At 56.7% G+C, this 57,671-nt stretch carries 51 protein-coding genes, 2 tRNA genes, 2 other RNA genes and 1 pseudogene (2 of these 56 only partly in view); 32 read left to right on the top strand and 24 right to left on the bottom strand.

Features of this window, described 5'->3' with window-relative positions; all coding sequences use genetic code 11:
• The 3 genes in view from sirB2 to kdsA are tightly spaced (at most 35 nt apart) and all read left to right on the top strand, a layout consistent with a single transcriptional unit that may run on beyond the window.
• Nucleotides 1-177: the 3' end of an invasion regulator SirB2 gene (gene sirB2 / locus ES815_RS22875; RefSeq protein ID WP_142489860.1), read on the top strand. It extends 216 nt beyond the left edge of the window; 177 of the gene's 393 nt are visible here — the last part of the coding sequence; its start codon lies beyond the left edge, outside the window; it ends in the stop codon at nt 175-177.
• Between the two features lie 3 nt (nt 178-180).
• Nucleotides 181-990, top strand: a complete 810-nt coding sequence (gene sirB1, locus ES815_RS22870; protein ID WP_142489859.1) for an invasion regulator SirB1 — start codon at nt 181-183, stop codon at nt 988-990.
• Between the two features lie 35 nt (nt 991-1,025).
• Nucleotides 1,026-1,880: a 3-deoxy-8-phosphooctulonate synthase gene (gene kdsA / locus ES815_RS22865; protein ID WP_142489858.1), complete on the top strand. Its 855-nt coding sequence runs from the start codon at nt 1,026-1,028 to the stop codon at nt 1,878-1,880.
• 113 nt (nt 1,881-1,993) lie between these two features.
• On the opposite strand, the gene chaA is transcribed toward kdsA, so the two are convergent.
• Nucleotides 1,994-3,094, bottom strand: coding sequence for a sodium-potassium/proton antiporter ChaA (gene chaA / locus ES815_RS22860; protein WP_142489857.1), 1,101 nt, complete (start codon nt 3,092-3,094; stop codon nt 1,994-1,996).
• 268 nt (nt 3,095-3,362) lie between these two features.
• On the opposite strand from chaA, the gene chaB reads away from it, so the two are divergent.
• Nucleotides 3,363-3,593: a putative cation transport regulator ChaB gene (chaB, locus tag ES815_RS22855; RefSeq protein ID WP_142489856.1), complete on the top strand. Its 231-nt coding sequence runs from the start codon at nt 3,363-3,365 to the stop codon at nt 3,591-3,593.
• A gap of 193 nt (nt 3,594-3,786) precedes the next feature.
• A complete protein-coding gene (locus ES815_RS22850; RefSeq protein ID WP_142489855.1) occupies nt 3,787-4,482 on the top strand; it encodes a gamma-glutamylcyclotransferase in 696 nt (231 codons plus the stop codon).
• Between the two features lie 42 nt (nt 4,483-4,524).
• Here the strand turns inward: ES815_RS22850 and ES815_RS22845 are convergent, their stop codons facing one another.
• The 3 genes from ES815_RS22845 to ychN form a co-directional block, all read right to left on the bottom strand.
• Nucleotides 4,525-4,767, bottom strand: coding sequence for a DUF1883 domain-containing protein (locus ES815_RS22845; protein WP_142489854.1), 243 nt, complete (start codon nt 4,765-4,767; stop codon nt 4,525-4,527).
• 211 nt (nt 4,768-4,978) lie between these two features.
• A complete protein-coding gene (locus ES815_RS22840; RefSeq protein WP_142489853.1) occupies nt 4,979-6,763 on the bottom strand; it encodes a methyl-accepting chemotaxis protein in 1,785 nt (594 codons plus the stop codon).
• A 107-nt stretch (nt 6,764-6,870) separates the two neighbouring features.
• Nucleotides 6,871-7,224 carry a DsrE/F sulfur relay family protein YchN gene (gene ychN / locus ES815_RS22835; RefSeq protein WP_142489852.1) on the bottom strand — a complete coding sequence of 118 codons (354 nt, stop codon included), beginning with the start codon at nt 7,222-7,224 and terminating at the stop codon, nt 6,871-6,873.
• A 72-nt stretch (nt 7,225-7,296) separates the two neighbouring features.
• Here ychN and nasR point away from each other — a divergent pair, with 72 nt between their 5' ends.
• The 7 genes from nasR (at nt 7,297) to ES815_RS22795 (ending at nt 19,884) form a co-directional block, all read left to right on the top strand.
• Nucleotides 7,297-8,451, top strand: coding sequence for a nitrate regulatory protein NasR (gene nasR / locus ES815_RS22830; RefSeq protein WP_142489851.1), 1,155 nt, complete (start codon nt 7,297-7,299; stop codon nt 8,449-8,451).
• Nucleotides 8,452-8,679: 228 nt separating this feature from the next.
• Nucleotides 8,680-9,927: a CmpA/NrtA family ABC transporter substrate-binding protein gene (locus ES815_RS22820; RefSeq protein ID WP_142489850.1), complete on the top strand. Its 1,248-nt coding sequence runs from the start codon at nt 8,680-8,682 to the stop codon at nt 9,925-9,927.
• Nucleotide 9,928: 1 nt separating this feature from the next.
• On the top strand, nt 9,929-10,807 hold the full coding sequence (gene ntrB / locus ES815_RS22815) for a nitrate ABC transporter permease (protein ID WP_142489849.1): 879 nt from the start codon (nt 9,929-9,931) through the stop codon (nt 10,805-10,807).
• Between the two features lie 9 nt (nt 10,808-10,816).
• Nucleotides 10,817-11,605: an ABC transporter ATP-binding protein gene (locus ES815_RS22810; RefSeq protein ID WP_142489848.1), complete on the top strand. Its 789-nt coding sequence runs from the start codon at nt 10,817-10,819 to the stop codon at nt 11,603-11,605.
• Nucleotides 11,606-11,616: 11 nt separating this feature from the next.
• On the top strand, nt 11,617-15,597 hold the full coding sequence (gene nirB / locus ES815_RS22805) for a nitrite reductase large subunit NirB (protein ID WP_142489847.1): 3,981 nt from the start codon (nt 11,617-11,619) through the stop codon (nt 15,595-15,597).
• A complete protein-coding gene (locus ES815_RS22800; RefSeq protein ID WP_142489846.1) occupies nt 15,594-18,104 on the top strand; it encodes a nitrate reductase in 2,511 nt (836 codons plus the stop codon). The genes nirB and ES815_RS22800 overlap by 4 nt, the downstream gene beginning before the upstream one ends.
• Before the next feature lie 376 nt (nt 18,105-18,480).
• Nucleotides 18,481-19,884 (top strand): YchO/YchP family invasin, encoded by a 1,404-nt coding sequence (locus ES815_RS22795; RefSeq protein WP_142489845.1) that lies wholly within the window; start codon nt 18,481-18,483, stop codon nt 19,882-19,884.
• 2 nt (nt 19,885-19,886) lie between these two features.
• Here the strand turns inward: ES815_RS22795 and narL are convergent, their stop codons facing one another.
• Both narL and narX read right to left on the bottom strand, forming a co-directional pair.
• Nucleotides 19,887-20,537: a two-component system response regulator NarL gene (gene narL, locus ES815_RS22790; protein ID WP_142489844.1), complete on the bottom strand. Its 651-nt coding sequence runs from the start codon at nt 20,535-20,537 to the stop codon at nt 19,887-19,889.
• On the bottom strand, nt 20,530-22,326 hold the full coding sequence (gene narX / locus ES815_RS22785; protein ID WP_142489843.1) for a nitrate/nitrite two-component system sensor histidine kinase NarX: 1,797 nt from the start codon (nt 22,324-22,326) through the stop codon (nt 20,530-20,532). Before narX ends, narL begins: the two co-directional genes overlap by 8 nt.
• A gap of 309 nt (nt 22,327-22,635) precedes the next feature.
• On the opposite strand from narX, the gene ES815_RS22780 reads away from it, so the two are divergent.
• From ES815_RS22780 to narI, 5 genes are all read left to right on the top strand, one after another.
• Nucleotides 22,636-24,030, top strand: coding sequence for a NarK family nitrate/nitrite MFS transporter (locus ES815_RS22780; RefSeq protein ID WP_142489842.1), 1,395 nt, complete (start codon nt 22,636-22,638; stop codon nt 24,028-24,030).
• 380 nt (nt 24,031-24,410) lie between these two features.
• Entirely contained in the window at nt 24,411-28,154 is a 3,744-nt protein-coding gene (locus ES815_RS22775) for a nitrate reductase subunit alpha (RefSeq protein ID WP_142489841.1), read from the top strand.
• Nucleotides 28,151-29,686: a nitrate reductase subunit beta gene (gene narH / locus ES815_RS22770; protein WP_142489840.1), complete on the top strand. Its 1,536-nt coding sequence runs from the start codon at nt 28,151-28,153 to the stop codon at nt 29,684-29,686. The genes ES815_RS22775 and narH overlap by 4 nt, the downstream gene beginning before the upstream one ends.
• Nucleotides 29,683-30,393 (top strand): nitrate reductase molybdenum cofactor assembly chaperone, encoded by a 711-nt coding sequence (gene narJ / locus ES815_RS22765; RefSeq protein WP_142489839.1) that lies wholly within the window; start codon nt 29,683-29,685, stop codon nt 30,391-30,393. Before narH ends, narJ begins: the two co-directional genes overlap by 4 nt.
• The gene (narI, locus tag ES815_RS22760; protein ID WP_106993195.1) at nt 30,393-31,070 is read left to right on the top strand and encodes a respiratory nitrate reductase subunit gamma; all 678 of its coding nucleotides are present in this window, start codon (nt 30,393-30,395) and stop codon (nt 31,068-31,070) included. Before narJ ends, narI begins: the two co-directional genes overlap by 1 nt.
• Here narI and ES815_RS22755 read toward each other — a convergent pair.
• A complete protein-coding gene (locus ES815_RS22755) occupies nt 31,067-31,963 on the bottom strand; it encodes a DMT family transporter (RefSeq protein WP_142490112.1) in 897 nt (298 codons plus the stop codon). The two genes, narI and ES815_RS22755, sit on opposite strands and share 4 nt — an antisense overlap.
• 107 nt (nt 31,964-32,070) lie before the next feature.
• On the opposite strand from ES815_RS22755, the gene ES815_RS22750 reads away from it, so the two are divergent.
• On the top strand, nt 32,071-32,514 hold the full coding sequence (locus ES815_RS22750) for an Lrp/AsnC family transcriptional regulator (protein ID WP_142489838.1): 444 nt from the start codon (nt 32,071-32,073) through the stop codon (nt 32,512-32,514).
• A gap of 155 nt (nt 32,515-32,669) precedes the next feature.
• On the opposite strand, the gene ES815_RS22745 is transcribed toward ES815_RS22750, so the two are convergent.
• From ES815_RS22745 to ES815_RS22720, 6 genes are all read right to left on the bottom strand, one after another.
• Nucleotides 32,670-32,796: non-coding RNA, RtT sRNA (locus ES815_RS22745), on the bottom strand.
• Between the two features lie 45 nt (nt 32,797-32,841).
• Nucleotides 32,842-32,926, bottom strand: a tRNA-Tyr gene (locus ES815_RS22740).
• Between the two features lie 35 nt (nt 32,927-32,961).
• Nucleotides 32,962-33,093: non-coding RNA, RtT sRNA (locus ES815_RS22735), on the bottom strand.
• Nucleotides 33,094-33,136: 43 nt separating this feature from the next.
• Nucleotides 33,137-33,221 (bottom strand) — tRNA-Tyr (locus ES815_RS22730).
• Nucleotides 33,222-33,377: 156 nt separating this feature from the next.
• Nucleotides 33,378-34,220: a formyltetrahydrofolate deformylase gene (gene purU / locus ES815_RS22725; protein WP_142489837.1), complete on the bottom strand. Its 843-nt coding sequence runs from the start codon at nt 34,218-34,220 to the stop codon at nt 33,378-33,380.
• Between the two features lie 46 nt (nt 34,221-34,266).
• Complete coding sequence (locus tag ES815_RS22720; RefSeq protein ID WP_142489836.1) at nt 34,267-34,725, bottom strand: YchJ family protein; 459 nt, start codon at nt 34,723-34,725, stop codon at nt 34,267-34,269.
• A gap of 114 nt (nt 34,726-34,839) precedes the next feature.
• On the opposite strand from ES815_RS22720, the gene rssA reads away from it, so the two are divergent.
• From rssA to galU, 3 genes are all read left to right on the top strand, one after another.
• Entirely contained in the window at nt 34,840-35,742 is a 903-nt protein-coding gene (gene rssA, locus ES815_RS22715) for a patatin-like phospholipase RssA (RefSeq protein WP_142489835.1), read from the top strand.
• Nucleotides 35,743-35,834: 92 nt separating this feature from the next.
• Entirely contained in the window at nt 35,835-36,848 is a 1,014-nt protein-coding gene (gene rssB / locus ES815_RS22710) for a two-component system response regulator RssB (protein WP_142490111.1), read from the top strand.
• A 201-nt stretch (nt 36,849-37,049) separates the two neighbouring features.
• Nucleotides 37,050-37,958 carry a UTP--glucose-1-phosphate uridylyltransferase GalU gene (gene galU, locus ES815_RS22705; RefSeq protein WP_142489834.1) on the top strand — a complete coding sequence of 303 codons (909 nt, stop codon included), beginning with the start codon at nt 37,050-37,052 and terminating at the stop codon, nt 37,956-37,958.
• Between the two features lie 200 nt (nt 37,959-38,158).
• Here the strand turns inward: galU and hns are convergent, their stop codons facing one another.
• Nucleotides 38,159-38,572, bottom strand: a complete 414-nt coding sequence (hns, locus tag ES815_RS22700) for a histone-like nucleoid-structuring protein H-NS (RefSeq protein ID WP_039030686.1) — start codon at nt 38,570-38,572, stop codon at nt 38,159-38,161.
• A gap of 548 nt (nt 38,573-39,120) precedes the next feature.
• Here hns and tdk point away from each other — a divergent pair.
• Nucleotides 39,121-39,735 (top strand): thymidine kinase, encoded by a 615-nt coding sequence (gene tdk / locus ES815_RS22695; RefSeq protein WP_142489833.1) that lies wholly within the window; start codon nt 39,121-39,123, stop codon nt 39,733-39,735.
• An 82-nt stretch (nt 39,736-39,817) separates the two neighbouring features.
• Here the strand turns inward: tdk and adhE are convergent, their stop codons facing one another.
• A complete protein-coding gene (gene adhE / locus ES815_RS22690; protein ID WP_142489832.1) occupies nt 39,818-42,499 on the bottom strand; it encodes a bifunctional acetaldehyde-CoA/alcohol dehydrogenase in 2,682 nt (893 codons plus the stop codon).
• A 477-nt stretch (nt 42,500-42,976) separates the two neighbouring features.
• On the opposite strand from adhE, the gene ES815_RS22685 reads away from it, so the two are divergent.
• From ES815_RS22685 to oppF, 6 genes are all read left to right on the top strand, one after another.
• Nucleotides 42,977-43,624, top strand: a complete 648-nt coding sequence (locus ES815_RS22685; RefSeq protein ID WP_106993184.1) for a YchE family NAAT transporter — start codon at nt 42,977-42,979, stop codon at nt 43,622-43,624.
• 772 nt (nt 43,625-44,396) lie between these two features.
• On the top strand, nt 44,397-46,028 hold the full coding sequence (gene oppA, locus ES815_RS22680) for an oligopeptide ABC transporter substrate-binding protein OppA (protein WP_142489831.1): 1,632 nt from the start codon (nt 44,397-44,399) through the stop codon (nt 46,026-46,028).
• 85 nt (nt 46,029-46,113) lie between these two features.
• Nucleotides 46,114-47,034, top strand: a complete 921-nt coding sequence (gene oppB / locus ES815_RS22675; RefSeq protein WP_032611266.1) for an oligopeptide ABC transporter permease OppB — start codon at nt 46,114-46,116, stop codon at nt 47,032-47,034.
• 14 nt (nt 47,035-47,048) lie between these two features.
• Nucleotides 47,049-47,957: an oligopeptide ABC transporter permease OppC gene (oppC, locus tag ES815_RS22670; protein ID WP_142489830.1), complete on the top strand. Its 909-nt coding sequence runs from the start codon at nt 47,049-47,051 to the stop codon at nt 47,955-47,957.
• 11 nt (nt 47,958-47,968) lie between these two features.
• On the top strand, nt 47,969-48,982 hold the full coding sequence (locus tag ES815_RS22665) for an ABC transporter ATP-binding protein (protein WP_142489829.1): 1,014 nt from the start codon (nt 47,969-47,971) through the stop codon (nt 48,980-48,982).
• A complete protein-coding gene (oppF, locus tag ES815_RS22660) occupies nt 48,979-49,983 on the top strand; it encodes a murein tripeptide/oligopeptide ABC transporter ATP-binding protein OppF (protein WP_142489828.1) in 1,005 nt (334 codons plus the stop codon). The genes ES815_RS22665 and oppF overlap by 4 nt, the downstream gene beginning before the upstream one ends.
• 59 nt (nt 49,984-50,042) lie before the next feature.
• On the opposite strand, the gene ES815_RS22655 is transcribed toward oppF, so the two are convergent.
• Nucleotides 50,043-50,372, bottom strand: coding sequence for an HI1450 family dsDNA-mimic protein (locus tag ES815_RS22655; RefSeq protein WP_142489827.1), 330 nt, complete (start codon nt 50,370-50,372; stop codon nt 50,043-50,045).
• Between the two features lie 37 nt (nt 50,373-50,409).
• Nucleotides 50,410-51,870, bottom strand: coding sequence for a cardiolipin synthase (gene cls / locus ES815_RS22650; RefSeq protein WP_142489826.1), 1,461 nt, complete (start codon nt 51,868-51,870; stop codon nt 50,410-50,412).
• 142 nt (nt 51,871-52,012) lie between these two features.
• Between cls and ES815_RS22645 the strand changes: the two genes are divergently transcribed.
• Both ES815_RS22645 and leuE read left to right on the top strand, forming a co-directional pair.
• Complete coding sequence (locus tag ES815_RS22645; RefSeq protein ID WP_098946243.1) at nt 52,013-52,186, top strand: YciY family protein; 174 nt, start codon at nt 52,013-52,015, stop codon at nt 52,184-52,186.
• Nucleotides 52,187-52,256: 70 nt separating this feature from the next.
• Nucleotides 52,257-52,892 carry a leucine efflux protein LeuE gene (gene leuE / locus ES815_RS22640; protein WP_142489825.1) on the top strand — a complete coding sequence of 212 codons (636 nt, stop codon included), beginning with the start codon at nt 52,257-52,259 and terminating at the stop codon, nt 52,890-52,892.
• Nucleotides 52,893-52,927: 35 nt separating this feature from the next.
• Here leuE and ES815_RS22635 read toward each other — a convergent pair whose 3' ends face one another.
• Nucleotides 52,928-53,224: a YciI family protein gene (locus ES815_RS22635; RefSeq protein WP_032611245.1), complete on the bottom strand. Its 297-nt coding sequence runs from the start codon at nt 53,222-53,224 to the stop codon at nt 52,928-52,930.
• A gap of 221 nt (nt 53,225-53,445) precedes the next feature.
• On the opposite strand from ES815_RS22635, the gene tonB reads away from it, so the two are divergent.
• On the top strand, nt 53,446-54,177 hold the full coding sequence (gene tonB, locus ES815_RS22630; protein WP_142490110.1) for a TonB system transport protein TonB: 732 nt from the start codon (nt 53,446-53,448) through the stop codon (nt 54,175-54,177).
• A 42-nt stretch (nt 54,178-54,219) separates the two neighbouring features.
• Here the strand turns inward: tonB and yciA are convergent, their stop codons facing one another.
• From yciA to ES815_RS22610, 4 genes and pseudogenes are all read right to left on the bottom strand, one after another.
• Nucleotides 54,220-54,615, bottom strand: coding sequence for an acyl-CoA thioester hydrolase YciA (gene yciA / locus ES815_RS22625; protein WP_142489824.1), 396 nt, complete (start codon nt 54,613-54,615; stop codon nt 54,220-54,222).
• Nucleotides 54,616-54,719: 104 nt separating this feature from the next.
• On the bottom strand, nt 54,720-55,259 hold the full coding sequence (locus ES815_RS22620; RefSeq protein ID WP_142489823.1) for a septation protein A: 540 nt from the start codon (nt 55,257-55,259) through the stop codon (nt 54,720-54,722).
• A gap of 56 nt (nt 55,260-55,315) precedes the next feature.
• Entirely contained in the window at nt 55,316-56,059 is a 744-nt protein-coding gene (locus tag ES815_RS22615) for a YciC family protein (protein WP_142489822.1), read from the bottom strand.
• Between the two features lie 25 nt (nt 56,060-56,084).
• Nucleotides 56,085-56,174: pseudogene (locus ES815_RS22610) on the bottom strand (YkgJ family cysteine cluster protein); the annotation flags it as partial.
• A gap of 225 nt (nt 56,175-56,399) precedes the next feature.
• Between ES815_RS22610 and ompW the strand changes: the two are divergent.
• On the top strand, nt 56,400-57,032 hold the full coding sequence (gene ompW, locus ES815_RS22605; protein ID WP_142489821.1) for an outer membrane protein OmpW: 633 nt from the start codon (nt 56,400-56,402) through the stop codon (nt 57,030-57,032).
• A 31-nt stretch (nt 57,033-57,063) separates the two neighbouring features.
• Here the strand turns inward: ompW and ES815_RS22600 are convergent, their stop codons facing one another.
• Nucleotides 57,064-57,336, bottom strand: coding sequence for a YqjD family protein (locus ES815_RS22600; RefSeq protein ID WP_103179906.1), 273 nt, complete (start codon nt 57,334-57,336; stop codon nt 57,064-57,066).
• A gap of 106 nt (nt 57,337-57,442) precedes the next feature.
• Nucleotides 57,443-57,671, bottom strand: partial view of a sulfurtransferase-like selenium metabolism protein YedF gene (gene yedF, locus ES815_RS22595; RefSeq protein ID WP_039030671.1) — the 3' portion only. The gene runs 5 nt beyond the window's last position; the window shows 229 of its 234 coding nt (coding positions 6-234); its start codon lies beyond the right edge, outside the window; its stop codon occupies nt 57,443-57,445.

The following is a 57,671-nucleotide window of genomic DNA, read 5'->3' as shown; positions in this document are numbered from 1 at the left end:
GCATGGCTGACTGAGAAGCTGTTTGGCGTTATCATCTACATCGTTTTGGGTTTTATTGCGCTGGGACGTCATCGTCCGCGCAGCCAGCAGGTGGGGTTTATCGCCTTTCTGCTGGGGCTGGTGGTGCTGTACATCATCATTAAACTCGCCACCACAAGAATACCGTTACTGGGGTAAGTCATGGAGTCCTTGGCCGATTTCGAATTTAACAAAGTGCCGTTGTGCGATGGAATGATCAAAGTATCAGAGATGATCCGTGATGATTTCATTTCACAATACGTCTACGACGAGCTGGAGAATCTGGTGAGTCTGGCGCGTGAAGAGATAAGTCAGGCGCGCCCGCAGGACTGGCAACTGGAGAAACTGATTGAGCTGTTCTACGGCGAATGGGGCTTTAGCGACACGCGTGGCGTGTATCGCCTCTCCGATGCGCTGTGGCTCGATCAGGTACTGAAAAACCGTCAGGGTAGCGCTGTCTCCCTGGGGGCCATTTTATTATGGGTGGCGCACCGCCTGGATATCCCGCTGGTGCCGGTCATCTTCCCGACGCAGATGCTGCTGCGCGCCGAGTGGCTGGACGGTGAAATGTGGTTAATTAACCCGTTCAACGGCGACACCCTTGACGATCACACGCTGGACGTCTGGCTGAAGGGCAATATCAGCCCGATGGCCGAGCTGTACAATGAAGATCTGGACGAAGCGGATAACGCTGAAGTGGTGCGCAAGCTGCTGGACACCTTAAAATCGGCGCTGATGGAAGAGCGGCAGATGGAGCTGGCGCTGCGTGCCAGCGAGGTGCTGTTGCAGTTTAACCCGGAAGACCCGTATGAGATCCGCGATCGCGGTCTGATCTACGTCCAGCTCGAGTGCGACCACGTCGCGCTGACGGATTTGAGTTATTTCGTTGAGCAGTGCCCGGAAGATCCGATCAGCGAGATGATCCGCGCGCAGATTAATTCCATCGCGCATAAACAGATTACACTGCATTAATCTTAACTCCGATTCACCCTGAATAAGGCGATCCTATGAAACAAAAAGTGGTTAGCATTGGCGATATCAACGTGGCGAACGACCTGCCGTTCGTGCTGTTCGGCGGCATGAACGTTCTGGAATCCCGCGATCTCGCGATGCGTATCTGCGAACATTACGTGACCGTGACCCAGAAGCTGGGTATCCCGTATGTGTTCAAAGCCTCTTTTGACAAAGCCAACCGCTCCTCTATTCACTCTTACCGTGGCCCCGGCCTGGAAGAGGGGATGAAGATTTTCCAGGAGCTGAAGCAGACTTTTGGCGTGAAAGTGATCACCGACGTGCATGAAGCCAGCCAGGCGCAGCCTGTGGCTGACGTTGTTGACGTGATCCAGCTGCCGGCGTTCCTCGCCCGTCAGACCGACCTGGTTGAAGCGATGGCGAAAACCGGCGCGGTCATCAACGTGAAAAAACCGCAGTTCGTAAGCCCTGGCCAGATGGGGAACATCGTCGACAAGTTTATCGAAGGCGGTAACGATCAGGTGATCCTGTGCGACCGTGGCGCTAACTTCGGTTATGACAACCTGGTGGTCGACATGCTGGGCTTCAGCGTGATGAAGAACGTCTCTAACCAGTCGCCGGTGATCTTCGACGTAACCCACGCTCTGCAGTGCCGCGACCCGTTTGGCGCCGCCTCCGGTGGCCGTCGTGCACAGGTGACCGAACTGGCGCGCGCCGGTATGGCAACCGGTCTGGCGGGTCTGTTTATCGAAGCGCACCCGGATCCAGCCAACGCGAAATGCGACGGCCCATCCGCACTGCCGCTGGATAAGCTGGAGCCGTTCCTGAAACAGATCAAAGCGATTGACGACCTGGTTAAGAACTTTGAAGAGCTGGATACCAGCAACTAATAAAAAAACCCGCTTCGGCGGGTTTTTTTATGCCCGGCGGCGCTGCGCTTGCGCGGGCCTACGGGTTCAGTTGTAGGCCGGGTAAGGCGTAGCCGCCACCCGGCATTACCGCATCACGCAAATATCGTCATCAGATAGGCCGCAAACAACGCCATATGCGCCGCGCCGTTGAGCACATTGGTGCGCCCGGTTGAAAACGAAATCTGGCACAGCAACAGCGACGCCACCATCACAATCATCTCCGGTGCCCCCAGGCTAAACACCAGGTCATTGCCGGTGATGAAGGCAATCAGCGTCACCACCGGAACCGTCAGGGAGATGGTCGCCAGTACCGACCCAAAGAACAGGTTCATCGCGCGCTGCACCTGATTGTTCAGCACCGCACGCAGCGCTCCCAGCCCTTCCGGGGAGAGGATTAACAGCGCCACCAGGAAGCCGGTAAAGGCTACCGGCGCGTTCAGCTCGGTCAGCAGCGTTTCGAGCGGGTTCGCATTCATCTTGGTGACCGCGATAACCGCAATCAGATGCACGATCAGCCAGACGGTATGCCACAGGCTGCTGTGTGCGGACGGCTTGCCGTGGTGCGGGTCGTCGTCGTCGCTCTCGTCTTCGTGCTCATACACGAACAGGCTCTGGTGCGTTTTGGTCTGAATGAGAAGGAAAACGCCGTACATCGCCGCAGAAATCAGCGCCACCAGCAGGGCCTGGCCGGTAGTGAAGTTAGCGCCCGGCAGCGCCATCGGGAATACCAGCACGATAATCGCCAGCGGGAAGAGGGCGATCAGATATTGCTTAATACCAAACAGATTCATGTACTGGGTGGCGAATTTGCGTCCGCCCAGCAGCAGTGAGAAGCCGACCAGCCCCCCGGTCACAATCATAATAATGGAGTAGAGCGTATCACGCATCAGGGTGGGAGCCGCATCACCGGTCGCCATCAGTGCGGAAATAAGGCTCACTTCGAGAATAACGACGGAAAGACTTAAAATCAGCGAGCCGTAGGGCTCTCCCAGGCGGTGGGCCAGCACGTCGGCATGGCGAACAACGCTGAAGGCGCTGCTGAGGATACCAACAAGTGCCAGGACATTAATCCCGATAACCACTGGCAGTGACTGACTACTTCCCCAGAAGAGCAGCACGGCCAGTGCCAGCACCGGGAAAATGAGAGAGGTCTCCTTATGACGGGTTTTCACCGTCTCGTGTGCGGTTGTCATGTAGTTCTCCAGAGTTGCAGGTGCTTGTCATTATAGATAGAAAAAGAGGACGTTAAATTAACAGATTGCCGCAGGTTACTGATTATATTTTACTTAATTTTACGGTTCGAGGTGATTTTAAGTCGAAAACGACATAATAAGATATTTCCGTTAAATATATCCTTAATAACAGTAAATTAAATAAAATCATTATCCGATTATTAATTTGACTGGAAGCCTCCGGCATTGTCTACCACACTTATTAATTGATTAAAAATAGGGGGTTGATATGCCATACAAATCGAAAACTGATTTACCGGACAATGTTCAGCACGTGCTGCCGGCCCACGCGCAGGATATTTATAAAGAAGCTTTCAACAGCGCCTGGGATCAATACAAGGATGAAGAGGACCGCCGGGGCGATGCCAGTCGGGAGGAGACCGCGCACCGCGTGGCCTGGGCGGCAGTGAAGAATGACTATGAGAAGGGCGATGATGACAAGTGGCACAAGAAGAAATAGCGCCTGCCTGATTGCCTGTGCTTAATAGTTTGCACCCTGCGCTTTGACTTTTAAGGCGGTTGCGCTGTCCATCTGTTGCACCCGGCAAAATTATTGCATATCGTCACGGTACTGCTTTCTAATTGAGCAGTAAAAAGACCTGGAAGGTTCATAAAAGTGTGGGCAGGGAAGCAGGCAGTGGCGGAGGTGCACTATGTTAACGCGTGATTTTCTTATGAAGGCCGACTGTAAAACGGCCTTTGGTGCGATTGAAGAATCGCTTCTGTGGTCAGCCGAACAACGGGCGGCATCGCTGGCAGCAACGCTTGCCTGCCGTCCTGACAACGGTCCGGTGTGGCTCTTCGGCTACGGCTCGCTGATGTGGAACCCGGCGCTGGAGTTTGTCGAATCGGCAACCGGAACCCTGCCGGGCTGGCACCGCGCCTTCTGTCTGCGCCTGACCGCCGGTCGCGGCAGCGCCTGCCAGCCGGGGCGCATGCTTGCACTGAAAGAGGGCGGACGCACCACGGGGGTGGCCTATCGCCTGCCGGATACCACGCTGGAAGAGGAGCTGGCCCTGCTGTGGAAGCGCGAGATGATCACCGGCTGCTATATGCCGAGCTGGTGCAAGCTTGAACTCGATGACGGACGCACCGTCAATGCGCTGGTGTTCATTATGGATCCACGCCATCCGCTGTTTGAAGCCGATACCCGGGCGCAGGTGATTGCCCCGCTGATTGCGGCGGCCAGCGGCCCGCTTGGCACTAACGCGCAGTACCTGTTCTCGCTCGATCAGGAGCTGACCCGGCTGGGCATGCGGGATGACTGTCTGAATGAGCTGGTGTCGCGCGTGCGGGCCTTGCTTGATGGCACCCAGCCCGATAACCCGCTGAATGCGAGCTTCGCCTGAAAAAACGCCCGGTGGCTTTGCAGCGTACCGGGCGATTGCTCATCAGGCGGCGACGTAGCTGATGGAGTGCTCAAGCGACTGGCTGTGGCTGTCGATGAGCACTTCCCAGGTGCCGGTGTAGGGCACCGTGAGCCAGGCGCTGTCCCTGTTCTGCACGCTCAGAATATCCGCCTGCGTTTTACGTGCTGCTTTATTACTCATCAGATGAATATGACAGCGCTCCGAGCAGCGCACCACCACCGTATCCCCGCCAAACAACTTCAGACTTGCTTTTACCAGTGCCATTTTTTACCCCGTATCCCAAAACAACGCTCTCCTTGCGGCCAATCCTGAGCGTGATGTTGTTCACAATTCACTCATGGCATAACACCAAAGGGGAAGGTCGGGGGTGCTGATTTTGATCAAAAAATGGCATAACCCTTAAACAAAAATGACAATATGCCTGAAAGCTTTCAGCGGACACCGCTTTACACCGCTTTCAGGCAATGGATTAACATTAAATGCGGAAATGTCCGGCGGTTTCAGCCAGCTCGCCTGCCTGACCCTGCAGGGCGCTTGCCGCGGCGGCCGACTGCACCACCAGTTCGGCGTTCTGCTGCACCATGCTGTCCAGATGCGTCACCGCCCGGTTGATCTCCTGAATGCCTTTCATCTGCTCGCTGGTAGCGACGGTGATCTCCCGCATGATCCCCGACATACTGCCGATGCTGGTGACGATCTCATCCATGCTCTGGCCCGCCAGATGCACATAGCGTGAACCGGTCGCCACGCTGTCGGTGGTGGAGTCGATCAGGCTTTTGATCTCTTTTGCCGCCTGGGCGCTGCGGCTGGCGAGATTACGCACTTCACCTGCAACCACCGCAAAACCACGACCCTGTTCACCTGCACGCGCGGCTTCAACCGAGGCATTCAATGCCAGGATATTGGTCTGGAAGGCGATACCGTCGATCACGCTGGTGATATCGCCAATTTTAGTCGAGGCGGCTTCGATGGACTGCATGGTGGTGATCGCCTGGGAGACCACGCTGCCGCCGCGGGTTGCTGCCTCGGAGGCTTTGCCCGCCTGCTCGTTGGCGATGGCGGCCGATTCGGTCGACTGGGCGACGGAGGCAGTGATCTGCTCCACGGCGCTGGCGGTTTCGCGCAGGCTGGAGGCGGCCCGCTCGGTGCGGCCAGAGAGATCCTGGTTACCGGCGGCGATCTCCTGGGCGGCGTTTTTCACCGAGGCGCTGGCGTCGCGCAGCTGTACCATTACCACCGAAAGTTTGTCGCTGAAGGCGTTAAAGGCATGGGCGATCTGCGCTACCTCATCCTCGCCTTTCTCCGGCAGACGTTGAGAGAGATCGTTGGTGCCGTTGGCGATGGCGTGCATCGCATCGCGAATATCCGACAGGCGTTTAAGCAGACGGGCAATCACGAAGTGAACCACGACGGCGCTGAGCAGAACCAGGATCACCAGCGACAGGGAGGAGGCCTTCAGCAGGGTGCGCATCCCGGAGGTGGCATCATTGCTGTCGAGGGCGACAATCAGCTGCCACTGGGTGCCGGCAATCGGGGTGGCGGCAAAGGTTTTGGTCGCGTCGTTGAACTGGCCTTCGGCGCTCTTGCCGCTCTTGAGGACATTCAGATCGACGCCGCTGATGACATCGTTAAAGGCTTTCAGGGTCAGGGCAGGGTCGTTGGCGGCGATCACCGTCCCGTCGCTGTCAATCAACAGCCCGCTGCTGGCCGGGGTCGGACGGATACCGCGCACGTTGGCGATCACGCTGTCCATCGCTACGTCACCCGCCAGCACCCCTTTCAGCTCGCCGTTCTCTTTCACCGGCACGGCAAAGGTGACCACCAGCTTTTTGGTGCCGGTATCGACATAAGGCGCGGTGACGATGGCGCGATCTTCTTTCACCGCCTGCTGATACCAGGGACGTATGGTGGGATCGTAGTCGGCAGGTACGCCGTCAGGATTGGAGAACTTCGCGGTTTTGCTGGCATAACCCACATAGACGTTGATAAAACCGCCCGCCTGCGCCAGCTGTTTGAACATCGGCACCGGATCGTCGCTCAGGGCGACGTTCTGCAGAGAGTTGATTACCGCGGTTTTGCTGTTTACCCAGTCACCAATCGCCAGGCTGTGGCTGGCGCTGGTGCTGGCCAGCATGTCGCGTTGCGACTGTTGATTGTCCCGACGCGTGACCTGGAAATTAATCACGGTGTTCAGAAGGAGCGCGGCGATCAGACATCCGACCGTCGCCGCAATAATACGAGCGCGAATTGACCTGAACATAAATGTAATACCTGCTGTGTTGTTGTAAGAAGCCTATCGGCATCGGGCAGGCAAACTTGATGCTGGAACCGCGCTCATAAGAAAAAAATATTTTAGTTAAATCATTATTAGAAAGTTAATAGTTTATCTGCGGATAGTGTCCACTGCGCCAGCTCCACCAGAGTGCCGATTTCCACCCCCTCAATCAGCGGCAGGGCGCTGATACCGCGGCCGTCGGTGCAGGTCTTGCACAGCTTCACCGGCACGTTTTGTGCGGTGAGGATCTCCAGCATCTGCTGAATGTTATAGCCCTCGGCAGGCTTCTGGCCGCGCAGCCCGGCGGTCACCGCGTCGGACATCAAAAACAGGCGCAGATCCAGCTCGCTCTCCTGCTCGCGCAAGGCAATCGCCAGCCGCAGGCTGTTAAACAGGGATTCACTGCCATAGGCCGCGCCGTTGGCGACAATCACGATCTTCTGCATCTTGACTCCTGAAAGGTATAAAAGGCATGAAAATTGCTTCTCTCTGTCAAACACTGACCCGGGAGAGAAAGCATGACGAACATCACCGGCGCCACCGAATGGTTTCAGCACGCCAGGCTGATGCGTAAACAACAGCTGTGCAAACTGGCGCAGCTGGGCACGCTTGTCAGCCGAATCAGTCATCTTGCGCACATGCTACAGTGCGAGCGCGGGGCTTCCAACATCTGGCTCTGCTCCCGGGGCACGCTGTATGCCCTCGAATGTAAAGCCAGCCGCGCGCTGGTGGACGAACATCTCCAGGCGCTGCACCAGGCGCTCGGCACGCCGCTGATGGCCAGCGGCGCCCTTAGCGAGCGGGTGGCGAACGCCCTGCAGAGCCTGGAACAGCTGCCCGCATTACGCGAGGTCATCACCGCCTGTACGCTGCCCGCCGACGTGGCGATGGAGCGCTACAGTCGCACCCTGCGCAACCTGCTCAGTATCGTACCCCAGCTCAACGACAGCATTGACGATCCGCAACTCGCCGGCAGGTTTGTTGCACTTTATAGCCTGATGCAGGGTAAAGAGCTGGTCGGCCAGGAGCGGGCGCTGGGGGCGATCGGCTTTACCCAGGGCTTTTTCAGCGATGAGATGCGCCAGACCCTGGTGGACCGCATCGACGGGCAGCAGGCCTGCTTCGAGGTCTTTCTCTCCCTGACCCCCGCCAGCGTGCACGACCATTTCGCCCTCAGCGTGCCGGGAGCCGAAACCGAACAGCTGCGGCGGCTGGCCTGTACCCGCCAGCCGGCAGCGGATAAGGGCGTGCTGGCGCTGCACTGGTTCTCGCTGCAAACCGAACGTCTCGAACACCTGCGCGCCCTGGAAGAGATGCAAATTGCCGATCTGATGCTGGCGGTGGAGGCGCTGATTGGCCGGGCCGACGACGACCTGCCGGAGGAGCCATCCTCCGAAGAGCCGCTGGCCCTCTATCCGCAAAAGCCGCTCCTGCCGCTGGTGCGCCAGCAGGCGCGGGAGATAGAGCAGCTCTCCCGCCAGCTGGCCTCGATGCGCGACACTCTCGAGGAGCGCAAGGTGATCGATAAAGCCAAAAGCGTGCTGATGACCCATCAGCAGATGAGCGAGGAGCAGGCCTGGTGCCAGCTGCGCAAGATGGCGATGGACAAGAACCAGCGGATGGTGGATATAGCCCGGGCCTTGCTCACCGTCAAGGCACTCTGGCAGCAGTAGCTGCACCTCAGGCGGGCAACCTGTGCATGGTTGAGGTGCGTTCTGGCTGCGGGATGGCGGAAAAGGCCCGTAAACCAGGGCCTTAAAAGCTGGCATCCCCTTTGCATTAGTTAATTCACAATTTGAGACGGCGCGCCAACGGCGGTGCGACGGTCTTCAGGATAAAGGCGTCCTGCAGTGCTTCGGCACTGCCGGGCGCTTTTTTTTGGCTTTTTTTCAGGAGTGAGCATGTTGGAATGGACAAGGCGGCGTTTTTTACAGGCCAGCGCGCTGGCAGGCGGGGCGCTGATGTTGCCGGGCGTGATGCAGGCCGCATGGGCAGCAGGCTCCGATAAACCGGAACTCGAGACGGTGCGCGTAGGTTTCATCCCGCTCACTGACTGCGCGCCGCTGGCGATCGCGGCGTATAAGGGCTTCGATAAAAAATACGGCTTCACCCTGGTGCCCACCAAAGAGGCCAGCTGGGCGGCGGTGCGCGACAAGCTGGTGGCCGGAGAGCTGGATGCCGCGCACATTCTCTATGGCCTGCTGTACGGCCTGGAGCTGGGCATCGCCGGTAAGCCCAAGCCAATGGCTAACCTGATGACCCTCAACCAGAACGGACAGGCGATCACCCTGTCGAGCGATCTGGCCCAGCAGGGCGTGCGTGACGTCGAGGGGCTGAAGAAGCTGATCGGCCAACAGGCGCCGGGCAGCTACACCTTCGCCCACACCTTTCCCACCGGCACTCACGCCATGTGGCTCTACTACTGGCTGGCCAGCGCGGGCATTAACCCCTTTGACGACGTGCGCACCGTAGTGGTGCCGCCGCCGCAGATGGTGATGAACATGCGCATCGGCAATATGGTCGGCTTCTGCGTCGGCGAACCGTGGAACGCCCGCGCCATCAACGATCGCATCGGCTTTACCGCCGCCACCTCCCAGTCCATCTGGCCGGAACACCCGGAAAAGATCCTCGGCACCCGCCGGGAGTGGGTTGAAGCCCACCCCAACACCGCCCGGGCGCTGGTCAGCGCATTGCTGGAGGCCCAGCGTTGGATCGATGCTTCGCCGCAAAATAAAGAAGAGACCGCCCGACTGCTGGCCCGTCGCGCCTGGCTCAACACCAAAGAGCAGTACCTCACCGGCCGCATGCTGGGTGAGTACGACAACGGGGTGGGGCAACGCTGGCAGGACGCTCACCCGATCCGCTTCTTTGAGGACGGAGCGGTCAGCTACCCGTGGCACTCCGACGGGATGTGGTTCTTAACCCAGTTCCGTCGCTGGGGGTTGCTGAAAACCGACCCGGACTACGCCGCCATCGCCCAACGCATCAACCGCACCGACGTCTGGCAGGACGCCGCCACGGCGGTGGGCGGCATTCGCGCACCATCGTCACCGCTGCGCAGCAGCACCCTGATGGACGGCACCGTCTGGAACGGCACCGATCCGCAGGGTTACGCCAACCGTTTCGCCATTCACCGTACAGGGGCCTGATATGAAAAAAGTTAACACCAAAGCGGCACCCGCCGCGCCGGTCAGCGGGGAAGTGATTGCCCTGCCGCCGGTGCAGGTGCGCCGCCGCTCACCCGCGTTTGCCCGCCGGTTCAACGACCTGCTGCAACGTCTTATTCCGGCCCTGCTCGGCCTCGGGCTGCTGGTCATCGCCTGGCAGCTGGCGGCCATCAACAGCAAAGGCTTCCCGACGCCGCTCAGCACCCTGGATTCGGCCATCACCCTGTTTGCCGACCCGTTCTACCGCGACGGCCCGAACGACATGGGGGTGGGCTGGAACGTGCTGGCCTCGCTGCAGCGCGTGGCCATCGGCTTTGGCCTGGCGGCGCTGGTGGGGATCCCGCTGGGCTTTATGATCGGTCGCTTTACCTTTCTGGCGCGCATGTTTAACCCGCTGATCGCGCTGCTGCGCCCGGTCAGCCCCCTGGCCTGGCTGCCGATTGGCCTGCTGCTGTTCCAGAAGGCGGAGCCCGCCTCCAGCTGGACCATTTTCATCTGCTCCATCTGGCCGATGGTCATCAACACCGCCGAAGGGGTGCGCCGCATCCCCGAGGATTACCTCAACGTGGCGCGGGTGTTGCAACTCTCCGAGTGGACGGTAATGCGCCGCATTCTGTTTCCCGCCGTGCTGCCTGCGGTCCTGACCGGGGTCCGCCTCTCCATCGGCATCGCCTGGCTGGTGATTGTCGCCGCCGAGATGCTCACCGGGGGCCTGGGGATCGGCTTCTGGATCTGGAACGAGTGGAACAACCTCAACGTCGAAAACATTCTCATCGCCATCGTCATTATCGGCGTGGTGGGTTTGCTGCTGGAGCAGGGGCTGATGCTGATCGCCCGTCGTTTCAGCTGGCAGGAAAAATAAGGAGCGCACATGAAACCATTAATTCAGGTCCAGGCCGTCAGCCAGCGTTTTTCCACCGCCAGCGGCGAGTTTCTGGCGCTGCAAAACGTCTCTTTTGATATTCACGAGGGCGAGACCGTCAGCCTGATCGGCCACTCCGGCTGCGGTAAATCGACGCTGCTGAACCTGATCGCCGGTATCACCTTGCCCACCGAAGGCGGGCTGATCTGCGACAACCGCGAGATCGCCGGGCCGGGCCCGGAGCGGGCGGTGGTGTTCCAGAACCACTCCCTGCTGCCCTGGCTCACCTGCTTCGACAACGTGGCCCTGGCGGTGGATCAGGTGTTCCGCCGCAGCATGAGCAAGGCCGAGCGCCGGGAGTGGATCGAACATAACCTCGATCGGGTCCAGATGGGGCACGCCATTCACAAACGTCCGGGGGAGATCTCCGGCGGGATGAAGCAGCGGGTCGGCATTGCCCGCGCCCTGGCGATGAAGCCGAAAGTGCTGCTGATGGATGAGCCGTTCGGTGCCCTCGACGCCCTGACCCGCGCCCATCTGCAGGATTCGGTGATGAAAATTCAGCAGGAGCTGAACACCACCATCGTGTTGATCACCCACGACGTTGACGAGGCGGTGCTGCTCTCGGATCGGGTCCTGATGATGACCAACGGCCCGGCGGCGACGGTGGGGGAGATTTTGCGCGTTGATCTGCCGCGTCCGCGTAATCGGGTGCAGCTGGCGGAGGACGGCCGCTATCACCATATGCGTCAGCAGATCCTCCATTTCCTCTACGAAAAACAGCCGAAAGCGGCCTGAGGAGCGCCACTATGCGCCTGGTCATCATTGGAAACGGTATGGCGGCAACGCGGCTGATTGAGTCGTTGACCGACCGCGCGCCCGGGCGCTTCGTCATCACCGTCATCGGTGACGAGCAGGCACCGGCCTACAACCGCATACAGCTCTCCCCGGTGCTCGGCGGCGAGAAACAGGCCGCCGCCACGCAGCTGCATGATGACGCCTGGTATCGTGCGCGCGGCGTCACGGTGCTCTGCGGCGAGCGGGTGCTGGCGGTGGAGGGCGCGGCGCGGATGTTGCGCACCGATAAACGTCTGATGGGGTGGGATGAGCTGGTGTTTGCCACCGGATCCCAGCCCTTTGTGCCGCCGATCCCCGGAGTGGGTCTGCCGCACGTCTTTACCTTCCGCACCCTCGATGACGTCAACGCCATTCTGGCGACCCCCGGCCCGGCGGTGGTGTTGGGGGGCGGGGTGCTCGGCGTGGAAGCCGCTGCGGCGTTACGGTTGAGAGGTGACGGTGTCACTTTAGTGCATCGTGGCCCCTGGCTGATGGAGCAGCAGCTGGATCAGCAGGCCGGGCTGCTGCTGGAGCAGGCACTGAGCGAGCGGGGCATCGGCTGCGAGCTTAACGGCGGCCTGACGGCGATTGCTGCCGACAGCGTCACCCTCAGCAGCGGACGCACTCTGGCCGCCACGCGGGTGGTGCTGGCGACCGGCGTGACGCCCAACATCGCCCTGGCGCAGGCAGGCGGCGTGCCGTGCGGGCGCGGCATTCTGGTGGATGACCAGATGCGCACCGCCCTGGATGGCATCAGCGCCATCGGCGAGTGCTGCGAAATTGACGGCCAGACCTGGGGGCTGGTGGCCCCGTGCCTGGCCCAGGCGGAGATCCTCGCCGCCCGTCTGGCCGGGGAAAACGTCACCCCCTTTACCCCGATGCAAAACGGCATGCGCCTGAAGGTGACCGGCGTTGAGCTGTTCAGCGTCGGGGAGGTGGCCGCGCAACAACATGATGCGGTGTGGACCAGCTGGGATCCGCTGACACGCCACTACCGCCGCTTACTGGTTCGCAACGGCACGCTGGCAGGCGTGCTGCTGATGGGGGAGTGTCGCAGCGCGGCCACCCTCACCGATTTACTGGCTACGTCAGAACCCGCCCAGGCGGACTGGCTGTTCGATCGATTCACTACGCAGCCGCAGGTTGCAGGACAAAACGCGATGACAAAACCTACTCTGATTGTGGTTGGGCACGGTATGGTCGGCCACCATTTTCTTGAAGACTGCGTGAACCGCGGTTTGCATCAGCAATACCAGATTGTGGTCTTCGGTGAAGAGCGCTATGCCGCCTATGACCGCGTCCATCTGTCGGAATACTTTGCCGGACGCAGCGCCGACTCGCTGTCGATGGTGGCCGGGGATTTCTTTGCCGATAACGGCATCGAGCTGCGCCTGTCCCAGCAGATTGTCGCCATCGATCGCGACGCTCGGGTGGTGCGCACCGCAGGTGGACATGAAACCCACTGGGATAAACTGGTGCTGGCGACCGGATCCTATCCGTTTGTACCCCCGGTACCGGGGCGCGACCTGCCGGGCTGCTTTGTCTACCGCACCCTTGACGATCTGGACCAGATTGCTGCCCATGCCAAAGGCTCCCGCACTGGGGTAGTGATTGGCGGCGGGCTGCTGGGGCTGGAGGCGGCCAACGCCCTGAAACAGCTCGGACTGGAGACCCACGTGGTGGAGTTCGCCCCGAACCTGATGGCGGTACAGCTGGATAATGACGGGGCCGCCATGCTGCGGCGCAAAATTGAAGCCCTTGGCGTGGGGGTGCATACCAGCAAAGCCACCACCGAAATTGCCGATACCGACGCGGGCAAAGTGCTGCGCTTCGCCGACGGCAGCGAGCTGGCCACCGACATGGTGGTCTTCTCTGCCGGGATCCGCCCGCAGGATGCGCTGGCCCGGGACTGCGGTCTGGTGCTGGGGGAGCGCGGCGGGATCAATATCGACAACCAGTGCCGCACCTCTGACGAGGACATCTTTGCCATTGGAGAGTGCGCCCTCTGGGAGGGGAAAATCTATGGCCTGGTGGCCCCGGGCTATCAGATGGCGCGGGTAGCCAGCGCCGCGCTGGCCGGGGAGGCGAACGCCTTCACCGGGGCGGATATGAGCACCAAACTCAAGCTGCTGGGGGTGGACGTGGCCTCGTTTGGCGATGCCCACGCCCGCACGCCGGGGGCGCAGAGCTACCAGTGGACCCACGGCCCGCAGCAGATCTACAAGAAGATCGTGGTCAGCGCCGACAACAAAACCCTGCTCGGCGGGGTGCTGGTGGGGGATGCCAGCGAATACGCCACCCTGGTGCAGATGATGCTCAACGACATCCGCCTGCCGAAGGATCCCGAGACCCTGATCCTGCCCGCGGTGGCGGGCAGCGCCCCGAAAGCGCTGGGCGTGGCGGCCCTGCCGGAGAGCGCGCAGATCTGCTCCTGTCACAACGTCAGCAAGGGCGATATCTGCCAGGCGGTGAGCAACGGTGCTACCGACATCGGGGCGGTAAAACAGTGCACCAAAGCGGCCACCGGCTGCGGGGGGTGCAGCGCGCTGGTGAAACAGGTGATGGAGTTCCAGCTGGCGGCCCAGGGCGTGGAGGTGAAAAAGGATATCTGCGAGCACTTCGCGTACTCGCGCCAGGAGATCTACCACCTGGTACGCGTCAACCGCATCCACACTTTTGACCAGCTCATCAGCCGCTACGGCCAGGGCCACGGGTGCGAGATCTGTAAGCCGCTGGTGGGCTCGGTGCTGGCCTCCTGCTGGAACGAATACCTGCTGAAACCGGCCCATCTGCCGCTGCAGGACACCAACGACCGCTACTTCGCCAACATCCAGAAAGACGGCACTTACTCGATTGTGCCGAGGATGGCCGCCGGGGAGGTGACCGCCGACGGGCTGATTGCCATCGGCCAGATCGCCAAACGCTACCAGCTGTACAGCAAAATCACCGGCGGACAGCGCATCGACCTGTTTGGCGCCCGGCTGGAGCAGCTCCCGGAGATCTGGCAGCAGCTGATCGACGCCGGGTTTGAAACCGGCCACGCCTACGGCAAATCCCTTCGCACCGTGAAATCCTGCGTCGGCTCCACCTGGTGCCGCTACGGTGTGCAGGACTCCACCGGCCTGGCGGTGACGCTGGAGAACCGCTACAAGGGGCTGCGCGCCCCGCACAAAATCAAGATGGCCGTCTCGGGTTGCACCCGCGAGTGCGCCGAAGCCCAGAGCAAGGACGTGGGGGTGATCGCCACCGACAAGGGCTGGAACCTCTATCTGTGCGGCAACGGTGGGATGAAGCCGCGCCACGCGGATCTGTTTGCCAGCGATCTCGATGACGCCACCCTCCTGCGCTACGTCGATCGCTTCCTGATGTTCTACATCCGCACCGCCGATCGCCTGCAGCGCACCAGCACCTGGCGGGATAACCTCGAAGGCGGGCTGGAGTACCTGCGGGAGGTGATCATCGATGACAGCCTCGGCATTGCCGACGAGCTGGAGCAGGAGATGCAGCGGGTGGTGGATACGTACCAGTGCGAATGGCAGACCACCCTGCAGGATCCGGGTCGGCTGGCGCAGTTCCGCACCCTCGATGCCGCGCCGGTGACATCAAAGCGCTGGCAGGCGGTCTGTACCCTGGAGGAGATCCCCGAGCAGGCCGGGATCGGTGCCCGTCTGGGTGAGCAGCCCATTGCGCTGTTCCGCTTCGGCAAGTCGGTCTACGCCCTGGAGGACAGGGAGCCGGGCGGCAGCGTCAGCGTGCTGTCGCGCGGTATTCTGGGCGATGCCGGGGGGGAGCCGGTGGTGATCTCCCCGCTGTTTAAGACGCGGATCCGCCTGCGCGACGGGCGGCAGGTCGACACCGGCGAAGTGGCGGTGCGCGCCTGGCCGGTGAAGGTTGACGGCGACCAGGTCATGGTAGGCAGCGAAGAGCTGGTGATGCGTGCGGAGGCCTCATGAGTGAAACCCAGACGACCTGTCCTTACTGCGGCGTGGGCTGCGGCGTAATCGCCCGCGTCGACAACGGCGAGGTGAGCGTGCGCGGCGACGACAGCCATCCGGCCAACTTTGGGCGGCTGTGCGTCAAAGGTTCGTCGCTCGGGGAGACCACCGGGTTAGCGGGACGACTCCTGCATCCGGAGGTGGACGATCGGCCGGTGAGCTGGGAGCAGGCGCTGGATGCGGCGGGTAGCCGTCTCCAGGCGATCGTCGACACCTACGGGCCGCAGGCGGTGGCCTTTTATGCCTCCGGCCAGCTGCTGACCGAGGATTACTACGCCGCCAACAAGCTGATGAAAGGCTTTATCGGGGCGGCCAATATCGACACCAACTCCCGGCTCTGCATGTCCTCGGCGGTGGTGGGTTACAAGCGCGCCTTCGGGGAGGACATTGTTCCGTGCAGCTACGAGGACGTTGAGCATACCGACCTGGTGGTGCTGGTGGGCTCCAACGCCGCCTGGACCCATCCGGTGCTCTATCAGCGTCTGGTGCAGGCGAAAATTGATAATCCGGCGCTGAAGGTGGTGGTGATCGACCCCCGGCGCACCGCGACCTGCGACATTGCCGACCTGCATCTGGCCCTGACGCCGGGGAGCGATGCCGGGCTGTTTGTCGGCCTGCTGAACGCCATTGACCCTGAGCAGGCCAGCGACTGGTCGACTGAACGCGTGGCGGCGTTTTGCAGCCTGCCGCCCGAGCATGTCGCTGCCTTTTACGCCTGGTTTATCGCCGCCCCGCGGGCGGTGACGCTCTACACCATGGGGATCAACCAGTCCACCAGCGGCAGCGACAAGTGCAATGCCATTATCAATGTCCACCTGGCGAGCGGCAAAATAGGCCGCGAGGGCTGCGGGCCGTTTTCGCTGACCGGTCAGCCCAATGCGATGGGCGGGCGCGAGGTCGGCGGGCTGGCGAATCAGCTCGCGGCGCATATGAACTTCACGCCGGACGATCTCAGCCGGGTGGCGCGCTTCTGGGGGACGGAGCGGCTGGCCCAGACGCCAGGGCTGATGGCGGTAGAGCTGTTCGACGCCATTGCCCGCGGCGAGGTGAAGGCGGTGTGGATCATGGGCACCAACCCGGCGGTGTCGCTCCCGGACAGCCATGCGGTCTGTCAGGCGCTGGCGGCCTGCCCGCTGGTGATGATCTCGGAAGTGATGCGCGACACCGATACCAGCCGCTTCGCCCACATTCGCTTTCCGGCGCTCGGCTGGGGAGAGAAAGAGGGGACGGTGACTAACTCCGAACGCCGCATCTCGCGCCAGCGCGCTTTTCTGCCCGCGCCCGGCGAGGCGAAACCGGACTGGTGGATCATCGCCCGACTCGCTGAAAAGCTGGGCTACGGCGCGGCCTTTGCCTGGGATCATCCCCATGCCATCTTTACCGAACACGCCGCACTGACCGCCTTTGAAAACCAGGGCGAGCGGCAGCTGAACCTCGCGGCGCTGGCGCAGCTCACCCGCACGCAGTGGGATCAACTGACCCCCTGGCAGTGGCCGATTAACCGGGAAGCGTTAACCCACGCCCGGCGGGTGCCGGTCACCCCACAGCCGCACGCCGCCGCGCCGAATCTGCTCTATCCCTTGCTGCTCAACAGCGGTCGACTCCGCGACCAGTGGCATACCATGACCCGCACCGGCTATGTCCCGCGCCTGATGCAGCACCGGGATGAGCCGACGGTGGATATTTCCCCCCAGGATGCCGCCCGGCTGGGAGTTCAGGACGGACAGCTGACGCGCATCAGCGCCCCGCGCGGGCTGATGGTGGCCCGGGCGCGGATCGGTGACGGGCAGCGCGCCGGGGAACTGTTCGTCCCGATGCACTGGAACAGCTGTTTTTCGCGCCAGGGCAAGGTCAATGCGCTGGTGGAGGGGCGCTGCGATCCCCATTCCGGTCAGCCCGAAAGCAAGCAAACCGCGGTGCGGCTGATGCCGTGGCAGCCCGCCTGGCAGGGGGAGCTTTACAGCAGGGAGGAACTGGCGCTGCCAGTGCATGTCCACTGGTGGCGCAAGGCGACGGCCGGGGTGACGCGGCTGACCCTGGTGGGGGACAAACCGCTGCTGGAATGGCTGCTGCATCACTGCACCGGGCAGGGCTGGCAGCTGCAAATCGCGCAAACCGGCGATCGCAGCAGCGTGCTGGCCTGGCATGACGGGACACTGATGCTGGGATTCTGGCAAGGCATCGGGTTGCCGGCGCTGGCGCACAGCTTTATCGAAGAGGCGTTTCGCATCGCGCCCGTACAGCTGGCCGAACGTCACGCTCTGCTGAACGGGCAGCATCCCGGCGAGCGCGTTGATCCCGGGCGCATTATCTGCAGCTGTTTCAGCATCGGTGAAAACGCGATCCGCGAGGCGATTGCGCAAGGATGCGACTCCGCGGCGGCGCTGGGGGCAAAACTGCGCTGCGGCACCAACTGCGGCTCCTGCGTGCCGGAACTGAAAGCGATGCTTTCCGTGCGGGTGTAAACGCCTGATGGCGCTAACGCTTATCAGGCCTACGGGTCCTGTGCGGGTGTAAATGCCTGATGGCGCTAACGCTTATCAGGCCTACGGGTCCTGTGCGGGTGTAAACGCCTGATGGCGCTGCGCTTATCAGGCCTACGGGGCCTGTGCGGGTGTAAACGCCTGATGGCGCTAACGCTTATCAGGCCTACGTCCCGTAGGCCGGGTAAGCGCAGCGCCACCCGGCAAGCAGGCCCCACAGGTCGGTAAACGTCAGCGCCACCCGGCAATCAAGCTTCAGGATATTCCTGAAATTTCCCTTAGGGCTGAAATTTTTCCTCAATCACGCTAAGGTGTTAACTCTGTTTTCCATCAACACAGGCGCCCTTTCACGACGGTGATGGTTGTTTCCCCCCGCATTCGTTGGCTGTTTTTCCTCCTCTGTTCTGCCGGAGCCGTTCAGGCTGCTCCGAATTCCTTTCTCCAGCAGGCGCAAAATCCCTTTGATAATAACGGCGACAGCCTGCCGGATTTAGGCATGGCGACCCCGACGGGCGAGGGTGAAAAGCATCTGGCGGAGATGGCGAAAGCCTTCGGTGAGGCTAGTATGACCGACAACGGCCTGACCACCGAGGAGCAGGCCCGGCAGTTCGCCCTCGGCCAGGTGCGGGACGCGGTCAGCCAGGAGGTCAATCAGCATATCGAATCGTGGCTCTCCCCCTGGGGAAACGCCAGCGTCGATCTGCTGGTTAACGACGAGGGGCGCTTTACCGGCAGCAAGGGCAGCTGGTTTATCCCCTGGCAGGATAACAATCACTACCTGACCTGGAGCCAGCTTGGGCTCACCCAGCAGGAAGACGGCCTGGTCAGCAACGCGGGGATCGGCCAGCGCTGGGTGGCGGGCAAATGGCTGCTGGGTTACAACACTTTTTACGACAATCTGCTGGATGAGAACCTGCAGCGTGCCGGTCTTGGCGCTGAAGCCTGGGGCGAATACCTGCGCCTGTCGGCCAACTACTATCAGCCCTTTGCCAGCTGGCGTGACAGCTCGGCGGTGGAGGAGCAGCGCATGGCCCGCGGCTACGACGTCACCGCCAAAGCCTGGCTGCCGTTTTATCATCACCTCAATACCAGCGTCAGTTTTGAACAATACTATGGCGACAACGTCGATCTGTTTCACACCGGTACCGGCTATCGCAACCCGCTGGCGGTTAATCTGGGGCTCGATTACACCCCGGTGCCGCTGGTGACCTTCTCCGCCGCCCACAAGCAGGGGGAGAGCGGGGTGAGCCAGAATAACCTCGGCCTGAAGCTCAACTATCGCTTCGGGGTGCCGCTGAAAAAACAGCTCTCCGCCAGCGAAGTGATGGACAGCCGCTCCCTGCGGGGCAGTCGTTACGATCCGCCGGAACGCGAGAGCCTGCCGGTGCTGGAGTTCCGCCAGCGGAAAACGCTATCGGTATGGCTGGCGACGCCGCCGTGGGATCTCAAGCCGGGTGAAACGGTGGTGCTGAAGCTGGATATTCGCAGCCGTCACGGGGTGCGGACGCTGCACTGGCAGGGGGATACCCAGGCGCTGAGCCTGACCTCACCGGCGCAGGCCAGTGATAGCGACGGGTGGAGTATTATTCTGCCGGCGTGGGATAACCGCGAGGGGGCGAGCAACCGCTGGAAACTGTCGGTGGTGGTGGAAGATAAAGCCGGGCAGCGTGTCTCTTCCAATGAGATCACGCTGGCACTGACGCAGCCGCTCCTGGCCCTGCCAGAAGAGGATCCGCGCTGGGCGCTGCTGCCGGACGAGTAAACTCAGAAAATGCGTTCCTGATGTACCCACACCGCGGCTTCCACCCGTGATTTCAGCTTCATCTTCTTCAGCATATGTTTCACGTGCACTTTAACCGTGCTTTCGGTGATGTCGAGACGGCGGGCGATCATCTTGTTCGGCAGACCCTGAGCAATCAGCTTGAGGATATCGCGCTCACGCGGGGTCAGTTGGCTGACGTCGCGGTCGGAGGTGGCGCGGTTGGCGCGCAGGCTGGCCGCCAGCACCGGGGTCAGGGCTTCGCTCAGCACCATGTCACCGGCCGCCGCCTGCTGCAGGGATTTCAGCAACTCTTCCGGCTCCATGTCTTTTAACAGGTAGCCATCGGCGCCGCGTTTCAGGGCGGTGACCACGTCCTCTTCATGATTGGAGACGCTGAACACCACCACCCGCCCGGAAAGCGATTTTTCGCGCAGCCTGTCCAGGGTTTCGAGGCCGTTCATGCCGGGCATATTGAGGTCGAGCAGGATCAAATCAGGATCGAGAGCCTCGGCCAGTTCAATGCCCTGTTCCCCGTTGCTGGCCTCGCCCACGACGGTGATATCCGACGCCATGCTGATAAGTTGTTTTACGCCGGTGCGCAGCATCGGATGGTCGTCGATCAACAGGATTGTTGCCGGCTCCTGATTAGACATGGTGTTCTCCTTGGGCAGTGAAAAGAGGCTTTTCGGGAATAAAGGTGACGATAACGTCCGTTCCGCCAGATTCACCTGGGCGAACCTGACAATCTCCACGCAGACTTTGTGCGCGGTCGCGCATAATAATCAGACCGTAGTGGTTACTTCTTTCGGCGTTTGCCGGTATGCCGCAGCCGTTGTCGCGCACCACCAGTTTGACCTGATTATCGTGTTGGCTCACGGTGAGTGAGACCGCCGTCGCTCCGGAATGCTTCAGCGCGTTGCTCAACGCTTCGCGGGCGATCTGCAGAAGATGGATGGCCTGGTGCGAGGGCACAAACCGCGGCGGCAGCTGGTAGTCCAGCGACACGGTAAAGCCGAGTCGGGCGCTGAACTCCTGGCAACTGGCCTCCAGCGCGGGCCGCAGGCCAGGCTCCGTCAGCTGCAGGCGGAAGGTGGTCAGCAGTTCACGCAGCTGCACCCAGGAGGTGTTCAGCTCGTTGCGGATCTGGCTTAACAGCTGTTTGCTGCTCTCCGGCAGGTCGGTATCCTGCATCTGCAGACAGCTGACCTGCATCTTCATGCAGGAGAGCGACTGGGCGATGGAGTCGTGCAGCTCCCGGGCAATGGTGGCGCGCTCTTCCATCACAATCAGCTGCTGCTGTTTTTCCTGATGGCGATCGAGCGCCAGGGTGGCGGTCAGCTGCTCCACCAGGGTGTCGACCAGCTGCTGCTGATCGTGGCTCAGATGGCGTCCGGCGGGCAGGGTCGCCAGTAAAATGCCGTACTGCGTCAGGTTATCCGCCAGCCGCCACTTCAGGGTCGTGCCGCTGGTGGTCAGCGGCGGCAGGCCGCGCGGACAGAGATGGCAGCCGATTTCATCGCAGCTCATATCTGACTGACAGGTAAATTCCTGATGATTCTCTTCATCTTCCAGGTCATACACCCGCAGCTCGATATCGTGCAGCAGGGTCAGATTTTGCAACCCGTTGAGCACCGGCGAGAGCCGCTCGCACATCGGCACCTGCGAGTGCAGACGGCGGTTAGCCTGCCAGAGGAAGGAGAGGATCTCGTTTTTCTGCTCCAGCCCGGCGGTTTTTTCCCGCACCCGCTGTTCCAGCACCGCGTAGCTTTCAGCCAGCTCGCCGGACATGGTGTTCAGCGCTTCGCCGAGCATGGCCATTTCGTTGCGCCCGTTGATGTGCGCGCGCTGGGTAAAATCGCGCTGGGTGACGGCGCGGGCTACCGCCAGCAGTTGCCGCCAGGGGTGCAGCAGCCTGGCGCGTAGCCAGAGAATGGTGAATATCAGCAGCAGCGCCATAAACAGCACCATCAGCCGCTGCATCAGTACCACCCGCTCAATACGTTGTTCGGTGCTGCGGTCGAAGGCGGTGACCAGATTATCGAGGCGGCTGACAAAACCGGAGACATCACTGGCGACCGCGTCGGGGTTTTGCGCCTGACGGAGCCCCGGGGCCAGCTGATTTTGCCAGTAATCCTGCAGGGCTTTCAGCTGCGCCTGCTGGTTATCGCGCTGTGCCGCGCTTTGCAGTTCCGGGCTGAACGCCGTGGCGTTCATTTCATCGAGTAACGTCTGGTCTTTGGCTTCCAGCGGGATCGCCGCCAGCAGGCGGTAGCTCTGCATGCGCAGTGAACCGGCCTTGTTAATGGCGTGCGCGCTGCCCTGTACGCCCTGAACCAGCCAGCCGGAAATTGCCATTCCCGTCACCCCGATTGCGGTAGACAGCATGACAATAAGTACCAGTTGATTAACCAGCGTCAGCGGTGAAAAACAGCGTTTAAACATAGGGCAGTCTGGCTCCTGACAATGGCTGGACTCGGCAAGGGCTCTATTCTCAGGCATACCCTGGAGTATACCCATACCCAAAAAGGATTACCTACTAATTGCCATTTGTCGGACGAATGGGAGGAGGGGGTAAGCCGGGAGTAGCAGCACCGTGAAAAACCACACCTTTTTTAGCGGAATGCGCTACTCACGAGGGAGTAGCACAACTTTTCTTCGCGGAATTTGCCCGCCTTCTCCTTGATTTATATCAACTTACCGCCAGCTTAAAACCCTGATCTTTGTAGCATCTTTTAAGAATCAGAGGTGTCTATGAGTCACTCAACTACCCCCGAAAGGGATTCTGGCCCGGTTATTACGGAGTGGCGTCCGGAAGATCCGGCGTTCTGGCAACAGCGCGGCCAACGTATAGCCAGTCGTAATCTTTGGATTTCCGTTCCCTGCCTGCTGCTGGCGTTTTGCGTCTGGATGTTGTTCAGCGCCGTCGCGGTTAACCTGCCAAAAGTGGGCTTCAAATTTACCACCGACCAGCTGTTTATGTTAACGGCGCTGCCGGCACTCTCCGGTGCGCTGCTGCGTGTGCCTTATGCCTTTATGGTGCCGCTGTTCGGCGGTCGCCGCTGGACCGCGTTCAGTACCGGGATCATGATTATTCCGTGCGTGTGGCTGGGCTTTGCGGTACAGGATACCTCTACTCCGTTTAGCGTCTTTGTGATTATCTCCCTGCTGTGCGGTTTTGCCGGGGCTAACTTTGCCTCCAGCATGGCCAACATCAGCTTCTTCTTCCCGAAACAGAAGCAGGGCGGGGCGCTGGGGATCAACGGCGGTCTGGGCAACATGGGCGTCAGCGTGATGCAGCTGATTGCGCCGCTGGCGATTTCGGTCTCTATCTTTGCGGCCTTTGGCGGTGCGGGCGTTGAGCAGGCTGATGGCTCTTACCTGTTCCTGCAGAATGCCGCGTGGATCTGGGTGCCGTTCCTGGTGGTCTTAACCCTGGCCGCATGGTTCGGTATGAACGATCTGGCGGCGTCGAAAGCCTCCCTCAGCGAACAGCTGCCGGTGCTGAAGCGTGCCCACCTGTGGATCATGGCGCTGCTCTATCTGGCGACCTTCGGCTCCTTTATCGGCTTCTCCGCCGGGTTTGCGATGCTGTCAAAAACCCAGTTCCCGGACGTGCAGATCCTGCACTACGCCTTCTTCGGTCCGTTCATTGGCGCACTGGCGCGCTCCACCGGGGGGATGATCTCCGACCGTCTGGGTGGTACCCGCGTCACCCTGGTGAACTTTGTGGTGATGGCGATCTTCTGCGCCCTGCTGTTCATGACCCTGCCGGTAAACGGCGTGGGCGGTAATTTTGGCGCCTTCTTCGCGGTGTTTATGGTGCTGTTCCTGACGGCCGGGCTGGGCAGTGCTTCCACCTTCCAGATGATTTCGGTGATCTTCCGTAAGCTGACGATGGATCGCGTTAAAGCGCAGGGCGGCAACGAACAGCAGGCGATGCGTGAAGCGGCCACCGATACCGCAGCCGCGCTGGGCTTCATCTCTGCGATTGGCGCGATTGGCGGGTTCTTTATCCCTAAAGCGTTCGGCATTTCGCTGGATCTGACCGGCTCCCCGGCGGGTGCCATGAAAGTGTTCCTCGTTTTCTATATCGTCTGCGTGTTTGTCACCTGGCTGGTATATGGACGCAATTCTAATAAAAAGTAAGTAAGTGATTATCCGTTTGCGCGGCCTGGTGCCGCGCTTTTTTTATCCTGTATTTAGTTACAACATACTAAAGGCGGTACCCCCTGCCGTCGGGCAGCCGCTGTGATCGCCATCGCTAATCAGGACGCTCTACCCCTTAATACCACTCTGTAAAACTTCCAGGCATACTTTTGTACGATAAATCACAAATAGACATATAAAACAGCAACTTGATGTGTTTTCCTCTATACCGCTTTAGGGGTAGTGGAGAATTAGCCCCTCATAACATCCCCCGTTCCTCTTGATCGTTATCAATTCCCGCCATCTTTCATAGCGTTACCTTCGCTGCAAATCAGCAATGTCGATTTAGAGAGCCACAGGCTCCACACAGGAGATACCCGATGAGCAAATTTTTGGACCGGTTTCGCTACTTCAAACAGAAGGGTGAAACTTTTGCCGATGGGCACGGCCAGGTTCTGGAGACCAACCGGGACTGGGAAGACGGTTACCGTCAGCGCTGGCAGCATGACAAAGTTGTCCGTTCCACCCACGGCGTAAACTGCACCGGCTCATGCAGCTGGAAGATTTTCGTGAAAAACGGTCTGGTGACCTGGGAAATGCAGCAGACCGACTACCCGCGCACCCGCCCGGATATGCCAAACCACGAACCGCGTGGCTGCCCGCGTGGCGCCAGCTACTCCTGGTATCTCTACAGCGCTAACCGCCTGAAATATCCGCTGATGCGTAAACGCCTGATGAAAATGTGGCGTGAAGCGAAAGTGCAGCACAGCGATCCGGTTGAGGCCTGGGCCTCTATTATCGAAGACGCCGACAAAGCGAAAAGCTTCAAGCAGGCGCGCGGTCGCGGCGGTTTTGTCCGCTCCTCCTGGCAGGAAGTGAATGAGCTGATTGCCGCCTCTAACGTTTATACCGTTAAAACCTACGGCCCGGACCGTGTCGCGGGCTTCTCGCCGATCCCGGCGATGTCGATGGTCTCCTATGCGTCCGGCGCGCGTTATCTCTCCCTGATTGGCGGTACCTGCCTGAGCTTCTACGACTGGTACTGCGACCTGCCGCCTGCGTCTCCACAGACCTGGGGCGAGCAGACCGATGTGCCAGAATCCGCCGACTGGTACAACTCCAGCTACATCATCGCCTGGGGCTCTAACGTTCCGCAGACCCGTACCCCGGACGCCCACTTCTTTACCGAAGTGCGTTACAAAGGCACCAAAACCGTTGCCGTGACCCCGGACTACGCCGAAATCGCCAAGCTGTGCGACCTGTGGCTGGCACCGAAGCAGGGTACCGATGCCGCGATGGCGCTGGCGATGGGCCACGTGATGCTGCGTGAGTTCCACCTCGACAAGCCAAGCCAGTACTTCACCGACTACGTGCGCAAATATACCGACATGCCGATGCTGGTGATGCTGGAAGAGCGTGACGGTTATTATGCCGCGGGTCGTATGCTGCGTGCCGCCGACCTGGTGGATGCGCTGGGCCAGGAAAACAACCCGGAGTGGAAAACCGTTGCCTACAACAGCAATGGCGACATGATTGCGCCGAACGGCTCTATCGGTTTCCGCTGGGGCGAGAAGGGCAAATGGAACCTTGAGCAGCGCGATGGCACGTCCGGCGAAGAGACCGAACTGCGCCTGAGCATGCTGGGCAGCCAGGACGAGATCGCCGATGTCGGCTTCCCGTACTTTGGCGGCGAAGGTTCAGAGCACTTCAACAAGGTTGAGCTGCAGAACATCCTGATGCACAAACTGCCGGTGAAACGCCTGCAGCTGGCCGATGGTACTACCGCGCTGGTGACCACCGTTTACGACCTGACCCTGGCCAACTACGGCCTGGAGCGCGGTCTGAATGATGAAAACTGCGCCACTCACTATGACGACGTAAAAGCCTACACCCCGGCATGGGCGGAGCAGATCACCGGCGTACCACGGGCGCACATCATCCGTACCGCACGTGAATTTGCCGATAACGCCGACAAGACTCACGGTCGTTCAATGATCATCGTCGGTGCCGGTCTGAACCACTGGTATCACCTCGATATGAACTATCGCGGCCTGATCAACATGCTGATCTTCTGCGGCTGCGTCGGTCAGAGCGGCGGCGGCTGGGCACACTATGTCGGCCAGGAAAAACTGCGTCCGCAGACCGGCTGGCAGCCGCTGGCGTTTGCCCTCGACTGGCAGCGTCCGGCACGCCACATGAACAGCACCTCCTACTTCTATAACCACTCCAGCCAGTGGCGCTACGAGACGGTTACCGCCCAGGAGCTGCTCTCCCCGATGGCGGATAAATCCCGCTACAGCGGCCACCTGATCGACTTCAACGTGCGCGCAGAGCGTATGGGCTGGCTACCGTCTGCACCTCAGCTGGGAACCAACCCGCTGCGTATCGCGGAAGAGGCGAAGAAGGCGGGCATGACGCCGGTGGACTACACCGTCAAATCCCTGAAAGAGGGCTCCATTCGCTTTGCGGCGGAACAGCCTGAGAACGGTAAAAACCACCCACGCAACCTGTTTATCTGGCGCTCAAACCTGCTGGGTTCGTCCGGTAAAGGCCACGAGTACATGCTGAAATACCTGCTCGGTACCGAAAACGGTATCCAGGGTAAAGATCTCGGCAAGCAGGGCGGCGTGAAGCCGGAAGAGGTGGAGTGGAAAGACAACGGTCTCGACGGCAAGCTGGACCTGGTGGTGACCCTGGACTTCCGTCTCTCCAGCACCTGCCTGTATTCCGACATCGTGCTGCCAACCGCCACCTGGTATGAAAAAGACGACATGAATACCTCGGATATGCATCCGTTTATTCATCCGCTGTCTGCCGCCGTTGACCCGGCCTGGGAATCGAAAAGCGACTGGGATATCTACAAAGATATCGCGAAGAAATTCTCCGAAGTCTGCGTGGGGCACCTCGGCAAAGAGACTGACGTAGTGACGCTGCCCATCCAGCACGACTCCGCTGCCGAACTGGCGCAGCCGCTGGACGTGAAGGACTGGAAAAAAGGCGAATGTGACCTGATCCCGGGCGTAACGGCGCCGCACATCATTCCGGTTGAACGTGACTATCCGGCAACCTACGAGCGCTTTACCTCTATCGGCCCGCTGATGGAAAAAATCGGTAACGGCGGGAAAGGGATTGGCTGGAACACCCAGACCGAAATGGACCTGCTGCGTAAGCTCAACTACACCAAAGCGGACGGCCCGGCCAAAGGTCAGCCAATGCTGAACACCGCGATTGATGCGGCAGAGATGATCCTGACCCTGGCCCCGGAAACCAACGGCCACGTGGCCGTGAAAGCCTGGGCAGCGCTGAGTGAATTTACCGGCCGTGACCACACGCATCTGGCGACGAATAAAGAGGAAGAGAAAATCCGCTTCCGCGATATTCAGGCCCAGCCGCGCAAAATCATCTCCAGCCCGACCTGGTCTGGTCTGGAAGATGAGCACGTCTCCTATAACGCCGGCTACACCAACGTTCACGAGCTGATCCCATGGCGTACCCTGACCGGTCGTCAGTCTCTGTATCAGGATCACCAGTGGATGCGCGACTTCGGTGAAAGCCTGCTGGTTTACCGTCCGCCAATCGACACCCGTTCGGTAAAAGCCGTAATGGGCGCGAAATCCAACGGAAACCCTGAGAAGGCGCTGAACTTCCTGACGCCGCACCAGAAGTGGGGTATCCACTCCACCTACAGCGACAACCTGCTGATGCTGACCCTGTCGCGCGGTGGTCCGATTGTCTGGATGAGCGAAGCGGACGCCAAAGATCTGGGTATTGAAGATAACGACTGGATCGAAGTGTTTAACAGCAACGGTGCCCTGACGGCGCGTGCGGTAGTGAGCCAGCGTGTCCCGGCCGGGATGACCATGATGTACCACGCCCAGGAACGTATCGTTAACCTGCCGGGTTCAGAGATCACCGAGCAGCGCGGCGGGATCCACAACTCCGTGACCCGTATTACGCCGAAACCAACCCACATGATCGGCGGCTATGCGCAGCTGGCCTACGGCTTTAACTACTACGGCACCGTAGGATCGAACCGCGATGAGTTCGTGGTGGTACGTAAGATGAAGAATATTAACTGGTTAGACGGCGAAGGTAATGACCAGGTACAGGAGAGCGTAAAATGAAAATTCGTTCACAAGTCGGCATGGTGCTGAATCTGGATAAATGCATCGGCTGTCACACCTGCTCAGTCACCTGTAAAAACGTCTGGACCAGCCGGGAAGGTATGGAGTACGCCTGGTTCAACAACGTGGAAAGCAAGCCGGGCACCGGCTTCCCGACCGACTGGGAAAACCAGGAGAAGTGGAAGGGCGGCTGGATCCGTAAAATCAACGGTAAGCTGCAGCCACGCATGGGTAACCGCGCGTTGCTGCTGGGTAAAATCTTCGCAAACCCGCATCTGCCGGGCATCGACGATTACTACGAGCCGTTTGATTTTGACTACCAGAACCTGCACAACGCGCCGGAGAGTAAACACCAGCCGATTGCCCGTCCACGCTCGCTGATCACCGGTCAGCGCATGGACAAGATCACCAGCGGGCCAAACTGGGAAGAGATTCTGGGCGGCGAGTTCGAAAAACGCGCCAAAGACCAGAACTTCGACAACATGCAGAAGGCGATGTACGGCCAGTTCGAAAACACCTTCATGATGTATTTGCCGCGCCTGTGCGAACACTGCCTTAACCCGGCGTGCGTGGCGACCTGCCCGAGCGGTGCCATCTACAAGCGTGAAGAAGACGGTATCGTGCTGATCGACCAGGACAAGTGCCGCGGCTGGCGTATGTGCATTACCGGCTGCCCGTACAAAAAGATCTACTTCAACTGGAAGAGCGGTAAGTCCGAGAAGTGCATCTTCTGCTACCCGCGTATCGAAGCCGGGATGCCGACCGTCTGTTCTGAAAGCTGCGTAGGCCGTATCCGCTACCTCGGCGTGCTGCTGTACGACGCGGATGCGATTGAGAACGCGGCGAGCACCGAGAACGAGAAAGATCTCTATCAGCGTCAGCTGGACGTGTTCCTCGATCCGAACGATCCGAAAGTGATCGCTCAGGCGCTGGCAGACGGCATTCCGCAGAGCGTGATCGACGCGGCGCAGCAGTCGCCGGTCTATAAAATGGCGATGGACTGGAAGCTGGCCCTGCCGCTGCACCCGGAATACCGCACATTGCCAATGGTCTGGTACGTGCCGCCGCTGTCTCCAATTCAGTCCGCGGCGGACGCGGGCGAGCTGGGCAGCAACGGTATCCTGCCGGATGTCGAAAGCCTGCGTATCCCGGTTCAGTATCTGGCGAACCTGCTGACCGCAGGTGACACCCAGCCGGTACTGCTGGCCCTGAAACGCATGCTGGCGATGCGCCACTTCAAACGCACCGAAACCGTTGACGGCGTGATTGATACCCGTGCGCTGGAAGAGGTGGGTCTGAGCGAAGCCCAGGCCCAGGAGATGTACCGCTATCTGGCAATTGCCAACTACGAAGATCGTTTCGTGGTGCCAAGCAGCCACCGTGAGCTGGCGCGTGAAGCCTTCCCGGAGAAAAGCGGGTGTGGCTTTACCTTCGGCGACGGTTGCCACGGTTCAGACAACAAATTCAACCTGTTCAACAGCCGCCGCATCGATGCGATGGATGTGACCAGCAAAACGGAGCCGCACCAATGATTGAACTCGTCATTGTTTCGCGTCTGCTCGAGTACCCGGATGCTGCGCTTGTGCAGCATCAACAGGAGCTCTTCGATGCACTCGCGTCATCGGAAAACCTGGACAAGGAGGATGCCCAGCGGCTTGGCGTTTTCCTGCGCGACCTGTTAGCGCGCGATCTTCTGGATGCCCAGTCTGACTACAGCCAGCTGTTCGATCGTGGCCGCGCCACGTCGCTGCTGCTGTTTGAACACGTACACGGCGAATCCCGCGATCGGGGTCAGGCGATGGTCGATCTGATGGCGCAGTACGAGCAGCATGGTATGCAGCTCGACAGCCGCGAGCTGCCGGATCACCTCCCGCTGTATCTGGAATATCTGGCGCAGTTGCCGAAAGAAGAGGCGCTGGGCGGTTTGCAAGATATCGCGCCGATCCTGGCGTTACTGGGTGCGCGTCTTCAGCAGCGTGAAAGCCGCTATGCGGTGCTGTTCGATCTGCTGGTGAAGCTGGCCAACGCCTCGGTCGACAGTGAAAAAGTGGCGGAGAAAATCGCGGATGAAGCCCGGGACGACACCCCACAGGCGCTGGATGCGGTCTGGGAAGAGGAGCAGGTGAAGTTCTTTGCTGACCAGAGCTGCGGCGAGTCGGAAATCTCTGCTCACCAGCGTCGTTTTGCCGGTGCCGTTGCCCCGCAATATTTGAATATCTCTAACGGAGGACAGCAATAATGCACTTCCTGAATATGTTCTTCTTCGATATCTATCCGTACATTGCGGGTTCGGTATTTCTGATTGGTAGCTGGCTGCGTTACGACTACGGCCAGTACACCTGGCGCGCCGCCTCAAGCCAGATGCTGGATCGCAAAGGGATGAACATGGCGTCGAACCTGTTCCACATCGGGATTCTGGGTATCTTTGCCGGCCACTTCCTGGGCATGCTGACCCCGCACTGGATGTATGAATCCTTCCTGCCGATGGACGTGAAGCAGAAGATGGCGATGATTGCCGGGGGGGCCTGCGGCGTGATGACCCTGGTGGGCGGCCTGATGCTGCTGAAGCGTCGTCTGTTCAGCCCGCGCGTGCGCGCCACCACTACCGGGGCGGATATTCTGATCCTCTCCCTGCTGATGGTGCAGTGTGCGCTGGGCCTGCTGACTATTCCGTTCTCTGCACAACACATGGACGGGAGTGAAATGCTGAAGCTGGTGGGTTGGGCGCAGTCGGTGGTGACCTTCCACGGCGGTGCGTCTGAGCATCTGGACGGTGTAGCCTTTGTCTTCCGCGTGCACCTGGTGCTGGGTATGACCCTGTTCCTGCTGTTCCCGTTCTCCCGTCTGGTGCATATCTGGAGCGCGCCGGTGGAGTACCTGACGCGCAGATATCAGATTGTGCGTGCCCGTCGCTAATCCGCTGTTTTAATCTGAACCCCGCTGTGGCGGGGTTTTTTTTCGCCCCAACCCAGGTTGTTGCCCGCTGCGGCCAGCAGAATCAAGGCCCCACCGGCCAGCTGAGTGAGGCTCAGCGAGTGGCCAAACACCAGATTATCGACAATCAGCGCAACTACCGGATAGATAAACGACAGCGAGCCGATAACAGGGGTAGGGAGCTTCTGAATGGCGCTGTAGAGCAGCTGATACATGATCCCGGTGTGGACAATGCCCAGCGTCAATAAAATCCCCCACGGGAAATCGGCGGAGAAGGTCGGCATATGCGCCAGCGGCAGAAGCATCACCACGCCGGTCAGGACCTGAATAAAGGCGATATGCTGCGGCGCGAGAGTCTTTAACTTCCGCGTGATGATGGCGGTGAGGGCATAGAAGAAAGCTGCGCCCAGCGCCAGGCCGATACCGGCCAGCCATCCCGCTTCATGCCCGCCGGTCAGTTCGCTGGAGAGCAGAATAACCACGCCGCCAAAGGCGAGGAATAACCAACCCCACTTCACCAGACTCACCCGTTCGCCCAGCAGCATGCCCATCAGCACCAGCATAAAGGGCTGGGTGTTATAAACCACCGTCGACAGGCCGATAGAGATCCGCTCAAAGGCGGCGAACAGCAGCAGCCAGTTCACCACCAGCGCGACGCCGCCAAGAATGGCGAGGCCCAGCGTGACTTTGGTTAACGGGCTGAAAGGCTGTTTACTTAATCGAATAAAGAGAAACAGCGCAATGGCGCCAATCAGACAGCGCCAGAACACCACTTCCGTCACCGGTAAGCCCGAGAGTAAAACAAAAGCGCCAATAGAGCCGGATATCAGCATCGCCAGGCTCATTTGCCAGACGCCCTGTTGAATGTCACGCATCATACACCTCCTGATTAATACCCTTATTGTTGAAAAAACGTGTCCGGTTTTACAGCGCTGAATTAAGGTGGTAGGGGTGATTTGCTTTTATAAATTAGGTGGAAGTTATGGAATACCTTATCGATGAGATCGACCGCCGGATTCTGGCCTGTCTGGTGGAGGATGCGCGCATGTCGCTGAAGGTGTTGAGCGGTCGGGTGGGGCTCACGTCACCCAGCACGGCAGAGCGGTTAAAAAGGCTGGAGGAGCGGGGCGTCGTTCAGGGATACGGCGCCCGGGTGAACCTGGCGGCGTTAGGCTATACCCTGCAAGCGCTGGTGCGCGTGCGCCCGTTGCCGGGGTTATTGCATAAGGTAGATAAATATATCCAGGCGATGCCGGAGTGTATTGAAAGCGACAAAGTGACCGGCGAGGACTGTTTTGTCATCAGGCTGGTGGTGCGCTCGATCGCGCAGCTGGATATGCTGCTGGATGGGCTGGCGGAACATGCCCAGTGCAATACGTCGATTGTGAAGAGTTCACCGGTCACCCGTCGGTTGCCACCGTTGTAGGTGGATGTCGCCGGGTGGCGGCTGCGCCTTACCCGGCCTACGGGTATGGTGCGGTTTTGTATTTTTGTAGCCCCGGTAAGCGCAGCGCCACCGGGGAAAACAGGTGCGCAGAAGCCGGATAATGGCGTTGATTTGGTTTTTTTTCAGAGAAGTGATGGTGGTGGGGGAAGGATAACTCGGCTGCGCCTCGCCCTTCGGGTCGTTGCCTGCGGCAACGCTTTCTCGCTGCGCTCGAATCGAACCTTAGTCGAAGCTTCTCATCCTTCCCTGCATCGGAAGAATATGAGGCATGGTGCGAATTTGAGGTTGAGTGCAATTTAGAAGTGATGGTGGTGGGGGAAGGATTCGAACCTTCGAAGTCGATGACGGCAGATTTACAGTCTGCTCCCTTTGGCCGCTCGGGAACCCCACCAGGGGCAATTCACATTTTGAGGTAAAGCTTGAAGATGGTGGTGGGGGAAGGATTATTTGTCGCTCCGCTCCTCACCCTTCGGGCCGTTGCCTCTGGCAACGTTGTCTCGCTTTCGCTCGACCCGAACCTTAATCGAAGGTTCTCACCCTTCCCGATAAGTGCAAACTTCGCTACATCTCATCGGTGCTACCACATCGCTGTGGTGAATAATGGTGGTGGGGGAAGGATTCGAACCTTCGAAGTCGATGACGGCAGATTTACAGTCTGCTCCCTTTGGCCGCTCGGGAACCCCACCACGGGGTAATGCTTTTAATGGCCTGCTTCCTTGCGGGAAGCGGGGCGCATCATATCAAATGACGCGCCCCTGTAAAGACTTCCTTTGCTAAATTGAATCGTTTGCCTGATTTTTATGCATAAAGCCGCAAAGCTAATCAATTCATTTTATAAAGGATTAAAGAATTATCGTTCTGTTACCGTACACAAAGACACGCTGCGCCAGCACCTGATACAGCGCCCGGCTTAACACATTTTTCTCAACGTCGCGTCCGGCACGCATCATATCTTCTGCCGTGTAGGTGTGATCGACATGAATCACGTCCTGCATGATGATTGGGCCTTCATCCAGGTTGTCATTCACGTAGTGCGCCGTGGCGCCAATGATCTTCACGCCGCGCTCGTACGCCTGGTGATAAGGACGCGCCCCGATAAAGGCCGGCAGGAACGAGTGGTGAATATTGATGATCTTATTCGGGAACCGCGCGACGAAGGATGGCGTCAGCACGCGCATGTATTTCGCCAGCACCACGTAATCCGGGTTATGCGCTTCGATGGCCTGCGCCATTAAATTGTCATGCTCTTCGCGGGTGTGGCCCTCATGGCTGACCAGCTCAAACGGAATATCAAAGCGCTCAACCAGGGTGCGCAGCGTCTCGTGGTTGCCAATGACCGCGGCGATCTCCACATCCAGACCGCCGTAGTTGGCTTTCATCAGCAGATCGCCCAGACAGTGGGCCTCTTTGGTGACCAGAATCACCACACGGCGACGACCGGCGGGAGTCAGCTCGCGCACGGAACCTTCCGGCAGCGCGCCGTCCAGATCGGCCAGCAGCGTCACGTCATTGAAAATCCCTTCCAGCTCGGTACGCATAAAGAAGCGGCCGGTACGGTGATCAACAAACTCGTTGTTCTGCACGATGTTAAGTTCATGCTTATAGCAGATGTTGGTAATACGGGCGATCAGCCCTTTCTGGTCGGGACAAATGGTGCGCAGCACTTTGCGTTGTGTTGATTGCATTGCCGGAAAATCCTTTGCATGTTTGCTGAAACGGTGTCGTCAGGCCTTATTGCCCGCAACACTTTTTAAATTTTTTACCTGAACCACAGGGGCAGGGGTCATTACGACCGAACTGCGGACGCGTACCATCAATATAGTACCACCGTCCGCCTTCCTTTAAGAAACGCGAGCGTTCGATGATGGCGCCCGCTTTCCCCTGCTCGGTAAAGCGGGCAACAAAACTGACAAATCCCTCGTTTTCGTCCTTGCCTACTGCCGTTTCGTACTGGGTCAGACCGGCCCATTGCGTATTCGCAAAACCGGCCTCGATCTCCTGACGAAAATCAACAGCATGGCACGATGGGTGCCAGGTCTTAACCAGGTAGTCTGCGTCCCGCATCACAAAAGCGGTATATCGGGACCGCATAAGTGAGGCCGGGTCCGGTGCAACCTGTTCACCAGTAAGATATCGCTGGCAACATAGGCTATACTCGTGAGCGCTACCGCAGGGACAGAGTTGAGACACGATGCTCTTCCTGAAACTAAAAATGAATGGCGCATTACGCCAGGGTGGCACTATGTTAACTGAGCGGTTGCAATGACGCTATGCCAGGAATCCAGGGGACGTTAAACAGGGCTAATGAGAAAAGTTAAAATCGGACTGGCGTTGGGCTCGGGAGCAGCCCGGGGCTGGTCACATATTGGTGTGATCAACGCCTTACAACGTTTAGGTATCGAAATTGATATTGTCGCAGGCTGTTCAATAGGTTCTCTGGTGGGGGCCGCTTATTCGTGTGGCAAACTCCCCGAGCTTGAAACCTGGGTACGTTCCTTTAGCTACTGGGACGTCCTGCGCCTGATGGATCTCTCCTGGCAACGTGGTGGGTTATTACGCGGTGAGCGCGTCTTCAACCGTTTCCGCCAGGTTATGCCCCTGACCGAATTCTCCAGCTGCCGGATGCCTTTCGGTGCGGTTGCGACCAACCTCAGCACCGGCCGTGAAATCTGGTTCACCGAAGGCGATATCCATCTTGCCGTACGCGCCTCCTGCAGCATGCCGGGCCTGATGGCGCCGGTTCCGCACAATGGCTACTGGCTGGTGGACGGCGGCGTTGTTAATCCTGTACCGATTTCACTGACCCGCGCGATGGGGGCCGACATCGTGATTGCGGTCGATCTCCAGCATGATGCTCACCTGATGCAGCAGGACCTGATGCCGGTAAATACCCAAACGGATGATGGTGCACTTGACGATCTCGCCTGGCATGAACGCCTGCGCGGACGTCTGAGCCGTGTGGCGACGCGTAAACGGGTTGCCGCGCCAACGGCGATGGAGATTATGACCACCTCGATTCAGGTGCTGGAAAATCGCCTGAAACGCAATCGAATGGCGGGTGACCCGCCGGATATATTGATTCAACCTTTTTGTCCACAAATTTCAACGCTCGATTTCCATCGTGCAGAGGCGGCAATAACCGCTGGCGCACAGGCAGTCGAAAAGAAAATGGATGAATTATTACCTTTGGTGCGGGCTTCTGCCTGAGCACGCTTTTTTTGATTACTTCAGCAAAATCTGACAGGCGATAGTACCGATAGCATGCCACTATTGATCTATTGTCAGCGCCGGGAGAGACCATGACACAACCATTAGCCGGGAAACAAATTCTTATAGTTGAAGACGAGCCTGTTTTCCGCTCACTACTGGATTCGTGGCTTTCATCACTGGGAGCAACAACAGCACTTGCAGGGGATGGCGTCGACGCCCTGGAAAAAATGGCAGGGCTGAAGCCCGATCTTATGATTTGTGATATCGCCATGCCGCGGATGAACGGCCTGAAGCTGGTGGAACATTTACGTAACGCGGGGGATCAGATCCCCATCCTCGTTATTTCCGCGACCGAGAATATGGCCGACATCGCCAAAGCGTTGCGTCTGGGGGTGCAGGATGTCCTGCTCAAGCCGGTGAAAGATCTTAATCGCCTGCGTGAAACTGTCCTCGCGTGCCTCTATCCCAATATGTTTAATTCGCGGGTAGAAGAAGAAGAGCGACTCTTTCAGGACTGGGATGCGCTGGTTAATAACCCCACTGCGGCGGCAAAGCTTTTACAGGAATTGCAGCCTCCGGTGCAACAGAACATCTCCGGGTGCAAAGTGAATTACCGTCAGCTGATGGCCGCCGATCAACCTGGACTGGTGCTGGATATCGCCCCGTTATCCGATAACGATCTGGCATTTTATTGTCTGGATGTTACCCGGGCGGGGGATAATGGCGTGCTGGCTGCGTTATTATTACGCGCCCTGTTTAATGGCTTGCTCCAGGAACAACTTTCTCATCAGGGACAACGCCTGCCAGAGTTGGGGAGTTTACTTAAACAGGTTAACCAGCTGCTGCGTCAGGCAAGTTTACCCGGACAATTTCCGTTACTGGTCGGTTATTACCACAGCGGCCTGAAAAATTTGATTCTGGTCTCTGCCGGTCTTAATGCCACGCTTAATACTGGCGAACATCATATTCAGGTCAGCAACGGCGTTCCGTTAGGAACCTTAGGCAATACCTATCTCAATCAAATAAGCCACCGCTGCACCTCATGGCAATGTCAAATTTGGGGAACAGGAGGGCGGTTACGCTTAATGTTGTCCACGGAATAATCAGTTGGAATTTAAACGGTAGATAGCTTTACCGCCGTTTCATTGGCAATGCTACTATCGGTGCAAGTTATCATTCGTATTTATCCTAATTAAGCGGTAGCGCGTCTTTTTCAGACCTGGACTTCACCCTCCGACTGATATACTGAACGCGTTATTAATGCAGACTAAAGTTCAAAACATGAACAGTTCAGGAGAGTTTCAATGGCTGCCGTAAATTCGAAAGTGACAAAGGCCGTTATCCCGGTTGCCGGGTTGGGAACCAGGATGCTGCCAGCAACGAAGGCAATTCCAAAAGAGATGCTGCCACTCGTTGATAAGCCATTAATCCAGTATGTGGTCAACGAATGTATTGCCGCCGGCATTACTGAAATTGTGCTGGTAACACATTCATCCAAAAACTCTATCGAAAACCATTTCGATACCAGTTTTGAACTCGAAGCCATGCTGGAAAAACGTGTTAAGCGTCAGCTTCTGCAGGAAGTGCAGTCTATTTGCCCGCCGCACGTTACTATTATGCAGGTTCGTCAGGGGCTGGCAAAAGGTCTGGGCCATGCGGTGCTGTGTGCTCATCCGGTTGTAGGTAACGAGCCGGTGGCGGTTATTTTACCGGACGTTATTCTCGACGAGTTTGAATCCGATCTGTCTCAGGATAACCTGGCAGAAATGATTAAACGTTTCGATGAAACCGGCAGCAGCCAGATTATGGTTGAGCCGGTTGAAGATGTGACCGCATACGGCGTTGTAGACTGCAAAGGCGTGGAGATGAACCCGGGCGACAGCGTGCCTATGGTGGGCGTGGTTGAGAAGCCAAAAGCCGACGTAGCGCCATCTAATCTGGCTGTGGTAGGGCGTTATGTCCTGAGCGCAGAGATTTGGCCGCTGCTGGCGAAAACGCCTCCAGGCGCCGGAGATGAAATCCAGCTGACCGACGGCATCGACATGCTGATCGAAAAAGAGACCGTTGAAGCCTACCATATGAAAGGTAAGAGCCATGACTGCGGTAATAAACTCGGTTACATGCAGGCCTTTGTTGAATATGGTATTCGCCACCAGTCACTGGGTGAAGAATTTAAAGACTGGCTGAAAGATACGCTGGACATTAAAAACTAACCAGGCGCTGATGCGCTAAGCAAAAACCGGTGATAGCCTGGCTACACCGGTTTTTTTATGCGTTTTTGATGGGGGCTCGGGCTCAGAGGAATAGTAGAGGCTAAAATTTATATGACAGCATGTAACCGAATGTCACACCGTATAAAATACAGGCATAAAAAATCCCGCATTAAGCGGGATTTTTCGGATAACTTGCTAACTTATTCCTGAATCAGGAAGTCGTCCAGTTGTTTACCTTGCTCGTCCATGGCTTTTTTGATAACAGCTGGAGTACGACCCTGGCCAGTCCAGGTTTTAGATTCGCCGTTCTCATCGATGTAGCTATATTTAGCCGGGCGTGCAGCACGTTTAGCTTTGGTGCCTGTTTTAGCGGCAGCCATGCTGTTCAGCAATTCGTTTGGATCAATACCATCAGCGATCAGCATTTCACGATATTGCTGCAGTTTACGAGTACGTTCTTCGATCTCAGCAGCCGCGGCGTTTTCTTCTTCACGACGCTCATTAACCACGACTTCTAATTTCTCCAGCATTTCTTCAAGCGTTTCCAGAGTACATTCTCTCGCCTGGGCACGAAGAGTACGGATGTTGTTCAGAATTTTAAGTGCTTCGCTCATTGTAGTAATCTCAAACTTATAATGTGGGGGGTTTGTTGAAGTAATAATAGAGGCATAAATTGATATATGCAATAGGTCAGAATGTAAGGAATTCAAAAAACACCTAATATTTGTCACTATTATTAATATCGTTAACTTAAATTCCAGCGGCGAAAAGAGGGCTACGTTATCAACAGATGTGTAGTAAACCTGACGGCTAACTCTTTTTTTGTGGGTAATTTTATCTGCGATTATTGTTACTCAGGATAAATATCAACCTTTCGTATTAGTACTGGAAACACGGTTGACCGCTGAAACAGTTAATTATTCCTGCCTCATTTTTGACTCTGTTAGTCCATTAAAATAATAGATTTTTCCTGAACTTACCGATTTTAAAGCCGTTATTCATTTGATGTTTTAACCTGCCTTTACCGCTGCCTGTTGTATATCCAGGCAGGAAAACAATGCCCCGAACTGCCGACAAAGCGCGCTGTAGCACGGAAGACCAGACAAAATATGGTACAATCGCGCATCGGTAATAATACACATTGATTAGGGTTTAACGGCCAATGGCACAACTGTATTTCTACTATTCAGCAATGAACGCAGGTAAGTCGACCGCATTACTGCAATCCTCCTACAATTACCAGGAGCGCGGGATGCAGACCCTGGTTTACACCGCAGAGATTGACGATCGTTTCGGTAGCGGAAAGGTTAGCTCGCGAATTGGTCTCTCGTCACCGGCAAAGCTATATAACCCACAAACCAATCTGCTGGAAGAGATCCGCGCAGAGGTTGCTAATCAGGCTGTGCATTGTGTGCTGGTGGATGAGAGCCAGTTTTTAACGCGCCAGCAGGTGCATGAGTTATCAGAAGTGGTCGACGAACTGGATATTCCGGTGCTCTGTTATGGCCTGCGTACTGATTTTCGCGGCGAGCTGTTTACTGGCAGTCAGTATTTACTGGCCTGGTCGGATAAACTGGTTGAATTGAAAACCATCTGTTTCTGCGGCCGTAAAGCGAGTATGGTGCTGCGTCTCGATCAGGCTGGCAAACCCTATGCTGAAGGCGAGCAGGTAGTGATTGGCGGCAATGAGCGCTATGTATCCGTCTGCCGTAAGCATTATAAAGAAGCGCTGGTTGTAGGCTCTCTGACGGCCATTCAGGATGCCTGTCGTCGTTAACGACGCTATTTCATCTCTCCGTTATCCCTGGAGCACAGACATAAAAAAACCCGCCGGAGCGGGTTTTTTATTTAGCGATTAATTAAGCGCTTTTCTTCGCTTTCTTTTCCGCTTTGACTACGACGTCTACAGCAGGTGCAACTGATGCCGCTACGCCTTCAGAGTATTCACGGCCGTAGTAAGTATCCAGCAGGATCTGTTTCAGCTCTGCGATCAGTGGGTAGCGCGGGTTCGCACCAGTACACTGGTCATCAAAGGCATCTTCAGACAGCTTGTCAACGTGTGCCAGGAAGTCAGCTTCCTGAACGCCCGCTTCACGGATAGACTTAGGAATACCCAGTTCCGCTTTGATGCTATCCAGCCATGCCAGCAGCTTCTCGATCTTCGCAGCAGTGCGGTCACCAGGTGCGCTCAGGCCCAGGTGGTCAGCGATTTCTGCATAGCGACGACGAGCCTGCGGACGGTCGTACTGGCTGAATGCGGTCTGCTTAGTCGGGTTGTCGTTAGCGTTGTAACGGATAACGTTAGAAATCAGCAGGGCGTTCGCCAGACCGTGAGGAATGTGGAACTGAGAGCCCAGCTTGTGCGCCATGGAGTGACACACACCCAGGAAGGCGTTAGCAAACGCGATACCGGCGATGGTGGCAGCACTGTGCACACGCTCACGGGCAACAGGGTTTTTAGAGCCTTCGTTGTAAGACGCTGGCAGGTTCTCTTTCAGCAGTTTAAGCGCCTGCAGAGCCTGGCCGTCAGAGAACTCAGAGGCCAGCACGGAAACGTAAGCTTCCAGGGCGTGAGTTACTGCATCCAGACCACCGAATGCACAGAGTGATTTCGGCATATCCATAACCAGGTTGGCGTCAACAATCGCCATATCCGGGGTCAGCGCATAGTCTGCCAGTGGATATTTCTGACCGGTTGCATCGTCGGTTACAACGGCAAACGGCGTCACTTCAGAACCGGTACCGGAAGTGGTGGTGACGGCGATCATTTTCGCTTTCACGCCCATTTTCGGGAACTTGTAGATACGTTTACGGATATCCATAAAGCGCAGCGCCAGCTCTTCGAAGTGCGTTTCCGGGTGTTCGTACATGACCCACATGATTTTGGCTGCATCCATTGGGGAGCCGCCGCCCAGCGCGATGATCACGTCTGGTTTGAAGGAGTTTGCCAGCTCTGCACCTTTGCGAACAACGGTCAGGGTTGGGTCAGCTTCTACTTCGAAGAACACTTCAGTTTCCACACCAGCAGCTTTCAGCACAGAGGTGATCTGGTCTGCGTAGCCGTTGTTGAACAGGAAACGGTCGGTCACGATGAGCGCACGTTTGTGGCCATCAGTAATCACTTCATCCAGCGCGATTGGCAGAGAGCCGCGGCGGAAGTAGATAGATTTCGGAAGTTTATGCCACAACATGTTTTCAGCTCGCTTAGCAACGGTTTTCTTGTTGATCAGGTGCTTAGGACCAACGTTCTCAGAGATGGAGTTACCACCCCATGAACCACAACCCAGAGTCAGGGAAGGCGCGAGTTTAAAGTTATACAGGTCACCGATACCACCCTGAGAAGCAGGGGTGTTGATCAGGATACGTGCAGTTTTCATCATCTGGCCGAAGTGCGCGACACGTTCAGGCTGGTTATCCTGGTCGGTGTACAGGCAGGAGGTATGACCGATACCGCCCATGGCAACCAGTTTCTCTGCTTTAACGACCGCGTCTTCAAAATCTTTCGCGCGGTACATTGCCAGCGTTGGAGACAGTTTTTCGTGAGCAAACGGCTCGCTCTCGTCAACGACACTCACTTCACCAATCAGGATCTTAGTGGTAGCCGGAACGGTGAAGCCTGCCAGTTCAGCAATTTTGTATGCTGGCTGACCTACGATGGCGGCGTTCAGTGCGCCATTTTTCAGGATGATGTCCTGAACGGCTTTCAGCTCTTTGCCCTGCAGCAGGTAGCCGCCGTGGCTGGCGAAACGTTCGCGAACGGCATCGTATGCGGAGTCAACAACCACAACGGACTGCTCGGAAGCACAGATAACGCCGTTGTCGAAGGTTTTAGACATCAGTACGGATGCAACAGCACGTTTGATATCGGCGGTTTCGTCGATAACAACCGGGGTGTTACCTGCACCTACGCCGATAGCCGGTTTACCGGAGCTATACGCGGCTTTAACCATGCCTGGACCACCGGTCGCAAGGATCAAGTTAATGTCAGGGTGGTGCATCAGCGCGTTAGACAGCTCCACAGAAGGTTGATCGATCCAGCCGATCAGATCTTTCGGTGCACCTGCAGCGATCGCCGCTTGCAGAACGATATCGGCCGCTTTGTTGGTCGCATCTTTAGCACGTGGGTGTGGAGAGAAAATGATTGCGTTACGCGTCTTCAGGCTGATGAGCGATTTGAAGATAGCAGTAGAAGTTGGGTTGGTTGTCGGAACGATACCGCAGATGATACCGATAGGTTCTGCAATGGTGATGGTACCGAAAGTGTCATCTTCAGACAGGACGCCGCAAGTCTTCTCATCTTTATAGGCGTTGTAGATATACTCAGAAGCGAAGTGGTTTTTAATCACTTTATCTTCAACGATACCCATACCGGATTCGGCAACGGCCATTTTAGCGAGAGGGATTCGAGCATCTGCAGCAGCCAGAGCGGCGGCGCGGAAGATTTTATCAACCTGTTCTTGGGTGAAATTGGCATATTCACGCTGGGCTTTTTTTACGCGCTCTACAAGTGCGTTAAGCTCTGCGACATTAGTAACAGCCATAATGCTCTCCTGATAATGTTAAACTCTTTTAGTAAATCAGCTGCTCGACACGAAAACAGTATAGTCAGCGCCTTTGCCACTTGCTTAACTTACATAAAAACAAGGTGTTAACGTTTTTATCGTTCCCCTGATTTACTAAAAGAGCCTCCCATCAGTAGCCTACGTTCAGATACTGAATCTCCGTGGTGGCGTAATCAAGATTACTCACTTCTGAGTACGGAAAACATGATCTGTATCAATTTATCCATAAGCTGATACCTTTCAGCAGGGGTATTTTGGGCCGTTTTATCAGATGTTAAATAATTGCAAAAGCAATTGAACCACAGGAATGCATTTAGTACACAAATATTTTACAGCGTCAAACCACTATAATTCGCAATATTGTGATGAAGTGCATGCGCAAAAAGCGTATCTTCTGCGCGGTTATTGGTGTTGCCACCTCTTTATCTTGAGTCTTGCTTATCAGCGGAGCTAACTGTGAGCCTATCGCTCTTTGATTTTCCTACCTATTTTAAGTTTTTTATCGGTCTGTTCGCGCTGGTTAACCCGGTGGGCATTATTCCTGTCTTTATCAGTATGACCAGCTACCAGACCGCGCTTGCCAGAAATAAGACCAACCTGACGGCAAACCTGTCGGTTGCGATCATCCTGCTGACCTCTCTTTATCTTGGCGACTCTATATTGCAGATTTTTGGCATCTCTATTGATTCGTTCCGGATTGCCGGCGGGATCCTGGTGGTGACCATCGCGATGTCGATGATCAGCGGCAAATTGGGTGAAGACAAACAAAACAAACAAGAAAAATCAGAGACTGCTATCCGCGAAAGTATTGGCGTGGTGCCGCTGGCGTTGCCCTTAATGGCGGGGCCGGGTGCCATCAGTTCCACCATCGTCTGGGGAACGCGCTACCACAATCTAATGCATCTGATTGGCTTCTCGATTGCCATTGCGCTGTTTGCGTTCTGCTGTTGGGGCGTATTCCGTATTGCCCCCTGGCTGGTGCGGCTGCTTGGTCAGACCGGCATTAACGTTATCACCCGTATTATGGGTCTTCTGCTGATGGCGCTGGGGATTGAATTTATTGTTACCGGGCTGAAATCAATATTTCCGGGCTTATTGAGTTAACCATTTCAAATGAAAGCGCGGCGCCAGTGGCGCCGTTTTTTTTGTCATTATCAGCAAATCATATAATGAAAGTTGAAAATCGCTTTAACTATAATAAATTTTACTAATAATTTTGTTTTGTTAAATATCAAACACTTGTCTCCCATCCCGGCCCCGTACTGGTCACATTCCGCGCAACAAGACTGTTATTTTACTCACACGATACTCTGGGGCTTGCTGCGGGATAACTGAGATGATATTAGTAATTTGATGAATGAATTAGATGAATGTGCTAAATAATAGACAGTTGTTAATTTTTTGTACAAACAACACCTCGTCTTCAGCACTGCGACGCCACCGTCGAGCACACTTTCTACATCCCATTGAAAAGCGAAGGTTTTCTGGGCTTTTGATGCGCGGCAGGGTAGCCCACAACTTAACGGTAACTTCCGTAAAAGAGAATTGGTTAACAAATTTGCAAAATGTATTGGCACCCGGGAAAGCCATTTGGTACTTTCCGGCCTTATATTTTCCGCAGAAATCTTTTAGATGAGAATCTTTTTCATTAACGATTCTGATCTAAAAGAATTAAGACAGGCCTCGACAGGGGAGGCTGTTAAGAATCGACGCAAGGCGGCCAGACGAGCCGTTAGTAATAGTAAAGTCGGTGATAGCGAGAAGTAAAAACGCCTGACAGCAGCATAAACTCCTACGTTGTCAGGGAACCCCAAAAAAGGGGAATTAAACAGGCTGGTAAAAAACCAGTAATTATAAAGAGTGGAGTATCAACACAATGTCCAACATCACAAAAAAAAGTCTGGTCGCGGCGGGGATTTTAACTGCGCTAATCGCGGGCAACGTTGCAATGGCTGCTGACGTACCTGCTGGGGTTCAGCTGGCGGAAAAGCAAACGCTGGTGCGTAACAACGGTGCTGAGGTTCAGTCTCTGGATCCGCACAAAATTGAAGGTGTACCGGAGTCTAACATTAACCGCGATCTGTTCGAAGGTCTGCTGGTTACTGACGTAGACGGTCACCCGGTTGCCGGGGTTGCTGAAAAATGGGAAAACAAAGACTTTAAAGTCTGGACCTTCCACCTGCGCAAAGACGCAAAATGGTCTGACGGTTCTCCGGTTACCGCACAAGATTTCGTTTATAGCTGGCAGCGCCTGGCGGATCCAAATACCGCCTCTCCGTATGCGAGCTATCTGCAGTATGGCCATATCGCCAATATCGATGACATCATCACCGGCAAAAAACCGATTACCGACCTCGGCGTAAAAGCGATCGATGACAATACCTTCGAAGTGACCCTGAGCGAGCCAGTCCCGTATTTCTACAAACTGCTGGTTCACCCGTCCGTTTCCCCTGTTCCAAAAGCAGCGGTTGAGAAATTCGGCGAGAAGTGGACCCAGCCTGCCAATATCGTTACCAACGGCGCCTACAAGCTGAAAGCCTGGGTTGTTAACGAGCGTATCGATCTGGAGCGTAATACCAATTACTGGGATAACGCGAAAACCGTTATCAATCAGGTCACCTACCTGCCAATCTCTTCTGAAGTGACTGACGTTAACCGCTACCGCAGCGGCGAAATCGACATGACCTATAACAACATGCCGATCGAACTGTTCCAGAAGCTGAAAAAAGAGATCCCGGCTGAAGTTCACGTTGACCCGTATCTGTGTACCTATTACTACGAAATCAACAACCAGAAAGCGCCATTCACCGACGTTCGCGTGCGTACCGCGCTTAAGCTGGCACTGGATCGCGATATCATCGTGAATAAAGTGAAAAACCAGGGCGACCTGCCGGCTTACAGCTACACCCCGCCGTATACCGATGGCGCGAAGCTGACCGAGCCAGAATGGTTCAAAATGACCCAGGAACAGCGTAATGCTGAAGCGAAGAAACTGCTGGCCGAAGCCGGTTATACCGCTGACAAGCCGTTGACCTTTAGCCTGCTGTACAACACTTCAGATCTGCATAAAAAACTGGCTATCGCCGTCTCGTCCATCTGGAAGAAAAACCTGGGCGCGAACGTGAAGCTGGAAAACCAGGAGTGGAAAACCTTCCTGGACAGCCGTCATCAGGGCACCTTTGATGTGGCGCGTGCAGGCTGGTGTGCGGACTATAACGAACCAACCTCCTTCCTGAACACCATGCTGAGCGACAGCTCGAACAACACCGCGCACTATAAGAGCGCAGAGTTCGATAAGCTGATCGGCGATACCCTGAAAGTCACGGACGAAGCGCAGCGCGCTGAGCTGTATTCGAAAGCAGAACAGCAGCTTGATAAAGACTCTGCGATCGTGCCGGTTTACTACTACGTGAACGCCCGTCTGGTGAAACCGTGGGTAGGTGGTTATACCGGTAAAGACCCGATGGATAATATCTACGTTAAAAACTTGTATATCATCAAGCATTAATGGCAATGAGTGGGGCGGGCGATGCCTGCCCCACGGTGTCTACTCATCGTAATACTATATAGGCACACGCCAGAAGGTACGGGCAATGTTGAAATTTATCCTACGTCGCTGTCTTGAAGCGATCCCAACGCTTTTTATTCTCATAACGATCTCCTTCTTTATGATGCGTCTCGCGCCGGGTAGTCCATTTACCGGTGAACGTACGCTGCCGCCAGAAGTGATGGCGAATATCGAAGCGAAATACCATTTAAACGATCCGATCTCCACCCAGTATTTCAATTATCTGAAGCAGCTGGCCCACGGCGATTTTGGACCGTCATTTAAATATAAAGACTATTCCGTAAACGATCTGGTGGCGTCCAGCTTCCCCGTTTCGGCTAAATTAGGCGCCGCGGCATTTTTACTGGCCGTTATTCTTGGCGTCACGGCGGGCGTGATTGCCGCGCTGAATCAAAATACCAAATGGGACTACGCCGTAATGGGGGTGGCAATGACCGGGGTCGTCATACCGAGTTTTGTCGTCGCACCCTTGCTGGTCATGATATTCGCTATCACCCTTAAATGGTTGCCCGGCGGCGGCTGGAATGGCGGGGCGCTGCAGTACATGATTCTGCCGATGGTGGCGCTGTCACTGGCCTATATTGCCAGCATTGCGCGTATTACCCGTGGTTCGATGATTGAAGTCCTGCACTCCAACTTCATCCGTACCGCACGCGCGAAAGGGCTGCCAATGCGCCGGATTATTTTCCGTCATGCGTTGAAACCTGCGTTATTGCCGGTTCTCTCTTATTTAGGCCCAGCGTTCGTCGGTATCATTACCGGTTCAATGGTTATCGAGACCATCTATGGTCTGCCTGGTATCGGCCAGCTGTTCGTTAACGGCGCCCTTAACCGCGACTACTCTCTGGTATTGAGTCTGACCATCCTCGTCGGTGCGCTGACCATTTTCTTTAACGCGATCGTCGATGTGCTCTATGCCGTTATCGATCCGAAAATCCGCTACTGACACTGGAGCTCGCCATGATGTTAAGTAAGAAAAATAGCGAGGCGCTGGAAAACTTCAGTGAAAAACTGGAAGTCGAAGGACGCAGTCTCTGGCAGGATGCCCGCCGTCGCTTTATGCACAACCGCGCGGCGGTTGCCAGCCTGATTGTGCTGGTGATTATCGCCCTGTTTGTGACCTTAGCGCCGATGCTGTCGCAGTTCACCTACTTCGATACCGACTGGGGCATGATGTCCAGCGCACCGGATAGCGAATCGGGCCACTACTTCGGCACCGACTCCTCCGGGCGTGACCTGTTGGTCCGTGTGGCCATCGGCGGGCGTATCTCGCTGATGGTGGGGATTGCCGCGGCCTTCGTGGCGGTGATTCTGGGTACCCTGTACGGATCGCTGTCCGGCTATCTCGGCGGCAAAGTCGATTCGGTGATGATGCGTATCCTTGAGATCCTCAACTCCTTCCCGTTCATGTTCTTCGTGATCCTGCTGGTGACCTTCTTCGGTCAGAACATCCTGCTGATCTTCGTTGCTATCGGTATGGTCTCCTGGCTGGACATGGCACGTATCGTGCGCGGCCAGACCCTGAGCCTGAAGCGCAAAGAGTTTATCGAAGCGGCGCAGGTGGGTGGGGTCTCTACCGGCAATATCGTGGTCCGTCATATCGTCCCGAACGTGCTGGGCGTGGTGGTGGTGTATGCCTCCCTGCTGGTGCCGAGCATGATCCTGTTTGAGTCCTTCCTCAGCTTCCTGGGTCTGGGTACCCAGGAGCCGCTGAGCAGCTGGGGTGCATTGCTCAGCGATGGCGCGAACTCGATGGAAGTATCACCGTGGCTGCTGCTGTTCCCGGCAGGTTTCCTGGTCGTGACACTGTTTTGTTTCAACTTTATCGGCGATGGCCTGCGTGATGCCCTCGATCCGAAAGACCGTTAAGGAGCGCCGCCATGACCATTATTGAAACGGCATCTGCGCCACAAACCCAACAGCAGGGCAATGCGCTGCTGGATGTGAAAGATCTGCGCGTCACCTTTAAAACGCCGGATGGCGATGTCACCGCGGTAAACGATCTCAACTTCAGCCTGCGGGCGGGTGAGACGCTGGGGATCGTGGGTGAATCCGGTTCCGGTAAATCCCAGACGGCCTTCGCGCTGATGGGGCTGCTGGCACAAAATGGCGTCATCGGGGGGTCTGCCACCTTTAACGGTAAACAGATCCTCAACCTGCCGGAAAACGAGCTGAACAAGCTGCGCGCCGAGCAGATCTCGATGATTTTCCAGGATCCGATGACCTCCCTGAACCCGTACATGCGGGTGGGCGAGCAGCTGATGGAAGTGCTGATGCTGCATAAAGGGCTGGGCAAAGCCGAAGCCTTTGAAGAGTCGGTGAAAATGCTGGATGCGGTGAAAATGCCTGAAGCGCGTAAGCGTATGCGCATGTTCCCGCATGAGTTTTCCGGCGGGATGCGCCAGCGTGTGATGATCGCCATGGCCCTGCTGTGCCGGCCAAAACTGCTGATTGCCGATGAACCGACCACCGCGCTGGACGTGACCGTTCAGGCGCAGATCATGACCCTGCTGAACGAGCTGAAGCGCGAGTTCAATACGGCGATCATTATGATTACCCACGATCTGGGCGTGGTCGCCGGGATCTGCGACAAAGTGCTGGTGATGTATGCCGGTCGCACCATGGAGTACGGCAAAGCGCGGGATGTGTTCTACAACCCGGCACACCCGTACTCTATCGGCCTGCTGAACGCCGTTCCGCGTCTCGATGCGGAAGGGGAGTCACTGCTGACTATTCCGGGCAACCCGCCAAACCTGCTGCGTCTGCCGAAAGGCTGTCCGTTCCAGCCGCGTTGTCCGCACGCGATGGAGATCTGCAACAGCGCGCCACCGCTGGAAGAGTTTGCCCCAGGCCGTCTGCGTGCCTGCTTTAAGCCGTACGAGGAGCTGGTATGACTGTCATTGACGAAAAACGTAATGTCCTGCTCGAAATCGCGGATCTGAAAGTCCACTTTGATATCAAGGATGGCAAACAGTGGTTCTGGCAGCCGGCCAAAACCCTGAAAGCGGTGGATGGTGTCACCCTGCGTCTGTACGAAGGGGAGACCCTGGGCGTGGTGGGTGAGTCGGGCTGCGGCAAATCTACCTTCGCGCGCGCGATTATTGGTCTGGTGAAAGCGACGGACGGCAAGGTGGCCTGGCTGGGCAAAGATCTGCTGGGGATGAAACCTGAAGAGTGGCGCGCCGTGCGTAGCGACATTCAGATGATTTTCCAGGATCCGCTGGCATCCCTGAACCCGCGTATGACCATCGGGGAGATCATCGCCGAGCCGCTGCGCACCTATCATCCGAAAATGCCACGTACTGAAGTGCGTGACCGCGTCAAAGCGATGATGATGAAAGTGGGCCTGCTGCCGAACCTTATCAACCGCTATCCGCACGAGTTCTCAGGCGGTCAGTGTCAGCGTATCGGGATTGCCCGCGCGCTGATCCTCGAGCCGAAACTGATTATCTGTGACGAACCGGTTTCGGCGCTGGACGTGTCGATCCAGGCGCAGGTGGTTAACCTGCTGCAAAAACTGCAGCGTGAGATGGGCCTGTCGCTGATCTTTATCGCCCACGATCTGGCGGTGGTGAAGCACATCTCCGATCGCGTGCTGGTGATGTACCTGGGTCATGCGGTAGAGCTGGGCACCTACGATGAGGTCTACCACAACCCGCTGCACCCTTATACCAAAGCCCTGATGTCTGCGGTGCCGGTCCCGGATCCGGATCTGGAGAAGAATAAAACTATTCAGCTTCTGGAAGGGGAACTGCCGTCGCCGATCAATCCGCCATCGGGCTGTGTGTTCCGTACCCGCTGCCCTATTGCCGGGCCGGAGTGCGCGAAAACACGTCCGGTGCTCGAAGGCAGCTTCCGCCATGCGGTTTCGTGTCTGAAGGTCGACCCGCTCTGAGTGGATAACAGGTATTAAAAAAGGCTGCATTCGCAGCCTTTTTTTATTCGCGCCAGATTTTATTCACGCCAGAGTATGTGGCACAGCTTATGGTCTTTCTCGCGGCACAGCAGAACACGGGCAAAGATGTCGTTAATCTCACCGCCATCTTCATCAGCCAGGCCAATCACCACCTCAGCGAAGAAGTCCGGGTTCAGGTCATAATCGACGTGCTCTTCCCAGTCTTCAGACGGGTCGAACAGCTCTGCGCCGCCGCGCTCTTCAAACTGTAGATTGAAGAGGATCACATCTGCCGGGTCGAGATTATCGACGGCCAGTTCAAGAAAGATATCGTAGGCCTGCTCAAGCGTTTCGTCTTCGGTCAGGCGATTGTTCAGATCCATTTCCATGATGACTACCTGTTTAACATCGTTGGTTGGGCACGTTTTACAGCAACGGACTAAAGAAGTAAAACAGTCGTTCGGTAATTCGCTGCCACAGCGGTCTTTTCACCCACAAACGCGCGTCCAGCAAGCGGGAGCGGGAGATATAGTCGTCCTGGACGGCGGCCAAATCGCCGCCAAAACCGGCGTCATCGATCACCAGGGTGATCTCAAAATTGAGCCACAGGCTGCGCATGTCCAGGTTAACCGTGCCCACCAGGCTAAGTTCGCCATCCACCAGCACGCTTTTAGTGTGCAGCAGGCCACCTTCGAACTGGTAAATCTTCACCCCGGCGGCCAGCAGTTCGCTAAAGAAGGCCCGGCTGGCCCAGCCCACCAGCACCGAATCGTTCTTGCGCGGCAGGATGATGCTGACGTCGACTCCACGCTGGGCGGCGGTACAGATGGCGTGCAGCAGATCGTCGCTCGGCACGAAGTAGGGGGTGGTCATGATCAGGTATTCGCGGGCGGAATAGGCCGCAGTCAGCAGCGCCTGATGAATGAGATCTTCCGGGAAGCCCGGGCCGGAGGCAATGGTATGGATGGTATGCCCGCTGGCCTGCTCAAACGGCATGATGTTGGCATCCGGGGGCGGAGGCAGAATGCGTTTGCCGGTTTCGATCTCCCAGTCGCAGGAGTAGACAACCCCCATCGCGGTGGCGACCGGGCCCTCCATACGCGCCATCAGATCCACCCACTGGCCCACGCCGGCATCCTGTTTAAAGAAGCGAGGGTCAACCATATTCATGCTGCCGGTATAGGCGATGTAGTTGTCGATCAGCACCATTTTGCGGTGCTGGCGCAGGTCCATCCGGCGCAGGAACACACGCAGCAGATTGACCTTCAACGCCTCAACCACCTCCACCCCGGCATTGCGCATCATCGACGCCCAGTTGCTGCGGAAAAACGTCACGCTGCCGGCGGAGTCGAGCATCAGACGGCAGTGAATGCCCCGGCGCGCGGCGGCCATCAGGGATTCCGCAACCTGGTCGGCCATGCCACCCGGCTGCCAGATATAAAACACCATCTCAATGTTATGCCGCGCCAGCTGAATATCGCGGATCAAAGCATGCATAACGTCATCGGAGGTGGTCATCAGCTGCAGCTGATTGCCCTTGACCCCGGCAATGCCCTGGCGGCGCTCGCAGAGCTGAAACAGGGAGGCGGCGACGTCGCTGTTCTCTTCGGCAAAGATATGTTTGCAGGATTTCAGGTCGTTAAGCCATTTTGCCGTTGAGGGCCACATGGCGCGGGCGCGTTCCGCCCGGCGTTTACCGAGGTGCAGCTCGCCAAAGGATAAATACGCAATAATACCAACCAGCGGGAGGATAAAAATAATCAACAGCCATGCCATGGCGGAGGGGACGGCTCTGCGCTTCATCAGGATGCGTAATGTTACACCTGCGATAATCAGCCAGTACCCCAGAATGAGCAGCCAACTCACCACGGTGTAGAAGGTTGTCATAATAAAAAATCCTTTTGAAAGCGTATTGTTAAGAGTTTACGCGTCAGGATTTTTCTGGCAAATAAAAACGGCAGATAAAAGCGCTGGTTTGCCGCAGGCAAGGGTCTATAATGAGCGCTCTGTTTTGGGAAGAGTTGTTAACATGAAGCGCAGTAGAACAGAAGTAGGGCGCTGGCGCATGTTGCGACAGACAGGTCGTCGCAAAGCGCGTTGGCTGGAAGCACAATCCCGCCGTAATATGCGTATCCACGCCATCAGAAAATGCAGTATGAACCGTCATCGCAATGCGTTGCTGTTCGCCGTTCAGGATTACTGAACGACACAAGGGCACCCTCTGAGGTGCCCGATGTTTTTTAAAGATTCGCTATTTCGAAAAGGAGGATGAAGTGTTTGCGGATTTTGGTGTGCTTAATTTCTGGACCTATGTTGTTGGAGCCATTTTTATCGTTCTGGTTCCGGGCCCAAATACCTTATTCGTCTTAAAAACCGGTATTGGTCACGGCGTGAAAAAGGGCTATCTGGCCGCCAGCGGCGTGTTTATCGGCGATGCGGTGCTGATGTTCCTGGCATGGGCCGGGGTTGCTGCACTGATCCAGACCACCCCGGTACTGTTTAATGTCGTGCGCTATCTCGGGGCGTTCTATCTGTTATGGCTGGGTGGCAAGATGCTCTGGTCGGTGATCCGGCATACACAGCAGGGCGAAGCCGGTGGTATCGAGCCGGCAAAAACCATTATGAAACGCTCGCTGGTGCTAAGTATGACCAACCCGAAAGCGATACTGTTTTATGTCTCGTTCTTTGTGCAGTTTATTGATGTTCAGGCGAAAAACACCGGTGTCGCCTTTATGATCCTCGCGGTCACGCTGGAGGTCATCAGCTTTATCTACATGAGCTTCCTGATTTTCTCCGGGGCGTTTGTCACCCGCTACCTGAAGACTAAAAAGAAACTGGCGAAGCTGGGGAATGGCTTGATAGGTTTGCTGTTTGTGGGCTTCGCGGCGCGGCTGGCGTCGCTGCACTAACGAGAAAAGGCTCCTGATAAGGAGCCTTTTTTATCCTAGAAAACTTTTTTAAACGGCTTCACCACGACGTTATCGTACACCCCAGCGGCCACATACGGATCGTCCTGCGCCCATGCCTGCGCTGCTTCCAGCGATTCAAACTCGGCAATCACCGTCGAGCCGGTAAAGCCGGCCGCACCCGGATCGTTGCTGTCCACAGCGGGCATCGGCCCTGCGGTGAGTAATCTGCCTTCGTCATGCAGCAGCTGTAAGCGCGCAAGATGGGCAGGGCGCACGGAGAGACGTTTTTCAAGAGAATCAGCAACATCTGCAGCAAAAATCACATAAAGCACGGCGGAGCTCCTAAACCAATAAAAGTGTGAATTACGTTATGTGAAAGTGCAGGGGACTGCAATGCAAAGATAGCGACATTGTTAAAACCCTGCTCACTACGTGCCTTTTTTCGCCAGCTGAACGGTTAATTCGGGCGAAGTTTAACTGGCTTATTGAATATGATTGCTATTTGCATTTAAAATCAGGGCCTGGCTTTTTAACTGAAACGATTATGACTTCAATGACCCTTGAACTCCCTCGCCGCTTTCCCTGGCCGACGCTATTGTCCGTCGGTATTCACGGAGCCGTCGTGGCGGGTCTGCTTTACACATCGGTACATCAGGTTATTGAAATGCCAGCGCCCGCGCAGCCGATTTCTGTGACCATGGTAACACCTGCGGAGCTGGAGCCCGTGCAGGTCGCACCACCACCAGAACCTGTTGCAGAACCCGAGCCGGAACCGGAACCGGAAATCGTTCCTGAACCGCCCAAAGAAGCGCCAGTGGTGATCCATAAGCCGGAACCCAAGCCAAAACCAAAACCGAAGCCGAAACCAAAACCGGTGAAAAAGGTGGAAGAGCGTCCGAAGCGTGAAGAGCGCCCGGTTGAACCGCGCACCACCCAGCCGGTGACCAACGCGGCTCCGGCTCGCCCGGTGATGAATTCTTCGCCAGCTACCGCTAAGCCGGTCGCCACGGCCCCTTCCGGCCCGCGTGCGCTGAGCCGTAATCAGCCGGTATATCCGGCGCGGGCGCAGGCGTTACGCATTGAAGGACGCGTTCGCGTGAAGTTTGACGTGACCGCAGACGGGCGGGTGGATAATGTCCAAATCCTTTCTGCACAGCCATCGAATATGTTTGAACGAGATGTGAAAACCGCGATGCGCAAATGGCGCTACGAAACCGGTAAGCCAGGCAGCGGCCTGATCGTGAATATCGTTTTCCGCCTCAACGGCGGGGCACAGATGGAATAAATAAAAAAGCCTCCTGACGGAGGCTTTTTTTTGGCCTGATTGTCAGACCTGCGGCAGAGGACGTGGTTTCCCGTCGTTATCCACCGCGACATAAATAAACAGCGCTTCGGTCGCTTTATAACGCTGGCCGATAGGCTCAGAAGAGACCTTTTTCACCCACACCTCAATGTTGATCGATACCGAGGTATTCCCACGTTTTACGCAACGTGCGTAACAGCAGACGACATCCCCGACCGCCACAGGGCGCAGAAAGGTCATGCCATCGACCCGGACCGTCACCACGCGGCCATGCGCAATCTCTTTGGCGAGGATCGCCCCACCCATATCCATCTGCGACATCAGCCAGCCGCCAAAAATATCGCCGTTCGCATTGGTGTCGGCGGGCATTGCAAGTGTGCGTAAAACCAGTTCGCCCTGTGGGGCGTTCGTTGTTGTCATTATGGACTCTACTCATTACGGAGGACTTCAGGCGGGATGCTACTATGATTTAAAGCCAGAGAGAACAGAAGAAAACGCCAGGCTGTTAAAGCCTGGCGGGAGGATTACTGCTTGTCGTCCTGCGGCATATGGCGATAGATGTAGATACCGCTCAACAGGGTGAAAATCAGCGTTAAGGCGGTCAGACCAAAGACTTTGAAGTTGACCCAGATATTCTGCGGCAGCCAGAAGGCGATATAGATATTCGCCAGACCGCAGAGAATAAAGAATACCGCCCAGGCGATATTCAGGCGCGACCAGACGCTCTGCGGCAGGGCCAGCTCTTTACCCAGCATGCGCTGGATGAGCGGCTTTTTCATCACCCACTGGCTGAACAGCAGGGCACCGGCAAACAGCACGTAGATGACGGTCACTTTCCACTTGATGAACTCATCGTTGTGGAAAAAGACGGTCAACCCGCCGAAAAAGGCCACCAGCACAAAGGTGATCAAGGCCATCTTTTCGACCTTGCGGTAGCGCACCCAGCTGTAGATCAGCACTATCGCGGTGGCGACGATCAGGGCGGTGGTTGCCGCATAGATGTCATACAGCTTGTAGAAGGCAAAAAAGACAACCAGGGGTAAAAAATCAAGAAACTGCTTCATTCTTCGATTCCATCATCTGCGACGGCCCGCGCGTGTTGCCCGGGCCGTCAGAAAAATTACTGGCGAATTAACGTATACAGGCGGAACAAGTAGACGAGCAATACCGCTGAAATCAGGTTGCTCACCGTATTTGCCACTATAGCGCCGACGTTTGGGGTCAGTACGGCCAGGTTCGGGGCAAACAGCAGCAGCAAGGTTTTAGCCAGCAGCCAGCTCATCACCGCCGGAGCAACCAGACGCATATTAGACCATGCCAGACGAATGCTGCTACGCATGGCGACAAAAATGCCCATTCTGTCCTGCACCACCATAATCGGCGCAAAGGCGAGCACAATCGCTAACAGCACCCCCGGCACCACAACCAGCATAATTCCTAATTGCACCAGCATGGTGGTTAAAAAGATCAGGATAAACAGTTTTGGCAGCAGCGGTGCGCTGGCACCAATCGCCCGCAGGGCGCTGACGCGTTGTCCGGCAGAAACCAGCTGGATCATTAAGAGTACGCCACCTGCGAGAATGGCATTGCCAATCAAACCGGAAAAGGTGGTCGCGGCAGAGGCGCGCAACAGGATCTGCTGCTGCTCTGGCGTCATATTCTGCACCATCTCAAACAGCCCGACGCTGCTGGCGATCTGATCGCCCTGACTCAGGCTGGCAATCTGCTCCTCACTCGGCGAAAAGGCGTGACCAAGTACCACCGTGATTAATGCGCACAACAAGGCGATCAGTAAAAAGGTAATGAACTGATTGCGGAAGAAATTCCCCGTGTCACGGTAGACAGACTTCGCCGTGATAGACATGCACTCTCCTTGAGTATTGCAGGTGTTAATTAGCGGGCAATTGTACCCTGGATAACTGCCCGGTGGCAGTATCAAGGCTTGTATGGAAAAGCATATCTTTGTAAAGCGCCCGTAATGCGTCGCTCTAATTTTGCGCGGTTGATATCACGCTGCGCTTTATTCGCCTGAAACGACAAAATTGATCCAGGCACTAACTACCAATTTTTGCCAGAAGTTGAAAAAATTAATTTAGATCAATGAATGTTAAATCACTGAATCTAATGTGATCTGAGTGAGATCACTTAGTAATCATTTATGGGTATATTCCGTTCTCCAATAAAACCATAACGAGGGAATGGATATGAAAAAAGCAGCAGTGGCAGCACTGATTCTGAGCAGTTTATCCGGCGGCGCAGTTGCCCACGAAGCAGGCGAGTTCTTTTTCCGCCTGGGGTCCGCCACGGTACGTCCGACGGAAGGCTCGGACAATGTTCTGGGTTTGGGCGGCTTTAACGTCAGTAACAATACCCAGGCTGGGATGACCTTTACCTGGATGGCTACCAACAACGTCGGCGTTGAACTGCTGGCGGCGACGCCGTTTCGCCACAAGGTAGGTACAGGCCCAACCGGGAATATCGCCACGGTTCACCACCTGCCGCCCACCCTGATGGCCCAGTGGTATTTCGGCGATGCCGGTAGTAAGGTTCGCCCCTATGTTGGCGCCGGGGTTAACTACACCACCTTCTTTGATGAGAAGTTTAACGACACGGGTAAAGCGGCGGGCCTTTCCGACCTGAGCCTGAAAGACTCATGGGGCGCGGCGGGGCAGGTAGGGTTGGATTACCTCATCAACCGCGACTGGCTGATTAACATGTCGGTCTGGTATATGGACATTGACACCGAAGTGCGCTTTAAGGCGGGCGATCAGCAGCAGAATATCAGCACCCGTCTGGACCCGTGGGTGTTCATGTTCTCGGCGGGATATCGTTTCTGAAGAGAAGAAGGCCCCGCAGGGCCTTCATTATTTATTTACGACCCAGCAACAGGCCGAGGACAATACCCACCGCACCTGCGGCAATGAGGCCGGTAAGGGGATTATTTTTAACCGCGTCGGTAACGTCAGTAACAACGTCACTGGCCTGAGCAGCATATTTACGCCCGGCACCCTTCAACTGATGTTTTGGCGAATCAACGGCCTCGCCAAACTGCTGCTGTGCAGCACCGGCGAATTCATCCAGTTTGTTCTTCGCTTTTTCACCTGCATATTGTGCATCATTATCAAGATTTTGGTCTGACATAACGTTCTCCTTTTGTAGTCAATGTAAAGCATAGACTCCTTGGGGATATCCTGAAGAAAATGGGATTAATACTTAAAAAAAGGGGTGGCCTGTCGCCACCCCCTTATTATTTTTGAATCAAATAACGGATGGTCGGCCCATCCTGTTGAATATCCAGCACCGTATAACCGTGGTTTTTGGCATCCAGTGGAATATTGTTGATGGATTGCGGACAGTCGCTCACCACCTCGAGGATCTCGCCTTTTTTTAGCTGCGGCATCGCTTCAAGGGTAGCGACAGCCGGGTAGGGGCAAGGCTCACCTACCATATCGAGGCGGTAATCGGGAACGATCTCT

Source organism: Leclercia adecarboxylata (assembly GCF_006874705.1).
Lineage (GTDB): Bacteria > Pseudomonadota > Gammaproteobacteria > Enterobacterales > Enterobacteriaceae > Enterobacter > Enterobacter adecarboxylatus_C.
Note: the sequence above shows the minus strand (reverse complement) of the source record. Positions and strands in the feature narration are given on the sequence as shown.

Coding starts and splice junctions, on each gene's coding strand:
- ES815_RS22845 (WP_142489854.1), bottom strand. CDS start 4,767: ATGGCACTGGTAAAAGCAAGTCTGAAGTTGTTTGGCGGGGATACGGTG.
- nirB (WP_142489847.1), top strand. CDS start 11,617: ATGCGCCTGGTCATCATTGGAAACGGTATGGCGGCAACGCGGCTGATT.
- chaA (WP_142489857.1), bottom strand. CDS start 3,094: ATGACAACCGCACACGAGACGGTGAAAACCCGTCATAAGGAGACCTCT.
- cls (WP_142489826.1), bottom strand. CDS start 51,870: ATGACAACCTTCTACACCGTGGTGAGTTGGCTGCTCATTCTGGGGTAC.
- ES815_RS22820 (WP_142489850.1), top strand. CDS start 8,680: ATGTTGGAATGGACAAGGCGGCGTTTTTTACAGGCCAGCGCGCTGGCA.
- narI (WP_106993195.1), top strand. CDS start 30,393: ATGCACTTCCTGAATATGTTCTTCTTCGATATCTATCCGTACATTGCG.
- narJ (WP_142489839.1), top strand. CDS start 29,683: ATGATTGAACTCGTCATTGTTTCGCGTCTGCTCGAGTACCCGGATGCT.
- chaB (WP_142489856.1), top strand. CDS start 3,363: ATGCCATACAAATCGAAAACTGATTTACCGGACAATGTTCAGCACGTG.
- ES815_RS22850 (WP_142489855.1), top strand. CDS start 3,787: ATGTTAACGCGTGATTTTCTTATGAAGGCCGACTGTAAAACGGCCTTT.
- ES815_RS22750 (WP_142489838.1), top strand. CDS start 32,071: ATGGAATACCTTATCGATGAGATCGACCGCCGGATTCTGGCCTGTCTG.
- ychN (WP_142489852.1), bottom strand. CDS start 7,224: ATGCAGAAGATCGTGATTGTCGCCAACGGCGCGGCCTATGGCAGTGAA.
- ES815_RS22655 (WP_142489827.1), bottom strand. CDS start 50,372: ATGGAAATGGATCTGAACAATCGCCTGACCGAAGACGAAACGCTTGAG.
- narL (WP_142489844.1), bottom strand. CDS start 20,537: ATGTCTAATCAGGAGCCGGCAACAATCCTGTTGATCGACGACCATCCG.
- galU (WP_142489834.1), top strand. CDS start 37,050: ATGGCTGCCGTAAATTCGAAAGTGACAAAGGCCGTTATCCCGGTTGCC.
- ES815_RS22615 (WP_142489822.1), bottom strand. CDS start 56,059: ATGTCTATCACGGCGAAGTCTGTCTACCGTGACACGGGGAATTTCTTC.
- ES815_RS22620 (WP_142489823.1), bottom strand. CDS start 55,259: ATGAAGCAGTTTCTTGATTTTTTACCCCTGGTTGTCTTTTTTGCCTTC.
- rssB (WP_142490111.1), top strand. CDS start 35,835: ATGACACAACCATTAGCCGGGAAACAAATTCTTATAGTTGAAGACGAG.
- tonB (WP_142490110.1), top strand. CDS start 53,446: ATGACCCTTGAACTCCCTCGCCGCTTTCCCTGGCCGACGCTATTGTCC.
- ES815_RS22600 (WP_103179906.1), bottom strand. CDS start 57,336: ATGTCAGACCAAAATCTTGATAATGATGCACAATATGCAGGTGAAAAA.
- ES815_RS22800 (WP_142489846.1), top strand. CDS start 15,594: ATGAGTGAAACCCAGACGACCTGTCCTTACTGCGGCGTGGGCTGCGGC.
- ES815_RS22795 (WP_142489845.1), top strand. CDS start 18,481: ATGGTTGTTTCCCCCCGCATTCGTTGGCTGTTTTTCCTCCTCTGTTCT.
- ES815_RS22645 (WP_098946243.1), top strand. CDS start 52,013: ATGAAGCGCAGTAGAACAGAAGTAGGGCGCTGGCGCATGTTGCGACAG.
- rssA (WP_142489835.1), top strand. CDS start 34,840: ATGAGAAAAGTTAAAATCGGACTGGCGTTGGGCTCGGGAGCAGCCCGG.
- ES815_RS22780 (WP_142489842.1), top strand. CDS start 22,636: ATGAGTCACTCAACTACCCCCGAAAGGGATTCTGGCCCGGTTATTACG.
- ompW (WP_142489821.1), top strand. CDS start 56,400: ATGAAAAAAGCAGCAGTGGCAGCACTGATTCTGAGCAGTTTATCCGGC.
- hns (WP_039030686.1), bottom strand. CDS start 38,572: ATGAGCGAAGCACTTAAAATTCTGAACAACATCCGTACTCTTCGTGCC.
- ntrB (WP_142489849.1), top strand. CDS start 9,929: ATGAAAAAAGTTAACACCAAAGCGGCACCCGCCGCGCCGGTCAGCGGG.
- tdk (WP_142489833.1), top strand. CDS start 39,121: ATGGCACAACTGTATTTCTACTATTCAGCAATGAACGCAGGTAAGTCG.
- nasR (WP_142489851.1), top strand. CDS start 7,297: ATGACGAACATCACCGGCGCCACCGAATGGTTTCAGCACGCCAGGCTG.
- kdsA (WP_142489858.1), top strand. CDS start 1,026: ATGAAACAAAAAGTGGTTAGCATTGGCGATATCAACGTGGCGAACGAC.
- ES815_RS22755 (WP_142490112.1), bottom strand. CDS start 31,963: ATGCGTGACATTCAACAGGGCGTCTGGCAAATGAGCCTGGCGATGCTG.
- oppB (WP_032611266.1), top strand. CDS start 46,114: ATGTTGAAATTTATCCTACGTCGCTGTCTTGAAGCGATCCCAACGCTT.
- oppC (WP_142489830.1), top strand. CDS start 47,049: ATGATGTTAAGTAAGAAAAATAGCGAGGCGCTGGAAAACTTCAGTGAA.
- ES815_RS22775 (WP_142489841.1), top strand. CDS start 24,411: ATGAGCAAATTTTTGGACCGGTTTCGCTACTTCAAACAGAAGGGTGAA.
- narH (WP_142489840.1), top strand. CDS start 28,151: ATGAAAATTCGTTCACAAGTCGGCATGGTGCTGAATCTGGATAAATGC.
- adhE (WP_142489832.1), bottom strand. CDS start 42,499: ATGGCTGTTACTAATGTCGCAGAGCTTAACGCACTTGTAGAGCGCGTA.
- oppF (WP_142489828.1), top strand. CDS start 48,979: ATGACTGTCATTGACGAAAAACGTAATGTCCTGCTCGAAATCGCGGAT.
- ES815_RS22665 (WP_142489829.1), top strand. CDS start 47,969: ATGACCATTATTGAAACGGCATCTGCGCCACAAACCCAACAGCAGGGC.
- ES815_RS22810 (WP_142489848.1), top strand. CDS start 10,817: ATGAAACCATTAATTCAGGTCCAGGCCGTCAGCCAGCGTTTTTCCACC.
- purU (WP_142489837.1), bottom strand. CDS start 34,220: ATGCAATCAACACAACGCAAAGTGCTGCGCACCATTTGTCCCGACCAG.
- oppA (WP_142489831.1), top strand. CDS start 44,397: ATGTCCAACATCACAAAAAAAAGTCTGGTCGCGGCGGGGATTTTAACT.
- ES815_RS22840 (WP_142489853.1), bottom strand. CDS start 6,763: ATGTTCAGGTCAATTCGCGCTCGTATTATTGCGGCGACGGTCGGATGT.
- yciA (WP_142489824.1), bottom strand. CDS start 54,615: ATGACAACAACGAACGCCCCACAGGGCGAACTGGTTTTACGCACACTT.
- sirB1 (WP_142489859.1), top strand. CDS start 181: ATGGAGTCCTTGGCCGATTTCGAATTTAACAAAGTGCCGTTGTGCGAT.
- narX (WP_142489843.1), bottom strand. CDS start 22,326: ATGTTTAAACGCTGTTTTTCACCGCTGACGCTGGTTAATCAACTGGTA.